Source organism: Clostridia bacterium, assembly GCA_012840125.1.
Lineage (GTDB): Bacteria > Bacillota > DULZ01 > DULZ01 > DULZ01 > DULZ01.
Genome location: DULZ01000029.1, coordinates 1 through 42,790, shown reverse-complemented (window position 1 = coordinate 42,790; position 42,790 = coordinate 1). Strand labels below are relative to the sequence as shown.

Here is a 42,790-nt window from a genome sequence, read left to right as displayed (position 1 = left end):
CAAAAGATGACATTGAAGTTACCTTCGGCCATAATGTATTCCGCGGCCAAGATCCATTCTTCAAAGGTGGCACACGGGCCTCGTTTTAGCAGCACAGGCTTGCCGGTTTTGCCAATCTCTTTGAGGAGATGAAAGTTCTGCATATTGCGAGCCCCTACCTGCAGGATATCAGCGTATTCAATAACTAACGGCAAATGCTCCACCGCCGTTACTTCCGTGACAATTTTCAACCCTGTGGCTTCGCGAGCTTGGGCCAGCAGTTTAAGTCCCTCTTCACCCAATCCTTGAAATGAGTAAGGCGAAGTCCTAGGTTTATAGGCTCCGCCGCGCAGGATCGTTGCTCCCGCTTCCTTTACCAGGCGAGCCACCTGCATGAGCTGTTCCTCGCATTCTACGGCGCAAGGACCGGCCATGACATGCACACCTTTACCACCGATGCTAAGGTCCCCGACTTGCACTTGGGTCGGTTCCGGCTTAAAATCCCGGCCGGCTAGTTTGAACGGGTGGAGAATTGGCACCACTTTTTCCACACCGGGCATGGCCTCCACGGCCATAGCGGTTACTCTTTCCTTGGTATTCGCTCCGATAACACCGATAATGGTGCGGGACACGCCTTGTGAAAGGTGCAGTTGAAAGCCGGCCTGCGACAGTTTGTCCATGACGGCCTGAATGTCCTGCTCGGCAGCTTTATGTTCCATGACAATGATCATATCCAACCATCCTCCTTATTTGACTGATCCCGGTTCCCAACCGGGGACCGGCAAATACAAAAAGCCACTCTGACCTGTGACAGAGTGTCTTACCACTTTCCTGCCTTCCTACCGTCCTTCCGCATGGATTTGCTAATCACGGCACGGCCGCCCACACAAAGATCAATTTAAAGGATGTCTTCCAGTTGAACCAGCAGCCCGTCAACACCCGGCACCCGCTCCCAGGGAGAGTGACCGGGGCAGATTAAATACGGCCCGTCATGCCCTGCCGCTCCTATTTCTTCCCTCGGTACCAAGAAAGCGGTAACCGACCGGTAATCACGGTAATTTTGCAAGTTAGCAAGTTTCTTAATGACCGGTTGGACATAACCATGACAGTCTTTAGGAGATTCATCCCCCATGAACAGCAAGTAATCCAACCGGCAAAAGGTGGAAAGCTCTTGGATAACATACCTGGGCGTGTCTTGGAAGATGCCGACTGTGCCCACAAAAGGAGGCAGTTTTTGAATGATTTCCCTGGCATGTTCCGGGTTAACATAAGGGTGGCTCTTAGGCTCTAAAACAAAACCTAAAGCATGAGCTCCCTTCTCAATAGCCAGAAGGGCCTCCTGCCAGCAGGTGATACCGGAAACCAGGATTCTCGTTTGCTTGCGTGTCTCTATCTTTTTCACCAAATCGGGTCGCAAGCGCTGGGCTTCCCCCAGGTATATGTGTTGAATCTCCGTTGGGCGCAAAGGAGTATAGGCGTGGACGAGAATACGCAGCGTTCTGGGCAAGTCCGGTGCTTCAAATTGCTGCACATCTAACAGGGGTACGTGAACCCATCCCAGTTGTCGGGCAGCGGCTGCAGGAAATGCGGCGTTGAGATCCCTGGAAGCCGTAAAGATAATACTGACGATATCTTCCACTGCTAAACCGTTGGCTTCGACAACGGCCAGCAGCAATTCCCGAGTAGCTTTCCAGATAGCTTCCGGTGTGTTGGCGGAAACAGAAGTTGCTCCTCTAATGGCTCGAATGTTTTGATGCTGCATGGGGATCCTCCTTACGGTACCGCCCGGTGCCCCAGTCCAATGGCCACTTCATCGAGATGAACCAGCCCAATGCCGAAAAAGACCGCCACGCTGACGTGATCATCGATGCGGGCCATGCCTATTTTACCCCCTACATTGAAACCCAATGCCTTAGGCATGAGTTGCGATAAGGCCTCCCTGGTGGCACCGGCGATAGCTCCTTCATCGGCATGGGTATCTTTGATAATACCTTCCCGTTTCGCCGCTACAATGGCCCTTTCCACCACTTTCGAGGCTGAAGGCAAGAATTCGCCCCCAAAATCCACTGCGGCTGCTTTAATGCCCTGCCGGCTGAGAGTTTTTTTCAACTGGTTTTCCTCTTCCCGGGAATCCGTCAGGGCCATCTGGATGGCAGCCCGCGCCGCTTGTTTACTGCCTTGCATTTGGTCCACCTTCCCTTGTTTTGTTCATGGAGACAGCTGCCGATTGACCGGCTAGATAGCCGGTAGAAAAAGCAGCTTGCAGATTAAAACCTCCGGTGAACCCGTCAATATCGAGGATTTCACCGGCAAAGTAAAGATTGGCGATGAGCTTGGAAGCCATGGTCTTGGGATTAACTTCTTTCAGGTTTATTCCCCCGGAGGTAACCATGGCTTCTTCGATGGGACGGGCTTGGCTGATGGTGAGAGGTAGGCCCTGCAGTGTCTCGCACAGTCGTTGACGCTCCATTCTGGTCAACTGGTGCACCGGTTTTTCCGCCGGCAGGTTACTGTAGGCGGTGACGGTCTTGATCAGTCTCTGGGGCAGCAGGTCCACCAGAGCATTTTTCAAGTGCTTGGCTGCATGTCTTTGAAAACCGGCGCTCAACTGCTTATGCTGGGTTTCCCGGTCAATCCCCGGCCGTAAGTTAATAAGAACCTTAACCGGGCCGTTTGCCAGGGCTCTCACAACGTTCCTGCTTAAATTAAGGATGGCCGGTCCCGATACACCGAAGTGGGTGAACAGCATCTCGCCCCGCTGTTCTCCCACTTTCCGGTGGTTGCTCCATGCTGTCACCTGGACGTGTTGCAAAGATAGACCCCTTAGTTCTTTCACCCAATCTTCTACGGTTTCCAAAGGCACCAGGGAAGGCCGCAGAGGTGTAACAGTATGTCCCAACTCGCGGGCCCATTGATAGCCGTCTCCGGTTGAGCCGGTACGGGGATACGATAACCCACCGGTGGCCAGAATAACTGCTCCAGCGGGCATGAACCCTTGTTCAGTAAAGACACCGTTAATCCTGTTTTGCCCGGTACTGATGCCGGCTACTCTGGTGTTCAACTTGACTTGCACCTTGAGGTGATGCAGGTAGCCGGTTAAAGCATGCAGCACATCCTTGGAGCGATCAGAAACGGGGAAGACACGTCCTCCCCGCTCCTCCTTCAGCTCTACTCCCAGTTCGGCAAAAAAGTTCATCAAATCCATATTGGATAAATTGTTTAATGCGCTGTAGAGAAAAGGGCCGTGTTCCGCAAACTGTTGAATAAACAGGTCCAGGGGAGCCGTGTTGGTTAAATTGCAGCGCCCGTTTCCCGTCATAAGAAGCTTAAGTCCCAAGCTGTGCTTTTTTTCCAAGATGACTACCGGAGCTCCCATTTCGGCGGCGCCAATGGCGGCAAAGATGCCTGCCGCGCCGCCTCCTAGGACCAGGATTGGTGCGGAACTCATTTTTTCAACCAGGGCATCATTTCCCTCAGCCGTGCACCGACTTGTTCGATGAGATGGCTTCTGTCCATGGCGTCCAAAGCATTAAACTGGGGCCTGTTGGCTTGGTTTTCCAAAATCCATTCCTTGGCAAACTCGCCGGTTTGAATCTCTTTTAAGATCTGGCGCATCTCGTTCTTCACAGCTTCATTGATGAGCCGTGGACCCCTGGTTAAGTCGCCCCACTGGGCGGTATCGCTAATGGAGTAACGCATCCAGCTGATGCCTCCTTCGTACATCAGGTCCACGATAAGCTTCATCTCATGGAGGCATTCAAAATAAGCCATTTCCGGTGAGTAACCTGCTTCCACCAGTACTTCAAAACCGGCTTTGATCAAAGAAGTCAGTCCACCGCAAAGAACAGCTTGTTCACCGAATAGATCGGTTTCCGTTTCTTCTTTGAAAGTTGTCTCAATAACTCCTGCTTTGGTAGACCCGATACCCTTGGCAAAGGCCAGTGCCGTGTCCTTGGCTTTGCCGGAATAATCCTGGTAAACAGCAATCAAAGCCGGTACTCCGGCACCTTCTTGATACATCCTGCGCACCATATGACCCGGACTCTTGGGAGCAATCATGATTACGTCCACATCATGAGGGGGCACAATTTGTTTGAAATGAATATTAAAACCGTGGGCAAAGCTTAAAGTATTGCCCGGTGCGAGATTTGGAAGTATATCTCTCTCATATACCTCTTTTTGCTTTTCATCCGGCAGCAGAACCTGAATAATGTCAGCAGTCTTTACTGCTTCCGGAACCGGCATCACTGTCAGACCGTCCTGCTGTGCTTTGGCGACGGATTTGCTGTCGGGTCGCAGCCCCACAATGACCTCAACACCGCTATCTTTAAGGTTTTGCGCCTGGGCATGTCCCTGGCTGCCGTAACCTAAAATAGCTACCTTTTTTCCTTGCAGCAAATTCAAGTCAGCATCGTGATCATAATACACCTTTAACACCGTTTTACTTCCTCCTTAGCCCAAAAGAATTTAAACGTATAGATTCTAAAATTTTTGGCAATATCCTGCTTTTCTGTCCATGAATAGCGAAAATCTTCTACCGCCTGTGCCTGGCCTCTTGGGAAAGCCGGTGGTATTTGATTTCTTCGCTAATCTTAAAGAGCAATCTTTCCAAGCCGTGGCCGGTAAGCGTGAACTCTTGCGGCTGCAGGATATCAATTTTCCTGAACTCTTCCCGGATGACAAAGCGAATGAGGTCCTCCACGGATGATGCCCACAGGGTGACGATAAGCGGTGCGTAATAGATGTGGTTGTCCAAAAACTCGTCGTACACCTGGTAGACATCCAGGCTTAAATCTATATCTTCAATAACGATTCCTTGGTAAGGAACGTTTCGCAGCAAAGCGGCCTTTTGCTCTCGGATTTCCTCGGCTGTTTTTTCCCCGCTTTTCCCACCAAAGAGAAACTTAGGTTGAGCCTCACCTTGAAAATCCAGGCGAATTTTCACCAGCAAATGACCCTTTTCTTGCAAGTCCGTTGATGGCGCCATGGAATCCCCCTTCTCCCTCTTTCCCCAGCCCGGCTTGTAAAAAACCCCGGCCACCCGGGGGAATCGTACCTTACTTTAATTCTTGGAAAACAACACAATTCCTTTCACATCCGTCATGATTTATTATTATGTTTCCATAAATGCTTTATGCCTTGGCAGGCGACACTGCCTTGTGCAGCTGCTTTATTTCTGCCGGCGTCAGGTAACGGGTTTGGCCCAGGGGAAGATTTCCTAACTCAATGCCGGCCATCTTAATTCTCCTCAGGTAGACTACCGGGTGACCAATTTTATCCAGCATGCGCCGGATTTGGCGGTTTCGCCCTTCATGAATAGTGAGCTCCAGGAGGGTATGGCCTTTTTGGTGGCCGATGATCCGGACTTGGGCCGGAGCGGTAAGTCGGCCGTCCAGCATAATTCCCCGTCTCAGCTTGTCCAAGTCTTGCCGTCCTGGCTGTCCCTGCACTAAAGCCCGGTAGGTCTTCTTCACCTGAAATCTTGGGTGGGTCAGTTTATACGCTAGGGCACCGTCGTTAGTTAACAATAATAGTCCCTCCGTATCCATGTCTAACCGGCCCACCGGGAAGACCCGGGCCGGCACATGTTTGACCAGGTCCAGTACGGTGGGCCGGCCCCGGTCATCCCTTGCGGTGGTCACAAAACCAGCGGGCTTGTTTAACATGATATATACGTGCTTTTCCGCAGCTTTAATGATTTGACCGTCCACTCTGACCAGGTCAGTGCCTGGATCAACTGTGGTGCCTAAGGTAGTAACGGTCTTCCCGTTAACTTCCACCCGACCTTCAGTAATCAGTTTTTCCGCTTCCCGGCGGGAAGCGATACCGCAGCGCGCCAGGTACTTATGTAGCCGTTCTTTCACTTGCTATCGCCCTTGCTTTAATGATATAACGATTAAATCATATAGACAAGGCACCCCTGTGTCAAGATTTGGACAAGAGGTGCTTACCGGCCTGCAACTAGCCAAAAACTAAGTTGGTAATAAAAATAGCCGCCATCAAGCTGGTAATATCGGCAATTAACCCCAAGTGTAAAGCGTACCGGTATTTAGTAATTCCGACGGAACCGAAATAAACGGTCAATACGTAAAAAGTGGTATCAGTGCTGCCCTGCATGGTGGAGGCCAATCTGCCCAAGTAAGAATCAGGCCCGTAAGTGCTGATCATTTCTGCTGCAATTCCCAAAGCCCCTCCCCCTGATAAGGGTCTCATGATGGCCAGGGGAAGGATACTTGGGGGTATGCCCAACAAGCTGGTGACCGGTTCAATGGCTTTGACCAGCAAATCCATGGCCCCGGAAGCGCGAAAAACACCGATGGCTACCAGCATCCCTACCAAGAAGGGAATAATCTTAACCGCCGTGCGAAAACCGTCCTCTGCACCTTGTACAAAAGTCTCATATACTTTTACCCCGCGCACATAGGCCGTGACCGGTATCATGAAAAGAAGGCAAGGAATAGCCCAGGTAGAAACCAGGTTTATGATATCGATAAACATGGCTACCTCCTAGTATTCTGGCCAAACCGGGCGCGAAAAATCCGATCGGCGATAATGGCAACAATCATAGCGACGCCGGTGGCAAAGATGGTGGTACCTACTATTTCCGTCGGATTCTGAGAACCGGCTGCTGCCCGTACCCCGATGATGGTGGCAGGGATGATGGTGATACATGAGGTATTCAGAGCCAGGAAGGTACACATGGCGTCGGAGGCTTCATCAGGTTTAGGATTGAGGGATTGCAACCCTTGCATGGTTTTCAGGCCGAAAGGGGTAGCCGCATTGCCCAAACCCAGGATATTGGCGCTCAGGTTCATCACAATCGCCCCCATAACCGGGTGGTCTTTGGGAATGCTGGGGAACAGGTATGAAGTGACCGGTCGCACCAGTCTGGCTATCACCCGGACTAAGCCGGCTTCTTCAGCAATCTTTAGCAAACCGAGCCAGAGGGACATGATGCCGATTAATTCCAACGCGATCGTGACGGCTTTCTGGGCGGAAGAAAGAGCGGCCGTAGTGACCACACCAATGTTACCGTTGATCCCAGCCACTACGATGCCTGAGGTCAACAAAAGGAGCCACACCAGATTAACCATGGCAAACACCTCCATCTATTACCAGTTTTATGAAGTAATGGTAGGAATAGAACGGAGGGTAAAGAAAAAACACTCCGAAGAGTGCTTTTTAATCTACGCCATGGTGTCCTCTTTTTGCTTTTCTTTCGGCTTCTGCCAGATTTCTTGGAGCTGGTTAATAATGCGAGGAGTAAGGTCGATAATCCGGTCAATGGGGGTTCCGCCGTCTACCGGCAGCAGTTTGATATCGTCGTCGCCTACTACCAGGAATCCTACCGGTTGGACGGAGACGCCGGCGCCGCTGCCACCCCCGAAGGGAAAACCGGCGGTTTTGTGATGATTGTTATTATCCTTGTTTTCCTTAGGATGATGGGCCTGGTTGTCTGTGCCGTTTAGGGTATAATCACCGCCGCCTGCGGCAAAGCCGCATAGTACCTTCGTCACGGGGATAATAACCTTACCGTCGTGGGTTTCGACCGGCTCACCTACGATGGTATTTACATCAACCATTTCCTTGATGCTTTCCATGGCTGTCCGCATGAGGGCTTCAATGGGATGGTTGCTCAATTCTCTCACCTCTCACAAAGGAACAAAACATCAACCAGCATAGCCTGCCGGTGGCAGTAATAATATGGCTCACTCGCAGGCCAAATATGCAGTGCAGCATCAATTCGAAGGTTGTACTGCAGAAGTCAGGTGAAACGGAAACCAGCGGTACAGCAGCCATGCGGTCAATCTTTTCTACCAGCCTGCGGATCACTCTGTGCTTGACGAACCACAGGCAGCCGACAGTGAAGCCTGTTACCGCGGGATTGAGCAACCCTATCCTGGTAGACCACTCCAGCCGGTGGCAGGATAGTCTTTCCAGCAAGTACGACGCCGACGATGGGGAAAGCCTAGCCCATCGTCTTGCCGTGCGCAAGATTCTAGGCAGCTTGGACGGCTTTAAACTGTAATTTATGTTGTCTCCAGGCTCGGCTTCACTAATTGCTTGTAAAGCTGCAAGGAACACATCCTTCCATGCCTCACCGGATATGATGAAATCTCGGTGAAAAACACGCCAGGCACCGATACGGCAACCGATAAATAATCTATTGTTGCTGTTTTCCATGTTCAGCTTCAATTCGATGAAGACGGTTGCCTTCGACACTTGATATAACAGGCCCAGTACCAAGACACATCCTAATGTACCCAGCCATAACATGGCTTTCATCCCTTGCCAGAATCTGCCCTCATTAATTTGCCCTTACTTCTTTGAATTGATACTCTCAAGGAAAAACAAAAAAGCCAAGATTAGCGGTGCTAATCTTGATCTTCCAGCGGAGGCAAATCCTCGATACTGTTTAGTCCCAGGTATTCCAAGAACTCGGTGGTGGTACCGTAAAGGATGGGCCTGCCCGGAGTTTCCTTTCGTCCAACCTCCTGAATTAGATTTTTCTCCAACAAGTTAGACAACAAGTGATCTACCTTGACCCCGCGTATGGCTTCTATTTCCGCCCGGGTGACCGGTTGACGGTAAGCGATGATTGCCAGGGTTTCCAAGGCAGCCTTGGATAAGGGACTGGGCTTATGGCGACACAGCTTCTCAATATATTCCGCATAATCCGGTTTGGTAGCCATCTTGTAGCCACCGGCCACTTGGTAGATTTGGATGCCCCGCCCAGATTGTCCATAATCGTCCATGAGGGCAGCGATTAACTCTTCCACTTCCTGTTCGGTAACGCCAACCACCGAAGCAAGTTCTTTGGCGGAAACGGCGCCGTTGCTGGCGAAAAGCAAGCACTCCAGAATAGCTTTCAACTCATCGCTAAACAACATTTTCTTGACCTCCGCCGGCGCTCTGGACCCTTGGCAAAATGCGAATCCTGCCAAAGTTGACGGTTTGGTAGACGTCAACTTGGCCGGTTTTCAGCAGTTCCAACAAGGCCAGAAACGTAACGACAATAAGAGCTCTGGAAGGCCTGGGCGAAAGCAGATCGCCAAACTCCAATCCTGCAGGGTGTTGATAGAGTAGTTCCAGAATCGTCTTCATCTGGGAACTGACTGTGGCTGTTTCCTGCAGTACCTCGTGCACCGGTGGTGGGGAAGCGGCTGCTTCCAAGGCCTTTTTGTACATTTCCAAGAGATCCCAGGGAGACACATTGTGCAAGGGGTTAATGGGAGGAAAGCCGGCCAGAAAACTGCTTAGGTCGAAGGGATGAGTGTATCTTTTTTGATTCTCCAATTCCCTCTTGTGCAGTTCTTCTACCGCTCTTTTGTATTTTTGATACTCCACCAGTTTGACCACCAGTTCCTCCCTGGGATCACGCAGCGGTTCACTGCTGTCTTGTGAAACGGGGGGCCTCGGCAGGAGCATTTTAGCCTTAATTGACAACAAGGTGGCGCCCATGACGACAAATTCGCTGGCAACGGTTAAATCCAGTTCTTCCATGGCCTTCAGGTAGGAAAGGTACTGGTCTGTAATCTTGGCGATAGGAATATCATAGATGTCTATTTCCTGTTTCTCGATTAAATGGAGCAGCAGGTCTAAAGGACCTTCAAAAATCTCCAGCTTAACATGGTAGCTCATAAGCCCCTCCCCTTGGTAATGACCATGGACAACATGTCACCAGCGGCACTTCAGGATAGTTTAATGACTCATGGACATGGCTTCTCGTACCAATGCCATCGTCTTTTCTGCTTCCTGAGCGGCTTTACGTTGTCCTTCCGCCAGTATATCCCTCACCCACTCAATCTTTTGCCGGTAGGCGTTTCTCCGTTCCCGAATGGGTGCCAGAATATTTTCCAACCGGTTGGCCAGCCTGTTTTTGCACTCGACACAACCTATTTCTCCTTTGCGACAGCTCACCGCAATGTCATCCACCTCATCGCCGGCGTAAAACTGGTGATAGGTATAGACGACACATACTTCCGGGTGCCCCGGGTCATTCTTCCTGATCCTGGCCGGGTCAGTTACCATCTGGCGCACTTTCTGGAACAGTTCTTGAGGTTCTACGTCGATGGGTATTTCGTTTCCGTAGCTTTTGGACATCTTGCGCCCGTCGGTACCGGGGAGCACGTTTTCCCTAGATAGGACCGCTTGGGGCTCCGGGAACAAGGATACTTGATAGAGAAAATTAAACCGCCTGGCTATTTCCCGGCACAGTTCCAGGTGAGGTAATTGATCCACGCCCACGGGCACCAGGTTGGCCCGGTAGACCAAGATATCTGCCGCCATCAGCAGGGGATAACCAAGGAACCCGTAGGTGTTAATATCTTTCCCTTGCGTTTTGAGCTGTTGAACTTGGTCTTTGAAAGTAGGTACTCTCTCTAACCAGGATAAGGGAGTAATCATCGACAATAACAGATGCAGTTCCCCGTGTTGTTTAACATGGGATTGCACAAAGACAGCGCTCTTTTCCGGATCCAAGCCCACACTCAACCAATCTAAGGCCATATCGATGATGTGGTCCGGCAGGGCTTTCGGGTTGTCGAAGGCGGTGGTTAGGGCATGCCAATCGACGATGCCGAAATAGCATTCATTGGTATCTTGTAACCTCACCCAGTTTTCTAACACGCTTAGGTGTCCGATATGGAGTTTCCCTGTCGGGCGCATACCGCTGAAAATTCTACCTTTGCTCATGATTGCTCTGTCCTTTCTGTATGGTAATGTTGGTCTATAATCCTACCAGGAAAACGATCAGCTGCAGCAAGGTCATCACCACTGGCACCATCACCCGGCTGATTAAACCGGTGGCCAGGCATAGCAATAAAATCAACGGTCCGTAAGCTTCCAGTCGATAGAAAAACGAACTGTAACCGGCCGGAAGCAAGTTTTGCAAGATCTTGGATCCATCCAGGGGAGGAATCGGCAGCAGGTTGAATACAGCCAATGCCAAGTTTACAAAGAGCAGCTCCCGGAAGAAGTCTTGCAGCAGAGGGGAACCATTGTAGGCCAGCTTGAAGCCAAAGGCCGCCAGGTAAGCCAGTACCAGATTCATGGCAGGCCCGGCCAATCCCACCAAGAGCATGCCTCTCCGCCTGTTTCCGGTAAAATAAAAGGGATTAACCGGTACCGGCTTGGCCCAGCCAAAGCGGGCCACGAGTAACATCAGGGTTCCGATAGGGTCCAAATGGGCCAGCGGGTTCAGGGTGAGGCGACCGTACCGGCCGGGCGTGGGATCCCCTAATAAAGCCGCGGTCTTACCATGGGCATATTCGTGAAAGGTGATGGCGATCAGGATCGCCGGGACAGCCGTCAGCAATCCTTGAAAGGTTAAACTAGGCAAATCTATTCTCCTCCCCTTGCTAATTGTGCTGCCAGCAGCAATTCTTCTTCCCGGCTTGCCACCTTGCCGGTTAATCTGGCCAGCTCTATTTGGCGCAAGATAGTTCCCAGCCTGGGACCGGGGTGGACACCCAACTGGATGAGGTCATCTCCGGTTAAGGCGGGTTTTATCTCGTTTCTCTTTAAAAGATAGGCATAAAAATGATTTCCCATATCCTGCGGGGTGACCAGTGCACTCAACGCCAAAAGAGTGTCATTATCCTTATCCCGGCAGGTTTCATGTATCCAGCCAAGAAAATCTGCCTGGGAAAGTCCCGTATGGGCAAGCTCCTCTTGTACTAAGAACACAGATTCAATGACCTGCCGGACCTTCCGGTTTAAGCCCATCTCCTGCAGCAACGCCGGTATCCCATGGATTGAACAGGGAGACAACAGAATGGACAAGTAGATCCTCCAAGGGACCGCCTTGATGGACGGCGGCAGTTGAGCAATCAATTCTCTGGCGCGTGCTAGAGCGCGAAACACCCGGTGGTCCCATTCAATCCCGGGAAAGACCTGTTTTTCAATGCGGAGATATGCCATGCTTTCCAGAATAGGTAAAGGTTCTTCTTCCGTTAGAATAATCCTGAGCTCATGCCACAAACGGCTTAACGATACTTGGGAAATCCTCTCTTCTTTTATGGCTGCAAGGAGAAACCGGTATGTTTCTTCTTCGATACTCCAATTGAATCTAGTTTTGAAACGCAGGGCTCGCAAAATGCGCGTGGGATCTTCGACGAAGCTCAAGTTGTGCAGCACACGAATGCACCCGTCAATAGTATCGCGATAGCCGCAAAAATAGTCAACCAGTTGGCCAAAGGTATCCGGTGCGAGAGAAACAGCCATGGCGTTCACGGTAAAATCCCGGCGATAGAGATCTTCCCTCAAGCTTCCGCTTTCCACCGTAGGCAAAGCAGCGGGAAAGGCATAAAACTCGGTCCGTGCCGACGCGAAATCAAAGCGGTGGCCGGAGGGCAGCTGTACAGTGGCGGTCTGAAACGCTTCGTGAACACGCACCCTGGCATCATATTCTAAAGCCAACTGTTGCGCCAGTTTTGGGGCGTTGCCTTCCACCACGATATCAATATCCTGGTTAGGGTGGCCTAAGATCATGTCCCTCACGGTACCCCCCACCAGGAAAGCGGGCTGTCCCCCTTGCTTGCCCAACTCGCCTGCTCGTATCAAGAACTGCACAATTTCCGGCGAAAACCTTTGCTGGATTAGCTCTTGGAAATTTGCCTGCATGGGGGCCCCGTAAGGACAGAAATTGACGCTGAATTTACTCGGGTACTCCCCGTGCATTACCCGCAAGAGGTCGGTTCTGGTCACAATGCCTACCAGCGAACCGTTGTCACACACCGGTAATCTCCCAATATCGTGATTGATCATGGCCCGTTCAATTTGCGTAATCGGGGTCTCGGGGGAAACAATCTTGACATTCCGGCTCATATAGGCCTTCACCGGAGCGTGTCCCAAGTTGTGGTGGATGGCTTTATCTACATCCCGCCTGGAAATGACTCCTACCAGTTTTCCCTGCTCGACCACCGGCATACCGGAATGCCCGTACCGGAGCATCAGGCGGGCTGCTTCCTGGATAGTCTGGTTCGGGTCAAGGCTTTTCACCGGACTGCTCATCAAGTTCCCGGCCGTAAGGGGTGCCGGGACGAAGGAAGCCAAGAGAACGTTTAACTTTGCTAACACCTCTGGTAATCCTGCGCCCTTGATTTTGGCCGCTCCTGCTTTCGGATGGCCGCCCCCGCCAAATTGCTCCAATAGGCGATCGATTCTTACCCAGTCTGCGCGGCTTCTAGCCACCAAATCCACGTGTTTGGGGTTGGCCACGGCGGTAATGACAGCGTCGGCGCCGGAATGTTCAATCAATTTATTTGTAATGAGAGCAATACCTCCCACCGGTTTTACCGTCTGGGCGGAACAAACCAAGATGTGGGTACCGTTAATCCACTTTTCTTCCCCGTTTGCCATTAATACATTATATAACTGCTGCTGTTCATGGTTCAATGGCCGGTCCAAAAAAGTATTGACCACGGAGAGTTTGGCTCCGGCTGCCAACAAATCGGCCACCGCTTTGGCATCCCGGTCAGTGGTGCCCATAAACCGCAAGGAACCGGTATCTTGATAAATGCCCATCGCTAAAAGGGTCGCTTCGATGGGACTTAGTTTAATCCCTCTCCCGAGTGTTTCTTCCACAATCAGAGTAGAAGTGGCCCCTACCGGCTCAATTCTTCCTTGCCAAGGAGGCAGAGTACCTGTTTTGAAACGATGATGATCATAAACGATCAGGGCCGCACCTTGCTGCACACAGCGCTGGGCAAACTCCACCCGCTGCAACTGGTTAATATCCACCAGGATAACGGTTTTCACCTGTTCAGTTTTATCTTGCAGCTGGCTGTAACGGTAAAAAGAAAAAATATCTTTATAAAGAGCCAAATACTCTCTTACCGGTTGGCTCAGTTTATTGGGCAGGACCAGTTTGGCATCAGGATACAGTTTTTGTACCCCAATCATAGCGGCCAACCCGTCGAAGTCAAGGTTTTCATGGGAACAGATGATTTCCATCTTACTGCACTCCCTACCTGAGCCGGGAAGGAATCTTGTGTCTTTGCAGGATATGGTCATAGGTTTCTCTTTCGATGATGAGATCCGCCTGTCCATCCCGGACCAGCACTACGGCCGGGCGGCCAAGGTTGTTATAGTTACTGGCCATGGAATAAGTATAAGCTCCGGTGGATGATATGGCCAGCACATCACCCGGTTCCACTCTTGGCAGTTGGATGTCCCAGATGAGCATGTCACCGGATTCACAGCACTTGCCGGTGATGGTCACTGTCTCCTCGGGAGCTGCCAGCATTTTGTTCGCCAGGGCACCCTCGTACCGGGCCTGGTACAGGGCAGGTCTGATGTTATCCGCCATGCCGCCGTCCACCGCCACATACTTGCGCACACCGGGGATATCCTTAATGGAACCAACAGTATACAAGGTGGTACCGGCCGTACCGACGATGGAGCGACCCGGCTCTATGGTTATTTGGGGCTGTGGATAGTTGTACCGCCCAGCTGCTGCAGTGATTACTTCCATGATGGCCCGGGCATAAGCATCAATGGGGGCGGGCGTATCGCCACTGCAATAATAAATGCCGAAACCACCGCCCAGATTGAGTTCTTCGCAGGTGATCCCAGTCTCCTGCCTGATTTCCACCAGAAAATCAAACATGACCTGGGCTGCATGCCGGAAAGCGCCGGTCTCAAAGATCTGGGAACCGATGTGACAGTGAACGCCCTTAAAGTCCAGCCAGGGATATTTGTCCATATTCTTAACAGCTGAGAGAGCTTGGCCGTTAGACAGAGTAAAGCCAAACTTGGAATCGATTTGACCGGTTTGGACGTAGGCATGGGTATGGGCCTCAATACCCGGGGTGATCCGCAGCAGTATTTTTTGTTTCACACCCAGGGAGGCAGCAAGAGAATTAAGCAGTTCCAGTTCATGAAAGTTATCGACGACGATGACCCCTACCCTGTTTTGGAGGGCCATGGTTAATTCCTGGGGGCTTTTATTATTACCGTGGAAATAGATCTTGTGGGGCGGAAAACCGCTGGATAGGGCGGCATAGAGTTCGCCACCGGAAACCACGTCACATCCCAAATTCTCCTCATTAATAATGCGGTACAGGGCGGGACTGGAAAAGGCCTTACTGGCATAAATCACTAGGTTCCTGGGATAGGGTTTAACAAAGGAGTTGTAGTAGTTCCGGCAAGTTTCCCGGATCAAAGCTTCATCGTACACGATCAGCGGAGTGCCGAACTCCTTGGCCAGGTACGTGGTATCACAACCGCCGATTTCCAAATGACCGTGCCGGTTGATGCTCATGGTACCGTGTAATTTCATGCCATCCTCTCCCTACGTACATCTGAAAAATGACTGGGGCTTCCCAGTCATCTTTGGCCAGACGGTAATTTTGCGGTTAGTTTAACATAATATGACAGGTTTGTCAAAACAATAATTTGTTAGGCGCCGGTCCCGACGGCCTTTAGACTTGACCATTTGCCGCAGCGATCGCCCCAGCGGGCGATGATGGTGGATTCCTGCTTAATTTGGATGATTTCACAACCATTGGGGCAGTCCTGGCATTCAAAGCCTGATTGCCGGAACGGTAAGGTAGCACAGCCAAAGCCTTTGAAATTGGTGGAGCGCCCTTTGAGCCATTCCTCCCTCGCCAGGATCGCCATCCCGATGGCTCCCATCACATTGTAATGTTCCGGTACGATGATTTCAGTCTCCAAAGCTTTCTCAAAAGCATCCCTGATACCCGCATTGGCAGCCACTCCCCCTTGGAATACCACCGGGGGCAGGAGTTCTTTGCCCTTGCCCAAATTGCTTAGGAAGTTGCGGACGAGGGCTTGGCAAAGACCGGCCACAATCTCCTCCACCGGGTGCCCCATTTGCTGCTTGTGGATCATGTCCGTTTCCGCAAAGACAGTGCACCTTCCGGCAATACGCACCGGGGCCTTGGCCCGTAAGGCTAGCTTGCCGAATTCCTCGATGGGCAGTCCTAAACGGTGGGCTTGCTGGTCGAGAAAGGATCCGGTACCGGCGGCACAGACCGTGTTCATGGCAAAATCGGTAACGACACCGTCCCGGAGAATAATCAATTTAGAATCTTGTCCGCCTATTTCCAGCACTGTTTGGACACCCGGCACCAATTCAGAGGCCGCCACTGCATGGGCTGTGATCTCATTCTTGACAATGTCAGCCCCAATTAACACTGATACCAGGTGCCGGGCACTGCCGGTGGTGCCGACACCGGCGATTTGCATATGGTCGCCCCACTTGGCTTGAAGCTGGGACAAACCTTTTTGAATAGTGGCAATAGGTTGTCCCTGGGTCCGCAGGTAGATTTTATCAACCAAATGGCCTGTCTGGTCCAGTAGAACGAGATTCGTACTTACAGAACCCACATCGATACCTAGGAATATCTTTTTCATGCTCGTTTCATACTCCTTTTCCGGTGTCTAAGCATCTCAATGAAGGCCTCAAGGCGCGTCAACAGTCCGGCTTCTCCCGTTTGCTCGTCCACATACAACGTCAAGGTGGGTACACCATAAGCCTGGCTCACTCTGGGTAAAACGGAGTGAGCGACAATTTCAGGCATACAAGTTAAAGGCGCAATTTGAATGACTCCATCCACACCCTTCCGGGCATATGCTACCGCGCTGCCTACCGTTTCTCGCCCGTGCCCCCCGACAAAAGAATTCAGGAAGGGCTTGGCCAACTCCGGCGCATTTTTCGTTCCTTCTATGTCCAGGATGCCCCGGAACAAGTGTTCATTTATCCAACTGCTAAGGAATAAAGGCCTTTTCACTTCTACCCCTAAACCGTTGAGATGCCGCTCCAATCCCAAGTTAGCAAAAGGCTCCAACACCGTGTAGATTTCGCCGACGATGGCGACGGTGATCCCTGGTTCTTCTTCCGGTTTAAGAGGCAGGGCCTCCATCTTTCTTAAATAGTCTTGCGTGATCTCTTTGATCCCTTGGACGTAATCCGCCGTTAACAGCCGGCTCTTTGCTTCTTCGAGCAGCCGGTCAACGCAGCCGCGGTGAACTTCTCGCGCTCTAAGTACCAAAGCCTTTTCCTCTAAAATGTCCATGGCCCTGGTTTTATGCCAGGACAGGAGAATAGCCAGGATGACTTGTTTCCAAGGGACTCTTTTTAAGTATTTAATTTTCTGCCACAATTCCCTGGGGTGAGCATCGGGCGGTTCCAACACGATAAGCTCCATTTGAACTCCTAAGTCTCTTAAGATTTCCTGCTGGATGGTTCCGTAATACCCGATACGGCATGGACCGACGCCGCCTACCATAAGAGCCAGTGCAGCTCCCTGCTCATACGCCTCCAAATAGTTCCCGATGTTGATTTTCAACGGCAGGCAGGCAAACTCAGGGGCATACCTGACCCCCAGGGAGAGGGTCTTTTTTGTGCAGGGCGGCGGCACTACCGTTTCCCATCCGAGACCTTGTAACAAGGTCTGCACTGTCAAGTCTAAGTGTCCCATGTGCGGGAAAGTAATCTTCAAGATACCTTCCTCCTACTGATCATGTCGATAAAAGCCTCCAACCTGGTATCCAGGCCCGCTTCACCCGTGTGTTCATCAATGGTTAAGGTCAAGAGCGGTTTTTGGCCCCGGCGCCGCAACAGGCGCTGCAACATCTCTCCGATCATGGAATCAGGGCCGCAGCCAAAGGAAGCCACATGGATGAGCCCGGCCACGTCGTCTCTTGTGATTAGGTATAGAGCGCTGCCTACCACTTTATGCCCCAGGGTCCAGAACACCCTTTTTGGCAGGATGCCGGCTGCTTCGTCGATGACCCGGTCCGGGATCATTTCTGCGGTGATAATCTCCACGCCTAAGTCGTGAAGTTTTTTCACGATGTTCATACTGGCGTAGCGATCGTAAATGTTGTATCCGTGGCCCAATAACCCAATCTTGATAGGTTTCTCACCTTTGACCGTCGCTTTAAATCCGTCCAATATTTGCATGGGATGGGAGCCGTTGTGCATTATTGTTTTGTATTCATCCCATTGTCTGGCTGCCTGCAGGTAGGCGTTTTTGATTGCTTTCTGGGTAAAGCCCAGCTTTTGACCCAGCGCAAGGAAATCGGCGTACATGCCGGTATCCTTTTTGCTGTCATCGAATTTTTGATCAATGATGGGAGGCAAATCAGAAAAGCAGGCTTTAATCATGTCCGGTAGCCCCATGAACTTGGGACAAATATAGTTTTTCTTTTCAATACTGATGATACGAGGCAAAAAGAGGTAATCAACTTGACCGGTTAAGCTGGCCACGTGACCGTAATAAATCTTTACGGGATAACAGACTTCGTCGACCGCTTTTTCCGTACCCAGGTTCACTATTCTCTTGTCCGTGCAGGGTGACAGAATGACGCGGAAACCTAATTCCCTGAAAAAGGTGTCCCACAAAGGAAAGAGATAATAATAAAAAAGCGCCCTAGGTATACCGATGGTTTTGTGGTTCATGTCACTTCATTCCCATCTTGGTGGTTTTGTAAAATGGCTTGTACCGCCTGCAGGGTAACGGGAGAACCATCTTGCTGCCGGTCTTTGCCGGCCATTTTACCTGTGTCCCCGGTACCCACTATCAAAGGAACGGGTAGTTGAGACAATACCTGCACCGTATCGCCGATCAAATACTTCCCGGTGGCCGGCTTGCCGTCTTTGTCCACCGGACCAGGGAAAATTTCTCCATCGCGGGTGACGGAGAAATCGACGGGAGTTCCTTTCGCATCTTTGATATTGGAAGCTACAGCCACCACACCTAATAACTCGATGTCAGGATGCTGCGCCAGGTACGCCAGTGCTGCTTCTCCTTTACCAACACCGTGATGTCCCCGGTCATCAAGCAGCACGATGACAGGATCTTTGGCTGCTTTTTTAATTAGCTCTACCAGTTCCTCACCCGATAAGGGCGTGGGATTGCCAGCCGAGCGGGAGATAAAGCGGCCGCCGAGCCGGCGGGCTATCTCCCGGGCGGCTTTATCCGCCAATTGGTCCCCATCGGTAATTGCAATGACTTTTCTTCCCATACTTCATCCTACCGGTTTAAAGATGACTGCCATAATATAACCAAACACGACTGCGGTGGCCACACCAAGTGCAGTAGCTTCAATGCCGCCGCTTAGAGCCCCGATTAAACCTTTGGAACGAGCGGCCTCAATGGCTCCCTGGGCTAAAGCATGGCCGAAACCGCTGACCGGGATGGTGGCGCCTGCCCCGGCTACATCAACCAGGGGCTGGTAGAGGCCCAGGGCACTGAGTACGGCCCCGGTAGTAACATATCCCACCAGAATATGAGCCGTGGTTATTTTGGTCGGAGTGAGATCCATAATTAATTGGCCAATGACGCATATGAGACCGCCTACGACGAAGGCCATTAAATAGCTCATGGGATGTTCCTCCTCTTACATCTCAATGGCTACGGCATGGGCTATACCGGGTACCGTGTCTCCTTGCTGAGTGGCAATAGGGCTGTGCAAGGCCCCTGTCCCTAAACCCAAAATCCGGCGATAACGACCGGCTTGCATTTCCTGCAGCAAGAAGCCTACGGTGACCACGCCGGAACAAGCACATCCACTGCCGCCGGCATGAACGTCTTGAGAGACATCATAGACAAGCAGGCCGCAATCGGTATAGTTGCGGCTTAAGTCCAGGCCGTGCTTTTCTCCCAGAGCCTGCACCAACCGGTGACCAATCCTGGCCAGATCACCGGTGACGATAAGGTCGTAATAACCGGGATCCCGGCCGGTATCTTCCAAGTGCTGCCTGATGGTATCGAAAGCAGCCGGAGCCATGGCTGATCCCATATCGGTTTCATCGCCCACGCCTAAGTCAACAATTTTGCCGATGGTGGCATGAGTGATCCTGGGCCCCTGCCCCTGAGAGGCTAGAACCACGGCGGCGGCACCGGTGACCGTCCACTGGGAAGAAGGGGTTCTCTGCACGCCCTGTTCCGTAGGAAAGCGGAACTGCCGTTCCGCTGTGGAATAATGACTGGATACGCCTGCGACAACATACTCGGCAAAGCCGCCGTCAACCAACATGGCACCTAAAGCTAAACCTTCATACATGGTGGAACATGCTCCGTAAAGCCCTAAGTACGGTATCGCCAAATCCCTGGCCGTGTAAGTAGCTGAGATAATTTGATTAAGCAAGTCCCCGGCCAGGAAATAATCGATATCGCTTGGTTTTAAGTTAGCTTTTTCAATGGCTAACCTGACCGCAGTCTGGAAAAACTTCCTTTCTGCTTTTTCCCAGGTAGTATTGTAAAAGTAATTGTCCTCAGCAATTACATCGTAATAATCTTTTAATGGACCCTTACCTTCCTTAGGGCCCACGGCGGTGGCCCGGCCGACAATCACCGGTGGGTTAGCGAAAGCAATCGTTTGCTTGCCCACTTTCTTAGCTGCACTCATCTGGAGCCTCCACTACGGAAAGAAATAATAAATCAAGCCAATGGCTACCGAAGCTATAAACCCGTAAGCCAAAACAGGACCTGCAATGACAAACATCTTGGATGACAGGCCTAAGACATAGCCTTCGTTCTTGAATTCCAGCGCCGGAGCAACGATGGAGTTGGCAAATCCGGTAATGGGGACGATGCTCCCGGCACCGGCAAACTTGGCGATGATATCGTAGATCCCTAACCCGGTCAACAGGGCACCGGCAAAAATCATCACTGCTGCGGTAGCACCGATAGCTGTTTTCTGGGGCAAACCGCTGTTGAGAAAGGCCGTTAAAACAAGCTGCCCGATCAGACAGATGGTTCCACCCACAAGGAATGCGCCCAGAGCATTCCTGGCTACCGGCACTTTTGGTTTGACCTTTTTAATCAAATCCTGGTATTCCTTTTGCTCGTATAGCTCCCGTTCCATCTTTATTTGCTGTTCCAGTTCATTTGGTTCCGCCACCAGGTACACCCCCACCCATTATTTTTCCGTTTGCCCACGGTTTTATACATAAAAAAGCACAGCTAGTGGATTAGCTCCACTAGCTGGACGTTGGTTAAAAATCCGGTTTGTCGCTGACACAGGCCACCTTAACATTTGCCTTAAACTCAGAAACCCGGCCGTTTTCCACATTGGCAGTTAAGTTATACACCTCGACCCCCGTCACATTGGGAAGTTCTTTAGACGCTTCCCGTACCGCGTTTTCTACCGCATCCCGCCAGCTGTTCGGTGATTCGCCGACCAGTTCCAGCACTTTGACGTACATTGCCTTTTGCCCTCCTTGGATGGATTTCTTCGATTAAGAGTCTTTTTTAGTATTTCTTCACGGCCGTCAATTATGAAGACAAAAAAAGCACAAGCATGAATTATCTTGCACTATTGCCATCTTGGTTTAATAGTTCTCGCATGATTTTCAAAGCTTGCCGCTCGATTCTGGAAATTTGTACCTGCGAAAGGCCGACGGTTTGGGCTACTTCTGTTTGCGTCTTGTCTTCGAAAAACCGCATCAAAATGACCTGCTTATGCCGTTCCGGAAGTTTTTCCAATACTTCCCTCAAAGCCAGCTTGTCAATCCAAGCTTGATGGTCTTTCGGATCACTGAGCTGGTCCAACAAAAAAATGGGATCTCCCTCATCCTGGTAAAGGGTTTCATAGATGGAACCGGGTTGCTGGATGGCATCCAAAGCGGCAATGATCTGTTCCGGCTTGACGTTCAATTCCTCAGCCAATTCGGAAATGGATGGTTCCCGCCCCAGTTTTTTCGTCAGCTGTTCCCGCAGGCGGTGCACCCGGTAAGCGGTTTCTTTCATGGAACGGCTGACTTTAATTGGATTGTCATCGCGCAAGAATCTTTTTATTTCCCCGATAATCATCGGTACCGCATAGGTGGAGAACTTGACATTGTAGGAAAAATCGAATTTATCGATGGCCTTAATTAAACCGATGGTGCCAATCTGAAACAAGTCTTCTAATTCATAGCCCCTATTGTCGAAACGTTGTACCAGGCTGAAAACAAGCTTTAAATTACAATTGATCAGGTTTTCCCTGGCCTTTGCGTCCCCGGCTTTAGCTTTTTTGAGCAGCTCTGTCATCTCATCATCGGAGAGCAAGGGATAACGAGGCAGGTTCATGTCCGATAAACGGGTGACCATGTTTAACCTCCCCTAATTAGGGGCGTCTTTGCCTGGCGCCAGATGTTTGATTAACACCACCGTAGTACCTTTGCCCACTTCAGAAGTAACCTTTACTTCATCCATGAAGGATTGCATAAAGACGAAACCGAGGCCCATCCTTTCGCTGTCGGTGGAATAAGCAGGCTTTAGCGCCGCTTCCACATCTTCAATGCCTTTTCCGTAGTCCCGCACCACAATTTGAAAAGTCTCGTCAAAACGTGATACTTCTATCTCAACCCATTCGTTGGGACGATGCTCATAGCCGTGAATAATGGCGTTGGAAATGGCTTCTGAAACGGCTACTTTAATATCTTCCAGCTGGTCCACCGTTACATCCAATTGGGCAATAAAAGCCGCTACAGTGACCCGGGCCAGGGGAATGTTTTCAGGTAGACTCTGAATTGTCAGTTTTATGGTATTATGCGCTTTCATGAGAGAGGCCTCCCTAATTCACTTCTTGTAACGCTTGTTCTGTCTGTTGATATACTTTGACAATTCCCATGATTCCTGCCAGTTCCAAGATGCGTTTCACATGGGGTTTCACGCCGACGATGGCCATATTGCCGCCCTGCTCCCGGATGCGGCGATAGCGTCCGAGAATTACCCCCAGGCCGGAGCTGTCGATAAAATCTACTTGTTCCATATCCAAAATGAGGTTTTGCGTTTTTTCCCGGTTGATGGCTCTTTCCACCAAATTGCGGAATGTCTCCGCTGTGAGCAAATCCAGCTCACCTTTGACTTTCACCACTAAGCTGTTGTTGATTTTTTGGGTTTCCAGCAGCATATCCGTTGCCTCCTGTTCACCGTCGCTATGGATGGAATTCGCCATTGCCGGCTTATTTCCTGCTAATTATTGGAACAAAGTAAAAAATTAGCAGCAGGCCAACAGCACCTGCTGCTCTAACTCAAATGGTCAACGCTTTTTGCCACGATTTTCGGAATAACTGCCAGAAAGAAATCCTGGGTATCTCTTCCCCTGCCACCAGGGGTACCCTGCTGATTTCCGTACCGTCTTTAAGAATACGAATGACGCCTATCTCCTGTCCTTTAACCACGGGAGCTAATACAACGTCGGGTGCTTCAACCCTGGTTTCCAGTTGGTGTTCGCCTTGTTTATCTAACAGAGCTCCTACTTTTTGCGCCGCCACCAGGGGTACCGTGTCTTTACTTCCCTTGCTCACTTTGATTTCTTGGACTACGTCTCCCGGAGCGAAATACTGTTCATATTTGAAGCTGGCAAAGCCCCAATTCAGTAGTTTCATGGTTTCCCCAAAGTGACCGTTTTTCCGGTCTACTCCCATGACCACAGACAGGAGTTCCACATTGTTTCGTTCGGCCGTGGCGGTAAGATTTCGTTTTGCTGCCGAAGTGGTGCCCGTCTTCAAACCGGTGGTTCCCGGGTACCACCATAACAACTTATTGGTGTTGTAGAGGATCAGCAACTTGGGTTCAGGCCGGAAGGTATATTCTTTGATGCTGGTTAATTCTTTCATCATGGAAAAGGACAACGCCCACCTGGAGATGAGAGCCATATCCCGGGGGGTAGTATAATGGTCGTCATGATGTAACCCGTGGGAATTGACGAAATTAGTATTCGTGGCGCCGAGTTCCCTGGCTTTCTGGTTCATTCTTTCGGCGAAAGCCTCTTCCGAACCGGCCAAGAATTCAGCCACGGCGACGCTGGCATCGTTGGCCGAACCCACGGCAATGGCAATTAGCATTTCTCTTAAAGGGAATTTTTCACCGGGCTCCAGGTAAACCTGAGTGCCCCCGTAGCCGGCGGCATTTTCGCTGGTAATGACCTCGTCATCCAGGGACACAAGACCTTGCTCAATGGCTTCCAAAGCCAGGCCTAAAGTCATGATTTTGGTCATACTGGCGGGATACCATTTCTTGTCGGCATTCTGTTCGAACAAAACCTGCCCGGTGAGGGGATCCATCAAAATGGCTCCCTCAGCTTCCAAGGTAAGGCTGGGTGCTGCCAGGACCGGGGCCTTGCCCACGGGCGCAAGGAACAAGACCACTAATAAAAGAGTAGTGACACGTCTCCACATATTGTTACCTCCTCGTTGCAACTACTCTTTTATTATGTCCAGGCATGGGGCCTTGAATTCCGTTTAGCGGCGTCCAGTTACTTTACCGTAGATGAGGGGCCGTTTCTCCGGTGCATGGGGTGATATGTGGAAGCATCGTAATGATTGCTGCACGGCAGCTTGAGCCGCGGCGGTATTTGGGGCATGGACATAAGCGATTTCTTCCCCTGCACATACCTGATCCCCTACCTTTTTCATGATCTCCAGTCCAACGGCAGGATCAATGGGGTCTTCTTTCGTAGCTCTGCCGGCACCCAAAACCATGGCAATGCGGCCGATGCTTTGGCAGTCGATGGCATGGATGTATCCGGCTGCCGGCGAGCATACCGGTAATACCACCGGTGCCTGAGGGAGCAGGGCTACGTTGTCGATGACCTCGGGATTGCCGCCTTGTGCTTCAATTAATTGGGCAAGTTTCTCCAATCCTGCCCCGGATTGTAGCCGTTGCACCAGCAACGCCCGTCCTGCTTCGGAGGTTGTGACCCTGCCTGCCAGCACTAACAGCTCAGCTCCGAGAGTTAAGGATAATTCGGTCAGATCCCGGGGCCCGTTTCCTTGTAACGTGTAAATGGCTTCTTTAACTTCCAAAGCGTTGCCGACGGCATGACCTAAGGGCTGATCCATATCGGTAATAAAAGCCACGGTAGGATGCCCTAATCCCTGCCCGATTTCCACCATCAGCTCAGCCAGGGCGAAAGATTCTTCCCTGGTTTTCATGAAAGCGCCGCTGCCTGTTTTTACATCCAGGACGATAGCGTCGGCTCCGGCGGCCAATTTCTTGCTCATAATGCTGGCGGCGATTAAGGGAAGGCTCTCCACCGTCCCGGTCACATCCCTTAGGGCATAAAGCTTCTTGTCAGCCGGTACCAGATTGCCCGTTTGGCCAACCACACCGACACCGATCCGGTTCACCTGTGCAATGAATTCCTTGATCTCTATGTCAACCCGCATGCCGGGGATGGTTTCCAGTTTGTCGAGGGTGCCGCCGGTATGACCGAGCCCCCGCCCGGACATTTTAGCTACCGGGACTCCTGCTGCGGCCACCAAAGGTGCCAGTACCAGCGTGGTAGTATCGCCCACACCGCCGGTGCTGTGCTTGTCTACGATCGTTCCCTCAATATGAGATAAGTCCACCGTTTCGCCGGATTGAATCATGGCTTGGGTCAGAGCCAGGGTTTCCTCATGATTCATGCCTCTGAAATAGACGGCCATAGCCCAGGCGGACATTTGGTAGTCGGGAATCCGGTCCAAAGTGTACTGCCTGATGAGAAACTCGATTTCTTCCTTTGACAGGGGGTGTCCATCCCGTTTTTTGGTGATCAGGTCCACGGTGCGCACCGGAAATCCTCCTTACAAGCTGCTGATAATCTCACATACAAGCTCTTGCAACTTTCTGCCACCCTCTTGGGCTGTTTCCACTACTTCCACGTGATCCAGTTGAGCATGTCCAAGGCCGGCGGCCGCATTGGTGATGCAGGAAAACCCCAGTACCCTCATACCGCTATGATTAGCGACAATGACTTCGGGTACAGTGGACATCCCCACTGCGTCCCCTCCCAAAGCCTGCAGCATTCTGACTTCTGCAGGCGTTTCATAGCTTGGTCCCCCAACCCAAACGTAGACACCTTCGTGCAAAGTAATGGCTAGGGATCTAGCTTTTTCCCTGGCCAACTGCCGCAAGGAGGCATCATAGGCTCTCGTCATATCGGGAAAACGGGGGCCCAGCTCAGGCATATTCTCCCCTCTCAAAGGATTAAGTCCAAGGAAGTTAATGTGATCGCTAATCAGCATGAGATCACCGGGCCGGAAAAGAGGGTTTAATCCCCCGGCAGCATTGGTAATGATGAGGGTGTTAACCCCGAGCCTGTTCATGACCCGTACCGGGAAGGTAACCTCTTCCAGGTTGTATCCTTCATAGTAATGAAAGCGACCCTGCATGGCCACCACATGCCTCCCGCCGATGGTACCTCCCACTAATCGACCGGCATGGCCGGCCACCGTCGCTATGGGAAAATGGGGTATCTCATCATAAGGGATAACCTTGGCATCCTGTACTTGCTCCACCAGGCCGCCCAAACCTGAACCGAGGATGATGCCAATTTCCGCTTTGGTAATTTCTTGCGCAACAAATGCCGCTGCTTCTGTAATTTTCCTTAACAGTTGAGTCAACGTAGAACCTCCCATCAACTATGCTCTTGGATGTGTCTGGTTGTATACTTGTTTTAACCTGGTCTGGGTCACATGGGTGTAGATTTGTGTGGTAGAAATGTCAGCATGACCCAGCATTTCCTGTACCGCTCTCAAGTCCGCTCCATGTTCCAGTAAATGGGTGGCAAAGGAATGCCGCAAGGTATGGGGGGTAACATTGGTTTTGATGCCTGCATCCTGGACATATTTTTTTAAAATTTTCCAAAAACCTTGCCTGGTCAAACGAGTGCCCAGATGATTAAGAAAGAGGGCATTGCGAGAATGCTTGTTGGCCAGGCGGGTCCTGCCCTTTTGAAGATAAAGCCGCAGGTATTCGGCGGCAACGGAACCGATGGGCACCACCCGTTCTTTGGATCCCTTTCCCATACAACGGAGCAAACCGACATCCAAATTTACCTGATCTATGTCAAGGGAAACCAGTTCACTGACCCGCAGCCCGGTAGCATACAACAGCTCCAACATAGCTTTATCTCGGATGCCTGCCGGCGTGCTTAGATTAGGCTGCTGCAGCAGCTTGTCCACTTCATCTTCCGTCATCACCTGCGGCAGCCTTACTCCCGTTTTCGGGGTCTCCAGTTTGGCTGCCGGGTTAGAGCTTACCAGTTTTTCTCCTAACAAGAATTTATAAAAAGTCTTAATGGAGGCAAGGTGTCTCGATACGGTGGTTACGGCTTTTCCTTCTTGTTTCAAATGCATCAGGTAGAGGAGAATCTTGTGCTCGTCAATCTCGTCCATCCTGTTAATATCATGGTTGGCCAAAAATTTTTGCCAATGCTTGAGATCGCGGTAATACGAATCCATGGTGTTTTCCGCTAAGCCTCTCTCCACCGCCAGATACTTGATGAAGCCGTCAATGTAATGATCCAGCATTTCCTCACCCCGGGAGATCATTCTTGTTTCTTACTTCAACACAGGCGTCCTGTTTCCTGTTTTTGGACAAAAAAATATGGCAGAAACCTGCCCGGGGTTAAGAAATCACCAGTTTCATGAGGAGCGGCGAACAGTATGCTTCCAAGAAAGCCGCAGCTACCACCAGGATACAGAGAATCCCGATACTGATGCTGTAGGCAAAAAACTGCTGCAAGATACCGTCCCGCCTGTATTCATGCCGTCCTTTGACCAACCACACGGAAAAGGTGATACCAATGACTCCGGCCGTAATTAATCCGGGCAAAAAAAAGATATTTGGAGGGGTTAGCGCCGTGAGGGCCAGTAAAATACCCTCCAGTCCTTTACTCTGTACCAAGAAACCGGCTGTAAAACCAAGGGTAAAACCTTCAAAGTAGAGTAACAGCAGGATCATGGGAGTGCCGACCACCGTCAGTCCCAGAAACCAGATTAGCCCCATGGTTTTAAGGTTATTATATAAAGATTGTTTGATGACCACCAATTGATCCCAACCCAGCCCTTCCAACTCCATGAAAAAGGATGACAAGTAGTCCCCCAACTCCAGGGCTTCTTCCGCCGTAAGCAGTTTTACGGAAACAGTCCCGGTAATAATGCCGGCTACTAAGCAAAAGACAGTCAAGAGATAAAACCACAGGTTGTCCCGGGCATGATTGAGCCACAACGTTCTAAACACCTTCAGCACTCGGGTTCCTCCTAAGATCAGGTTATTAAATATTTATGGGACCTAAGCTCAGATTATAACCGGCGGTTCCTGTTGGCGACAGCAAATTGAGACAGCCACTGGGCCGCCAGCACATCTTCCAGGGACTGGCTGCTGGCTGCTACAAAAGTGATGTTTTTTCGGCGAATTCTAGCCAGGTGCAGTGCCCGTTGGATGCCGCGCCGGGCAGGTTCCAACCCCTTCATGTGCCTGGTCCGGGCAATAGTCGCCGTCGTACACGTGCCGCCGGCATTGTAAGCGGCATCGTAAGCCACGCCGCCGGAATAGGTAACAGCGACGACGATGGTGCTTTTGAAATCTACCACTTCAGCAGTACTGGCACCCAGATTCGGCACTACCAGGTAGTCCGCCACACCGGCTTCATGGAGTCCTCTACGGACAGATGCACAAGCGGCCAACCTGCTCCGGTGCGGACCGAAACGTGGTTCAGCAACGATGACAACCGGCACCTTCAACTGCCTGGCCAGCAAACCGGCTTTTTGTCCGATCCGGAAAGGATTTACCGGCACGGGTGGTTGGACCCGGTCAGGACTGGCTCCGTAGACTTTGAGGGCACCTGCTTCCAGCGCTCCTTCTAAAGTGGTTGACATGTCGATAATATCCACAATCACCACCAGGTGATTAGCTAAAGCCGCTTGCCTGGCACCAGAGGCATCCACAGAACAATTGATAACCGGGGTCCATGTCACTTGAGGAACCTCCTTACATATTCTCGCGCTGCCTGGCGTAAACCTAATACTAGACATATGGAGGACAGCCTAATTCATGACTGGTACCTATAGAAGGGGGTCGTGACCATGGAAGTGCTGGTGAAGAAGGAAGGTTTTGTTTTTTGCGGGACCTGTGAAGAGCTGAAGAACTGGCTGGCCGCATTTCCAAGTGAATGGACGCTGGAACAACTGGTGAGGTCTCATTTCCAGTGACCTGGAGTTAACAAATCACAGGCAACCAGGCCCGCAGCCCAGGCAGCATCAAAAAAAGCCGGGTCCTCGTCATAAATACGCCCCATGGTGGTAAGTTGAATGTCGAACTCGTGAAAAAGTGTTTTTAAAGGGACGGCATCCTTTTCGACAAAATGAAACTTGTCATCTAACCTTTCTTTTTTGATTTGCTGCCACAGAAACTGGGCTTGTTCCGGCGGCAGCTTGGGCAGTCCTACCCAGGCGCGAGTCAAAACCACAGTTTTGAGAATGGTCTGGCTGTGATGGCTTAAACCCCGGTGGCGCGCCCGCGGGTCAGCAAAACTAATCCGGGGCACCACGACCGGCTTACCCTCCAATGAGGCTACCGCATTGACAATTTGTCCTTGTTCAACGCCGGAAAAGCCAAATCTAGTGCCGGTTCCCGCCAGGCCCGGCCCCATGCCGGCAATCACCACATCGGCTTTCAGTACTTCCCTGGCAGCCAGTAAAGCGGAGAAGTAGTTAACGGCTTCCAAATCACCGCCGAAGGCATGTCCGGCCGTGACCGTTCCCGCAATGATTCCTTTTTCTTTCAATGCGGTTACGAGCCTGCTGAAAGCAATGGGTAAGGCGCCCCCGTCCGTCATGACGTAGACTATTTTCAACTTTCCTTGCCCGGCCCAGTGCAGCGCCAGAGCAGCGGGGGCAAGATGACTATGGAGCAGGGTCACGACTACCGGCATGCCGGCCAGGGACATGCTGTCCTCCAGGCATTTACGGTAAGGACTGTTTTCTTCTTCGACACTTAAAACGCTGAACTGCAGCGGTGTGTAGCGCAGCTTCATGATATGTCCCGGCCGCTTTTGTTTACCTGAGAGCGGGCGGGATTTGTTATAAACAACAAAATGATAGCCTCCCGTACCCAGCCCTAAATCCACGGCAGTGGTGTTAAGAACTACCAGGTCTCCCTGCTGCGGCTTACCGGAAAAATCGTGGTAACAGGCAGCATGATGTACTTCCTGACCCAACTGCACCAGCACCAGGGTCATGGCCTCTGTCTGCTCCAGTACTTTTACTACGGTTCCCTCCGCGAGATTCAGCATCCTTCTCACCTCTTAATAATCAGGTCGACCGAGACGATCGAGATAATTCAACCAGGGAGTCCTTTCAATTAACCGGGTAATAGAGTGCCTTTCCGCATAAAAGTGCACTGCCAAAAGAAGCGCCAGTACCATTGCTTTGACCGTTATGCTTAGGGAGACTACCGCCGACAACCCTAACACAAATCCCCAAAAATTGGCCCCGGTATCCCCCAACATGCTTTTCATCTTAAGATCGTCGGGTAGGTAGGCTAAAGCGGATCCTACCACGATGAATAGCCAGTCCGGTTCGGCCCGCGGCGCCGCCAAAACTAATATGGCGGCACCGGCGATAAACGATTTCGTAGCTCTACCCGGCCGCAAATCCATTAAATTAAGGAAGTTGGTCATCAAGGCAATTAACAATGTATTGACCACCAGGTTAATCAATTCATGGTTACCTAAGGTCCACGCACCGGTCAGGGCTAGTATCAGACCGCCGGCGGCTTTGATGAAACCCGTGGTAACATGACCATGCCGCAATGCCCTGAAATGACCGCGAAATCCTTTATGAATACCTTCTCCCTTTAAATCATCCACCAAACCCAGCACGGCTATGCTTAAGCATAACAGGAGGACTGACCACCCTTCGACCGGGCGAAGCCAGGGCCTAGTTGCTGCCATAACCGTCAGGGAGACCGCCGCAGGCACCACTCCTGCCGGTGCCGGTAAAGTGTGCCCCAGGTAGTTTGTCGCTTTAAATCCCTTCGCCAACATGTATTTTAGACTCCAAGGCAAACAGCACCGCGTCAATCCATAACCCAGTAATAACAAGGCTAACGGTCTCATCTCAACGCCTCTTTCGCCAGTGTCTTCATGATATGACCGAATTGCCTGCCGCGGTGACAAAAGCCTGCCCAGTCTCTCCCCGTTTCCCGGTGTTCCATGGCTACCTCCACCTCTTTGAGGCGGTAGCCTTGTTTTAGAAGCCGGATGGTGGCACCCATCTCCGCCCCGAACCCATCGGGCCAGGGAAAGATAGCTTCCAAAGCTTTTCTGGTCATGGCCCGCTGCCCGGAAAGAACAGCCTGTACCGGTGTCCCGCCGATACGTGTTACCCCCCATTGGGCGAGTCTTTTTACTAAACCGAAACCGCCCTTACGCTTCGCTTTAGGGAAACGGGCAATAACACAATCAGCTTCGCCGGCCAGCACCGGCTGCCATAGCTTACATGCTTCCCTGGCAGAGGAGCCTAGATCCCCGTCTAAAAATACAATCACATCACCTGTGCTCAAAGCGGAACCGGTGTTGAGGGCGGCGCCTTTACCGAGATTCCGGCTGTGTTGCCAGACCGTAGCTCCCTCCTGTCTAGCATACTGAGCGGTATGGTCCCGAGAACCATCATCGACAACGATGATTTCTTTGATTTCAGGAAACTCGCGCAAGGCCTGGATGGTTTCCCTAATGGAACCCGCTTCATTATAAGCCGGGATGACAATAGAAATATTTCCCTGCATAACCTTCTCCCCTTAAAACCCGAACTGCAATCTGAACTTGATCCACACCAGGCGCATGAGCTGGTAGAGATTTGGGTGGATGACGGCAATCAAGCTGATGGGCAGCAAAGCAGCGGCCAGGATTTTAGCCAGGTAGGCGCCTCTCAGCCGCTGCCTGTAGAGTTTGTTGACACCTTTGGCATCAATCAAGATATTTCCTACTTTGAGCCGGACCAGGAAAGTACTGGCCATCCCTGCCCGTCCCTTGTTAAGGAAATCCAGGAGGGTTGTATGGGTACCGACGGCGATGATCAGCTCCGCACCGGCTTCGAAGGCCAGAAGAAAGGATACATCCTCGCTGGTACCGGGGGCGGGCAGGATGTGATGGGGCAGGTTTAATTTTTCGACTCGTTCCTTGCCGGGGGCTATGCCGTTAGGATATGCGTGCACAATGATTTCAGCACCGCACCCCAGAGCCTTATCGGAAACGCTGTCCATGTCGCCCAAAATGATGTGGGGCCGGTATCCTTCTTCCAGCAGGGCGTCAGCCCCACCGTCCACACCGATCAAGACCGGCTTGACCTCATCGATGTAAGGGCGGATAGCCTGTAAATCCTCCCGGTAATCGGGGCCCCGGACCACAATCAATACGTGCTTTTTTTCCAAGGAAGTCTTTAAAGGTGGGAGGGGTAAAGGAGCAAAAATGGATTTCATTTCCCGGAGAGCAAAATCCATTGTGTTGAGGGCGAACCGCTCTAATTGCTGGTTCAGGTTTTGTTCAGCTTTGGTGAGCTCCCCGGTCAGCTCCTGGAGCTCCAGCCGGCGACCGGTGAAAACCCGGTCATTGACATAAATCCGGTTACCGTCGATGCGTACGATGCTCCCATCGTGAATTTCTGCCAGGATTTTGCTTCCCACCCTATCGATGACCGGGATACCGGCGTTTAATAACTTGCTCGTCCCCAAAGCCGGGTAGCGACCTGAAAGGGACGGTGCCGCATTAATTAATGCTTTAATTCGTTTCTGGAGCAAGGCATCAGCGGCTATATCATCCAAATCGATGTGGTCCACCACGGCAATTTCATGGGGGCGCAGTCTCTGGATCAAATTCTTGGTTCGTTGGTCTACACGGCACCGGCCCTGGATTGGCAATTCTATCACCCGAACCATGGTAATTCCTATTCATGCTTATTATGGTTTGAAAAAGGCCTGGAAATACAAAAGCCTGGGTCGTCATAACCCAGGCTGTAACACATCAGCTGATCTTCGCTTGGATACGCAGTTTGTCGGCAATCATAGCGATAAACTCTGAATTAGTAGGTTTGCCTCGTTCTACATTGATGGTATAACCGAAAAAGCGATTCATCATTTCTACATTGCCCCGGTCCCAGGCCAATTCAATGGCATGGCGAATAGCTCTTTCTACCCGACTGGGCGTGGTATGGTATTTTTCGGCAATCATGGGATACAATTCTTTGGTAACAGCCCCGAGCAAACTGACATCGTCAATGACGAACATGATGGCATCCCGTAAGTACTGATAGCCTTTAATGTGGGCCGGTACTCCCATTTGATGAATGATTTTGGTGACTTCAACATCCAAATGTCTGGTTTTGACCGGGTTCTGAACCATTTTTACACTGCCTTTAGCCAGCTGCTTGATGCGCACACCTAATACATCCAGGTCAAAGGGTTTAAGTATGTAATAATCAGCACCCAATTCAACGGTTCGCTTCGTCATGAATTCCTGCCCGAGAGTCGTTAGAATAATTACTTTAGGACGGGCAGCTAAATCCATGGTTTCCAAGTTTTCCAACACCCCGATGCCGTCCAGATGAGGCATAATAATATCCAGCACTATGACATCAGGTTCTTTTTCCTGAATAAGCTTCAGCGCATCCAGGCCGTTATAAGCCACGCCAACTACTGAAAATTCCTCATTTTCTGTTAAATAATTATGTAGTATTTCGCAGAACTCCCGATTGTCGTCAACGATCAATACGTTAATTTTTTCTGACATTCTTTTGACCCCGCCCTCCGTCTAAAAAATATCAACGAATTTCTCAACAAGATAGATCTTTCGACGCGGAAAATGGTTTTCCTTCCTTCTTATGGAAATTTACCCCATAAAAAAGCTCCGTCCGAGGACGGAACTTTCAGGGTAGTTATGCTGCTTCTTGGGCTTGCTCCAATATACCGGTTTCCGTCAGCATCCATTCGGCCAGGATACCGTACCCTTTCGTGGGCTCATTTACCAACACATGGGTCACCGCTCCCACCAGATAGCCGTCCTGAATAATGGGGCTCCCGCTCATGCCTTGCACAATGCCGCCGGTAACTTCCAAAAGCCTGGGGTCGGTGATGTTAATCAATAAATTCTTGCCGTTAGTGGTCTGGTGAGGATTAATCCGTACAATCTCCACGGAAAAACGCTCTATTTTATCCCCTTCCACCACAGTCAGTACTTCCGCCGGTCCGGTTTTCACCTGGTGGGCAAAAGCTACGGGCAACGGTTCGCGATAGATTTCGTTTTCAAGGGGTGTTTTAAGAAAGCCAAAAATACCGTAATTGGTGTTCTTCCGGATATCTCCCTCAATGATGCCTTTGTCAGACTGGTGAAAAGTGCCTATTTTTTCACCGGGTTGACCACGACGGGCTTGATTGATGCCGAGAATGGAGGCGCTGACGATTTTCCCTTCCCCCTGGGCAATCTGCCGGTTTACTTCCCCATCGGCGATGATGTGGCCCAGAGCGCCGTAGATTTTAGTCTTAGGATCGTAAAAAGTCAATGTACCTACCCCGGCGGCACTGTCTCTAATGTACGCCCCAATCCGGAAGCGTTTAGTGTCCTTACACATCACCGGGTTTACCTGCATGGTTAACTGCTTGTTGTCTCGCCAGATGGCTAAACTCACCGGTTTTTTCTTCTTACCGGCCAGGTGAATTAATCTGGCCGTTTCTTCATCGGTAGACACCGGTATCCCGTTCACCTTTTCGATCACATCCCCTATGGCGAGGCCGCCGTCCCGGCCGGGGTTGTGTTCTTTCCCGTTTTCATCGATAACGGGAGCAAAACCGACTACTGTCACTCCTTGTGCCTTTAATAAGATGCCAATGGCATGCCCGCCGGGAACCAGCTCAATGCGGGGTACCACGTCCACATCCATGTTTTTGACGGGAATGAGACCGAAGAGCTTAAGCCTGATGCTGGCTTCACCCGGTTTGGTGGCTACCAGGCCCGTTGTCTCCTGCAAGAAACTGTTGAGGGAAACTGTTCCGGTTTTCAAATCCAGCAGATCCTTGGGATTGGTGCTGACTTCGACTTTCAATTGGTTGGACAAATACGGCGGCAGGGGCAGGTGTATTCCTAATTGTTCTCCAACTCCGATTTTTAGCAAACTTGGCATAGAATAAAAACTTCGCAATTGAGGTGTTAGACTAATAAAAACTACTAAGATTGCCAATACTAAGCCTGTCCAAGATCGTTTTGGCTGCACTGGTTGCTCACACTCCTGTCGATGGATTTAACGTTTTGAAGAGGTCTTTCTTAAATTGTCCCGACAGGAGTTTTTTATAATCACAAAAACATCCCAAGGCCAGCTGACAGTTGCGGCATCGAATGATGAAAAAAATGTAAAAATGCGTTTAGCAGTCTGAAAGTTGCTTTTCCCGGGACGCTTCCTTGATGAGTTCTTCTGCATGGCGGATGGCCGTCATATCCGTGGGCCCGCCTCCCAGCATGCGCGCTAATTCTTCTACTCTCTTAGTATCCGTCAAAGTCTCGATTTTAGTGACCGTGCGGCCGCTATTGTTTTCCTTGTAAAGACGAAAATGGACATCGCCGTAGCTGGCAATTTGCGGGGAGTGGGTAATACAAATCACCTGGCGGGATTTGGCGATCTCCGCCAGTTTCTGCCCAACTTTGAGCGCGGTCATCCCGCCGATGCCGGCATCGGCTTCGTCAAAAATCATGGTTTCTACAGCCTCTACCTGGGCCAAGATAGCTTTAAAGGCCAGCATAATCCTGGCCATTTCACCGCCGGAAGCAATTTTGGCCAAGGGTTTGAGCGGTTCGCCCAAATTGGGACTGAGATAAAACTCCATGGCATCAATCCCGGTTTCATCAGGACGGTCTTTTTGCGCAAAATGGCACTTGAACTGCACCATGGGCATGTCCAATTGCCGTAAAGCTTCCTGCATCTCTTGTTCCAACCGGCGGGCCGCTTCCTGCCTGCAGTGGGATAATGCTTGCGCCTTCCGGTAATAACTGTTTTCGAGCCCCTTGATTTCTGCCAGTAATTGTTGCAGCTTGCCTTCTTGTGCCTGCAAGATTGCTAATTTTTTGATTGCTTCTTCTTTATAGGATACGATCTCTTGGATACTGCCGCCGTACTTCCGTTTTAGGTCACCGATTAATTCCAGCCGTTGCGTAATTGTTTCCAGCTCAGCCGGATCGAAATCGTCCATGGACAAATAGTCCTGCAGCTCCCTGGCAACCTCATCTAACTGGTACAAAGCGTTCCTGGTACTCACCAGTGCCTCGTTCAAACTTGGATCAATAGGCACCAGGGTTTCTAACTTCGCAACGGCTTGACTTAACTGGTCATAAGCCGAGGGCATGCGGGTTCCCTTAAAAACTAAATCATATGCTTCCGCAGTTCCGGTCAGGAGCTTCTCCTGGTTAAGCAGTATTTGTCTCCGTTGCACCAGTTCTTCTTCTTCCCCGTCTCGCAATTGAGCTCTTTCAATTTCTTCTATTTGAAACCGGTAATAGGCCAGCAGCTTTTCTCTCTCCTCCGGGCTGCCCTGCAAGGATTCCAGTTCCCGTTTAGCTGCTTGCAATTGCTTGAATAAAGAGGTAACCTCTTCTCTGACCTGAATCAGTTCGTCCCCGCCTCTGAGGTCCAGCATGGCCAGCTGCCTCTCCGGTGACAGCAAAGACACTTGCTCATTTTGTCCATGAATATCCACCAAGTAGCTGCCGATGGCCTGAAACATGTTCAGGGGGATAATCCTGCCGTTAATCCGGCAGACGTTCCTGCCGCTTTTGGTTATTTCCCTGGAAAGCAGCAAACCTTCGTCAAGAGAAACGTCGAGGCCGAACTCCTCTAAGACCCGTGCAATCTCCCGGTGCTGGGAAGTGAAATAGCCTTCCACCACTGCCTTTTCCGCTCCGGTACGGATGTACTGGGTAGATGCCCGTTCACCCAGGAGAAGTCCTAAAGCATCTACTACCAGGGATTTTCCTGCTCCTGTTTCCCCGGTTAAAATATTTAAACCGGGATGGAAATCCAGGAAAGCTTTTTCTACCAGAACGAAGTTTTCCACCCGCAACTGTTCCAGCACGTTCATGCCTCCGTTCCAACTATTCCAGTAGATTTACCAGCATTTCATATACTTTTTTCACTGCCCCTTTTGGTTTAACAATGACGATGATGGTATCATCGCCGGCGACAGTGCCGAGTACTTCCTCCCACTCCATGTAATCCAAGCAGGCTGCTACCGCATGGGCGTTCCCTGTGAGGGTGCGAATGACGATAATGTTCTCGCTGTAATCTACTTTCACCACGGAATCCCGGAAGACTTTATGTAACCTGGCCAAAGGATTAGAGGTGCGCGTTTCCGCCGGCAGGGCATACTGGTAAAGATGGCTGTTTTCGTTGTTCGGGACTTTGACCAGCCCTAATTCTTTAATATCCCGTGATATGGTTGCCTGGGTTACTTTATAACCTTCTTTTTCCAGGGCTTTGACCAGTTCTTCCTGGGTGCAGATCACTTGTTTATTGATGATGTCAATAATTTTCCGTTGTCTGGCGGCCTTCAACAAACATCACCACCTGCATGTTCCCCAATCTTTTGGATGCCTATATTAAAAGGGGCCGACGGGGAGCGATTGAGAAAGGTAAGCCGGACTATGTCCCATTGATCCCTCGGCAGCCGGAGGATATACTCTTTGAGACTTTCCCATTCCTCCAATCCCCCGGGATGCCCCGTATACACCGTCAGCACAATGAAGCCCCCCGGCACCAGCAGTTCCATGCCTCCTTTGAGGGCTTGAAGGGTGGTTTCCGGGCGGGTGATAATCGTCTTGTCCCCTCCCGGTAGATAGCCTAGATTAAAAACCATGGCATGAATGGATTGGTGCACATAATCCCGCAACCGTTCATGCCCCGCCGCGATCAATTCCACCCTGTCAGCGACGTTATGCTGCCGGAGGAGTTGACTGGTTGCTTCTAAGGCTGCCGACTGGATGTCAAAGGCAAATACTTTTCCCTCCGGCCCCACTTTCCGGGCCAAAAACAAAGTGTCATGACCGTTGCCTGCCGTAGCATCCACAACAACCATCCCGGGTTTCAGGTATTCTTCTAACCACCAATGGGAAATAAAGACAGGATCCCGGAATAATCTAGTCACTGGAAGTCCCCTCTTGCAATTTTTCTCTTAAAACGGAAAAAAAGGTTCTGTCTTTGGTCCGCACCAGGCGAGTATAAAAAGGAGCTTTGCGGACAGTTACCTTATCCCGGCTTTTTAAATGTACCCCGTACTGCCCGTCTACCGTCAGCATGGCTTCCACCCCCTGGGTGACTATGGAAATACTGACTTCTTCCGTAGGCGAGATCACCATGGGCCGGGAATATAGATTATGAGGACAGATGGGGATCACAATCATGGCTTCAAGATCAGGACTGACGATAGGTCCTCCTGCCGACAAGCAATAAGCCGTTGAACCCGTGGGAGAAGAGACGATGACCCCGTCGGCGGGAAAGGTATCGACGTATTGGCCGGAAAAGGAGACGGTAAGCCTGATCATACGGGCAAAGGCACCCTTGGTGATGACCATATCATTGAGAGCATAAAACAGTTCCGGCGGTGCATCTGCCCGCACGACCTCGGCTTCCAGCATCATCCTTTCTTCTACGTGAATGCCTTGCCGGATGAGGCTGTCCAGGCCGTCTTTCAGTCCGGACAATTCAATACTGGTAAGAAAACCCAGATTGCCTAGATTTATGCCTAAGATAGGGATACCCACGGGAGCAACTCTCCGCGCTACGCTCAGAAGGGTTCCGTCACCGCCCAACACAAAAATGCAGTCGACACCAGGTTCCGCCCTGCTGTCTCCGGCCCAAGCTCTGTTTAACAGCGTTTCCAATTGCGGCGACGGCACCAATTGTATGTTATTCTCCCTGGCCCATTGCTCTATGTATTTAGTGACATCGGCGGCTTCAGCCTTTTCGGGATTGGCGATGATGCTAATCTTCATGGGTACGGTCTTACCTCTTTTCTGGTCATTATTCACGGCCTTCTCCTGTTGGAGTTTACTGCAGCGAATGATGGGCTTCATCCACAACAGCGGCGATGAGATTGTCCACCGGCGGCAATCCCAGGTCTTCCCGCGTTAACCACAATAGGTATTCGATATTGCCTTCCGGTCCCTTTATGGGTGAAAAATCCAAACCGCCAACTTTCAACCCAAGCTGCCGGGCCTCCGCGATGACGGTGTCCAAGACTTGCCGGTGCACCTTTGGGTCGCGGACAACTCCGTGCTTGCCGACTTTATCTTTGCCTGCTTCAAATTGCGGTTTGACCAGCAGAATAAAATCGGCTGTATCCTTGGCCAGTGAAACGACGGCCGGGAGAACCAGCCGGAGGGAGATAAATGAAACATCAACGGTAACCAGGTCCACCGGTTGCCCACCAATGTCTGCCAGGGTAAGGTAACGGATATTGGTTCTCTCCAGCACCGTTACCCTGGGATCTTGACGCAGCTTCCAGGCCAGCTGCCCGTAACCAACATCCACGGCGATGACCCGGTCGGCTCCATGCTGCAGCAGGCAGTCGGTAAAGCCCCCGGTAGATGCGCCTGCATCCAGCGCTATTTTTCCTGCCGGGTTAACGGGGAAGACGGCTAGCGCTTTCTCCAATTTGAGGCCACCCCGGCTCACATAGGGTAGATCCTCGCCGGTAATGGTGATGTGGGCCTTAACCGGCACCAGGGCACCTGCTTTGTCCTTCTTTTGCCCGTCAACCAGCACGCGCCCGGCCATGATGGCGCTCTGGGCTCTTTGCCGGGAAGGAAAAAATCCCATCTCAACTAACAAGAGATCCAGTCTTTTTCTTTCCAATTATTTTCTTCCTTTCCACATCTACCAATAGTATAAGCGATTCGGTTATTTCATTCAAATCCTCCGCAACAAAAAAGCTTAAAGCGTCTTCGCTTTAAGCAAGTAGACCGGAAAAATGTTCCTCCACTGCCTTGACAATGCCGGCGGTGGAAAGGCCGTATTTTTCGCGCAGCAGGTTGGCATTACCGTGAGGCACAAAAGCGTCCGGCAAAGCCAGGTTGACGACTTGGATATCGTGCAGGCCACGAGCACCAAGCATTTCCCGGATGGCGCTGCCAAAACCGCCTGCCAGGACATGCTCTTCCACCGTAATTAACCTCTTGCACCTTTTCACTGCGGCGATAATCGTCTTCTCGTCCAGGGGCTTTACGAAACGGGCGTTGATCACGGTGCAGCTGATGCCCTTTTCCCTGAGCAGCCGGGCGGCCTCCAATCCCTTATATACAACGGGGCCCAAGCACAACAGCACCAGGTCATCCCCTTCTAGCAGCACTTCGCTGGCACCGATCGGGATTTCTTGATACCTGTTTTCTTCCAGCGAAACTCCTTGACCTTGTCCACGGGGATAGCGAATGGCCGCAGGGCCTGGGTATTGCACGGCAGTGGAAAGCATTTGGCTCAACTCCAGCTCATCCTTGGGTGCCATGATGATGATATTGGGTATGGGGCGGAGATAAGCCAGATCAAATACCCCGTGGTGGGTTTCCCCGTCCTCCCCTACAATGCCTGCCCGGTCCAGGGCAAAAGTCACCGGCAAGTTCTGCATGCAAACATCATGTAGTACCTGGTCAAAGCCTCTTTGCAGAAAAGAGGAGTAAATAGCCACTACCGGGTGAAATCCTTGGATGGCCATACCGGCTGCCAAGGTAACACCATGTTGTTCCGCAATGCCTACATCGAAATAGCGGTCAGGCAATTCCCTGGCCAGGTGACTCAGTCCGGTCCCGTCAGGCATGGCAGCGGTGATGCCAACGATCTTGGCGTCTTGCTGGGCTAAGTGGACCAGGGTCCGGCCGAACACTTCCGTATATGTAGGGGGACCGTTCTTGCGGATCGCTTGGCCCGAATCAATGTCAAAAGCACCAATGCCGTGAAACGCATCGGGGTTCCTTTCGGCAGGTTCGTATCCCTTGCCCTTTTTGGTAATCACATGCACAATGACGGGGCCTTTAATCCTCTTGGCCTGCTGGAATACCGTGATCATGATGTCCATTTGATGACCGTCGATGGGGCCCAGGTAGGTGAAGCCCAACTCTTCGAACAGCATGCCCGGTACCACCAGGTATTTTAAGCTGTCCTTGATCCGCTCAGCTATCTTCACTACTCTTGGCCCGATGGAAGGTAATCGTTTTAGAACCTGCTCAATCTCTTCCTTGCCTTTGTAGTACCTGGGATCGGAGCGGATCCGGCTCAAGTAAGATGAGAGAGCTCCCACATTATTGGCAATGGACATTTCGTTATCATTCAGCACAATGATCAGATGGGTTCCCAAATGGCCGGCATGGTTGAGGGCTTCAAAAGCCATGCCGCCGGTAAGAGCACCGTCACCTATGACCGCCACCACTTCGTGCTTCTCGCCTCGCAGATCACGGGCAATAGCCATACCCAGGGCAGCGGAGATGGAGGTGCTACTGTGACCGGTATTGAAAACATCATGGGGGCTTTCACTGGTCTTGGGAAAACCGCTTAATCCCCCGTATTGCCGTAAAGTGTCAAACTGGGATAGTCTTCCGGTGAGGATCTTATGCACATAACACTGGTGCCCTACATCCCAGATGATCTTGTCCACCGGAGAGTTAAAGACTCTATGTAAAGCCAGGGTTAATTCTACTACTCCTAAATTGGGTGCTAAGTGCCCGCCCGTTTTCGCCACGGTGGTGATCAATTTTTGCCTGATCTTCTCGGCCAGGCTTTCTAATTGCCCTAGGTTCAGTCTTTTCAGTTGTGCCGGATCATTGATGTCCTCCAAATGCATTCCTATTTCCCCCTTTTAGGAGCGTGCCGGTACTGGACACCGTAGCGCTTATCCGTAAAAAACGCTATTATTTGGCCTACTTTAAATATTATCGTTTCCGCTTCCCGCAAAGCGTAGTTTTTCCCCAATCCCTTGCCGCCAATGGTTAAGCCTGCAATAGAGGCCGTCATAAGGGTGCTCAAAAGCACTTCGGAACCGCCAAACCCATCCTGCACCAACCGCAGCACAATGGCCGCTCCTATGGCACCGCTTAAGGTTCCACTGATATCTCCCACCACGTCATTACAGAAACTTGCTACCTTGTCGGCATGGTTGACCAGCATGACGGATTCTTTAGCGCCGGCGATTTTCCGGGACGCTTTCGCATGGAAAGGGCCTGTGCTGGCTTTAGTGACTGCTGTACCAATGATGTCGAAGAGAATGCCTAAGAATATTATGATCAATAGCAAGATCAAAGCTGGGATAATGGATTTAATGGCTGTTAATAGACTTTGGGAAACCAGGCTTAATACAATTGCTAAAAAAAAAGAACCTAAACCAATTAGGAAAGCATGTTTAAAGGCGCTTTGGGGAATATTTTTCCCAGAACCCATGCGTGTTCCTTCCTTTTTCATGATGCATGAGTGGTAGCTTAACGGGTAAACTCTGTGCCTTAAGGTCCGGCAGGATTTCCCAACAACCCACCAGCCGTCGCCGTACTGGCGGTTTCCCTTTAAGGGTCGCTCGGCCGTGTTGCCACCGGCCGGGCCGGATTGCCACTTAGGTCACACTTTAATCCCCGCTAAGCCTTACTGAAACAGTAAACAGTCTAGGAGCTTTCCTCGACAGATGTGCCAATTTCTAGCCTCTTTTGCAGTATAGGTTTCAAATAGCATACCCAAAAGTTTATGGCCATAAACCTTTGGGTACGACTACCTATTATCCACCTATACCACTCAAGGCAGGCTACGCTGCATCCAGCCGGACCGACCGAACTGCAGGTTCAATCCCAAGCCGTACCTTAACCCGGTGGGTTAAACCACGCACTTGGGTCTCCGCGGGGGTAGGGTCAACGCCTACATGCCCTTGTAGATCGCCCTATCCCCCTTAACTCCCAGCACCAACCCCCGACGGGGCATCGGCAGCCAGCACCAGGAACTTCATCGATGTGCCCTTTGACGGATTTTTAGGCCCGTCTTCAAAATTGGCCATTCTGACTAGAATACTGCACCACTCAT

47 protein-coding genes are annotated in these 42,790 nt (G+C 51.1%); 1 reads left to right on the top strand and 46 read right to left on the bottom strand.

All coding sequences use genetic code 11. The features are described 5' to 3' along the window. From GXX34_03450 to ytfJ, 10 genes are all read right to left on the bottom strand, one after another. The coding region (locus GXX34_03450; protein ID HHW06582.1) for a 3-deoxy-7-phosphoheptulonate synthase at nt 1–710 on the bottom strand (710 nt) is incomplete at its 3' end. 167 nt (nt 711–877) lie between these two features. Then, on the bottom strand, nt 878–1,741 hold the full coding sequence (gene aroH, locus GXX34_03445; GenBank protein HHW06581.1) for a chorismate mutase: 864 nt from the start codon (nt 1,739–1,741) through the stop codon (nt 878–880). Between the two features lie 11 nt (nt 1,742–1,752). Then, nucleotides 1,753–2,163, bottom strand: coding sequence for a hut operon positive regulator HutP (locus tag GXX34_03440; protein HHW06580.1), 411 nt, complete (start codon nt 2,161–2,163; stop codon nt 1,753–1,755). Further along, on the bottom strand, nt 2,150–3,427 hold the full coding sequence (locus tag GXX34_03435) for an NAD(P)/FAD-dependent oxidoreductase (protein ID HHW06579.1): 1,278 nt from the start codon (nt 3,425–3,427) through the stop codon (nt 2,150–2,152). The genes GXX34_03440 and GXX34_03435 overlap by 14 nt, the downstream gene beginning before the upstream one ends. Then, nucleotides 3,424–4,416 carry a ketol-acid reductoisomerase gene (gene ilvC / locus GXX34_03430; GenBank protein HHW06578.1) on the bottom strand — a complete coding sequence of 331 codons (993 nt, stop codon included), beginning with the start codon at nt 4,414–4,416 and terminating at the stop codon, nt 3,424–3,426. Before ilvC ends, GXX34_03435 begins: the two co-directional genes overlap by 4 nt. A gap of 97 nt (nt 4,417–4,513) precedes the next feature. Continuing rightward, nucleotides 4,514–4,966, bottom strand: a complete 453-nt coding sequence (locus GXX34_03425) for a hypothetical protein (GenBank protein HHW06577.1) — start codon at nt 4,964–4,966, stop codon at nt 4,514–4,516. 145 nt (nt 4,967–5,111) lie between these two features. After that, nucleotides 5,112–5,843, bottom strand: a complete 732-nt coding sequence (locus GXX34_03420; GenBank protein ID HHW06576.1) for an rRNA pseudouridine synthase — start codon at nt 5,841–5,843, stop codon at nt 5,112–5,114. Between the two features lie 97 nt (nt 5,844–5,940). Further along, entirely contained in the window at nt 5,941–6,471 is a 531-nt protein-coding gene (locus tag GXX34_03415) for a spore maturation protein (GenBank protein HHW06575.1), read from the bottom strand. 8 nt (nt 6,472–6,479) lie between these two features. Then, nucleotides 6,480–7,073 carry a spore maturation protein gene (locus GXX34_03410; protein ID HHW06574.1) on the bottom strand — a complete coding sequence of 198 codons (594 nt, stop codon included), beginning with the start codon at nt 7,071–7,073 and terminating at the stop codon, nt 6,480–6,482. Nucleotides 7,074–7,166: 93 nt separating this feature from the next. Then, on the bottom strand, nt 7,167–7,619 hold the full coding sequence (ytfJ, locus tag GXX34_03405; GenBank protein ID HHW06573.1) for a sporulation protein YtfJ: 453 nt from the start codon (nt 7,617–7,619) through the stop codon (nt 7,167–7,169). Nucleotides 7,620–7,777: 158 nt separating this feature from the next. Here ytfJ and GXX34_03400 point away from each other — a divergent pair, with 158 nt between their 5' ends. After that, complete coding sequence (locus tag GXX34_03400) at nt 7,778–8,008, top strand: hypothetical protein (protein HHW06572.1); 231 nt, start codon at nt 7,778–7,780, stop codon at nt 8,006–8,008. Nucleotides 8,009–8,354: 346 nt separating this feature from the next. Here GXX34_03400 and scpB read toward each other — a convergent pair whose 3' ends face one another. The 36 genes from scpB to GXX34_03220 all read right to left on the bottom strand — a co-directional run bounded on the left by scpB (nt 8,355) and on the right by GXX34_03220 (nt 42,148). Then, complete coding sequence (scpB, locus tag GXX34_03395; protein HHW06571.1) at nt 8,355–8,870, bottom strand: SMC-Scp complex subunit ScpB; 516 nt, start codon at nt 8,868–8,870, stop codon at nt 8,355–8,357. Beyond that, nucleotides 8,860–9,621 (bottom strand): segregation/condensation protein A, encoded by a 762-nt coding sequence (locus GXX34_03390; GenBank protein HHW06570.1) that lies wholly within the window; start codon nt 9,619–9,621, stop codon nt 8,860–8,862. The genes scpB and GXX34_03390 overlap by 11 nt, the downstream gene beginning before the upstream one ends. A 60-nt stretch (nt 9,622–9,681) precedes the next feature. After that, nucleotides 9,682–10,674 (bottom strand): tryptophan--tRNA ligase, encoded by a 993-nt coding sequence (gene trpS / locus GXX34_03385; protein HHW06569.1) that lies wholly within the window; start codon nt 10,672–10,674, stop codon nt 9,682–9,684. Nucleotides 10,675–10,708: 34 nt separating this feature from the next. Beyond that, entirely contained in the window at nt 10,709–11,326 is a 618-nt protein-coding gene (locus GXX34_03380) for a site-2 protease family protein (protein HHW06568.1), read from the bottom strand. Then, a complete protein-coding gene (locus GXX34_03375) occupies nt 11,323–13,935 on the bottom strand; it encodes a CBS domain-containing protein (GenBank protein HHW06567.1) in 2,613 nt (870 codons plus the stop codon). The genes GXX34_03380 and GXX34_03375 overlap by 4 nt, the downstream gene beginning before the upstream one ends. A 13-nt stretch (nt 13,936–13,948) precedes the next feature. Then, a complete protein-coding gene (lysA, locus tag GXX34_03370; protein ID HHW06566.1) occupies nt 13,949–15,262 on the bottom strand; it encodes a diaminopimelate decarboxylase in 1,314 nt (437 codons plus the stop codon). Between the two features lie 119 nt (nt 15,263–15,381). Continuing rightward, nucleotides 15,382–16,359 (bottom strand): 2-hydroxyglutaryl-CoA dehydratase, encoded by a 978-nt coding sequence (locus GXX34_03365; protein ID HHW06565.1) that lies wholly within the window; start codon nt 16,357–16,359, stop codon nt 15,382–15,384. Next, nucleotides 16,356–17,447, bottom strand: a complete 1,092-nt coding sequence (locus GXX34_03360; GenBank protein ID HHW06564.1) for a CoA protein activase — start codon at nt 17,445–17,447, stop codon at nt 16,356–16,358. Before GXX34_03360 ends, GXX34_03365 begins: the two co-directional genes overlap by 4 nt. Then, the gene (locus tag GXX34_03355; protein HHW06563.1) at nt 17,444–18,409 is read right to left on the bottom strand and encodes a hypothetical protein; all 966 of its coding nucleotides are present in this window, start codon (nt 18,407–18,409) and stop codon (nt 17,444–17,446) included. Before GXX34_03355 ends, GXX34_03360 begins: the two co-directional genes overlap by 4 nt. After that, nucleotides 18,406–18,975 (bottom strand): stage V sporulation protein AE, encoded by a 570-nt coding sequence (locus tag GXX34_03350; protein HHW06562.1) that lies wholly within the window; start codon nt 18,973–18,975, stop codon nt 18,406–18,408. The genes GXX34_03355 and GXX34_03350 overlap by 4 nt, the downstream gene beginning before the upstream one ends. Before the next feature lie 3 nt (nt 18,976–18,978). Next, nucleotides 18,979–19,335: a stage V sporulation protein AE gene (gene spoVAE, locus GXX34_03345; protein HHW06561.1), complete on the bottom strand. Its 357-nt coding sequence runs from the start codon at nt 19,333–19,335 to the stop codon at nt 18,979–18,981. 15 nt (nt 19,336–19,350) lie between these two features. Beyond that, nucleotides 19,351–20,361, bottom strand: coding sequence for a stage V sporulation protein AD (spoVAD, locus tag GXX34_03340; protein HHW06560.1), 1,011 nt, complete (start codon nt 20,359–20,361; stop codon nt 19,351–19,353). A 12-nt stretch (nt 20,362–20,373) separates the two neighbouring features. Further along, nucleotides 20,374–20,820, bottom strand: a complete 447-nt coding sequence (gene spoVAC / locus GXX34_03335; protein ID HHW06559.1) for a stage V sporulation protein AC — start codon at nt 20,818–20,820, stop codon at nt 20,374–20,376. Nucleotides 20,821–20,950: 130 nt separating this feature from the next. Beyond that, nucleotides 20,951–21,160: a dodecin domain-containing protein gene (locus tag GXX34_03330; protein ID HHW06558.1), complete on the bottom strand. Its 210-nt coding sequence runs from the start codon at nt 21,158–21,160 to the stop codon at nt 20,951–20,953. A 100-nt stretch (nt 21,161–21,260) separates the two neighbouring features. Further along, nucleotides 21,261–22,046 carry an RNA polymerase sporulation sigma factor SigF gene (sigF, locus tag GXX34_03325; protein HHW06557.1) on the bottom strand — a complete coding sequence of 262 codons (786 nt, stop codon included), beginning with the start codon at nt 22,044–22,046 and terminating at the stop codon, nt 21,261–21,263. Nucleotides 22,047–22,058: 12 nt separating this feature from the next. Then, on the bottom strand, nt 22,059–22,499 hold the full coding sequence (locus tag GXX34_03320) for an anti-sigma F factor (GenBank protein HHW06556.1): 441 nt from the start codon (nt 22,497–22,499) through the stop codon (nt 22,059–22,061). A 13-nt stretch (nt 22,500–22,512) separates the two neighbouring features. Next, a complete protein-coding gene (gene spoIIAA, locus GXX34_03315; protein HHW06555.1) occupies nt 22,513–22,851 on the bottom strand; it encodes an anti-sigma F factor antagonist in 339 nt (112 codons plus the stop codon). 121 nt (nt 22,852–22,972) lie between these two features. Beyond that, nucleotides 22,973–24,121, bottom strand: coding sequence for a D-alanyl-D-alanine carboxypeptidase (locus GXX34_03310; protein ID HHW06554.1), 1,149 nt, complete (start codon nt 24,119–24,121; stop codon nt 22,973–22,975). A 63-nt stretch (nt 24,122–24,184) separates the two neighbouring features. Further along, nucleotides 24,185–25,498: a pyrimidine-nucleoside phosphorylase gene (locus tag GXX34_03305; GenBank protein HHW06553.1), complete on the bottom strand. Its 1,314-nt coding sequence runs from the start codon at nt 25,496–25,498 to the stop codon at nt 24,185–24,187. A 12-nt stretch (nt 25,499–25,510) separates the two neighbouring features. Further along, nucleotides 25,511–26,344, bottom strand: coding sequence for a purine-nucleoside phosphorylase (locus GXX34_03300; protein ID HHW06552.1), 834 nt, complete (start codon nt 26,342–26,344; stop codon nt 25,511–25,513). Nucleotides 26,345–26,347: 3 nt separating this feature from the next. After that, on the bottom strand, nt 26,348–27,259 hold the full coding sequence (gene xerD, locus GXX34_03295; GenBank protein ID HHW06551.1) for a site-specific tyrosine recombinase XerD: 912 nt from the start codon (nt 27,257–27,259) through the stop codon (nt 26,348–26,350). 76 nt (nt 27,260–27,335) lie between these two features. Next, nucleotides 27,336–27,959, bottom strand: coding sequence for a stage II sporulation protein M (spoIIM, locus tag GXX34_03290; GenBank protein HHW06550.1), 624 nt, complete (start codon nt 27,957–27,959; stop codon nt 27,336–27,338). Between the two features lie 53 nt (nt 27,960–28,012). After that, the gene (locus GXX34_03285; GenBank protein HHW06549.1) at nt 28,013–28,687 is read right to left on the bottom strand and encodes a hypothetical protein; all 675 of its coding nucleotides are present in this window, start codon (nt 28,685–28,687) and stop codon (nt 28,013–28,015) included. Between the two features lie 221 nt (nt 28,688–28,908). Beyond that, nucleotides 28,909–30,003, bottom strand: coding sequence for a DUF3866 family protein (locus GXX34_03280; protein HHW06548.1), 1,095 nt, complete (start codon nt 30,001–30,003; stop codon nt 28,909–28,911). Nucleotides 30,004–30,015: 12 nt separating this feature from the next. Then, the gene (locus tag GXX34_03275) at nt 30,016–30,828 is read right to left on the bottom strand and encodes a UDP-N-acetylmuramyl pentapeptide phosphotransferase (protein ID HHW06547.1); all 813 of its coding nucleotides are present in this window, start codon (nt 30,826–30,828) and stop codon (nt 30,016–30,018) included. Continuing rightward, the gene (locus tag GXX34_03270) at nt 30,825–31,496 is read right to left on the bottom strand and encodes a glycosyltransferase family 2 protein (GenBank protein ID HHW06546.1); all 672 of its coding nucleotides are present in this window, start codon (nt 31,494–31,496) and stop codon (nt 30,825–30,827) included. The genes GXX34_03275 and GXX34_03270 overlap by 4 nt, the downstream gene beginning before the upstream one ends. A gap of 12 nt (nt 31,497–31,508) precedes the next feature. Continuing rightward, nucleotides 31,509–32,645, bottom strand: coding sequence for a hypothetical protein (locus GXX34_03265; protein ID HHW06545.1), 1,137 nt, complete (start codon nt 32,643–32,645; stop codon nt 31,509–31,511). Nucleotides 32,646–32,730: 85 nt separating this feature from the next. Next, nucleotides 32,731–33,495 carry a sporulation transcription factor Spo0A gene (gene spo0A, locus GXX34_03260; protein ID HHW06544.1) on the bottom strand — a complete coding sequence of 255 codons (765 nt, stop codon included), beginning with the start codon at nt 33,493–33,495 and terminating at the stop codon, nt 32,731–32,733. Nucleotides 33,496–33,640: 145 nt separating this feature from the next. Further along, a complete protein-coding gene (spoIVB, locus tag GXX34_03255) occupies nt 33,641–34,939 on the bottom strand; it encodes a SpoIVB peptidase (GenBank protein ID HHW06543.1) in 1,299 nt (432 codons plus the stop codon). 181 nt (nt 34,940–35,120) lie between these two features. After that, nucleotides 35,121–36,821 (bottom strand): DNA repair protein RecN, encoded by a 1,701-nt coding sequence (gene recN / locus GXX34_03250; GenBank protein HHW06542.1) that lies wholly within the window; start codon nt 36,819–36,821, stop codon nt 35,121–35,123. A 19-nt stretch (nt 36,822–36,840) separates the two neighbouring features. Continuing rightward, on the bottom strand, nt 36,841–37,299 hold the full coding sequence (gene argR, locus GXX34_03245; GenBank protein HHW06541.1) for an arginine repressor: 459 nt from the start codon (nt 37,297–37,299) through the stop codon (nt 36,841–36,843). Then, the gene (locus tag GXX34_03240) at nt 37,296–37,820 is read right to left on the bottom strand and encodes a methyltransferase domain-containing protein (protein ID HHW06540.1); all 525 of its coding nucleotides are present in this window, start codon (nt 37,818–37,820) and stop codon (nt 37,296–37,298) included. The genes argR and GXX34_03240 overlap by 4 nt, the downstream gene beginning before the upstream one ends. A 61-nt stretch (nt 37,821–37,881) precedes the next feature. Then, nucleotides 37,882–38,817, bottom strand: coding sequence for an NAD(+)/NADH kinase (locus GXX34_03235; GenBank protein HHW06539.1), 936 nt, complete (start codon nt 38,815–38,817; stop codon nt 37,882–37,884). Beyond that, nucleotides 38,792–39,598 carry a TlyA family RNA methyltransferase gene (locus GXX34_03230; GenBank protein ID HHW06538.1) on the bottom strand — a complete coding sequence of 269 codons (807 nt, stop codon included), beginning with the start codon at nt 39,596–39,598 and terminating at the stop codon, nt 38,792–38,794. Before GXX34_03230 ends, GXX34_03235 begins: the two co-directional genes overlap by 26 nt. Before the next feature lie 94 nt (nt 39,599–39,692). Beyond that, nucleotides 39,693–41,573, bottom strand: a complete 1,881-nt coding sequence (locus GXX34_03225; GenBank protein ID HHW06537.1) for a 1-deoxy-D-xylulose-5-phosphate synthase — start codon at nt 41,571–41,573, stop codon at nt 39,693–39,695. Between the two features lie 2 nt (nt 41,574–41,575). Further along, nucleotides 41,576–42,148: a hypothetical protein gene (locus GXX34_03220; GenBank protein ID HHW06536.1), complete on the bottom strand. Its 573-nt coding sequence runs from the start codon at nt 42,146–42,148 to the stop codon at nt 41,576–41,578. Between the last annotated feature and the right edge of the window lie 642 nt (nt 42,149–42,790).

What these genes read in the sequence shown, in the direction of transcription:
- GXX34_03440 (HHW06580.1), bottom strand. Translation starts at nt 2,163, where the DNA reads ATGCAAGGCAGTAAACAAGCGGCGCGGGCTGCCATCCAGATGGCCCTG.
- GXX34_03240 (HHW06540.1), bottom strand. Translation starts at nt 37,820, where the DNA reads ATGGTTGTTGTGGATGCTACGGCAGGCAACGGTCATGACACTTTGTTT.
- GXX34_03435 (HHW06579.1), bottom strand. Translation starts at nt 3,427, where the DNA reads ATGAGTTCCGCACCAATCCTGGTCCTAGGAGGCGGCGCGGCAGGCATC.
- GXX34_03280 (HHW06548.1), bottom strand. Translation starts at nt 30,003, where the DNA reads ATGCTGAATCTCGCGGAGGGAACCGTAGTAAAAGTACTGGAGCAGACA.
- GXX34_03270 (HHW06546.1), bottom strand. Translation starts at nt 31,496, where the DNA reads ATGCAGGGAAATATTTCTATTGTCATCCCGGCTTATAATGAAGCGGGT.
- GXX34_03265 (HHW06545.1), bottom strand. Translation starts at nt 32,645, where the DNA reads ATGGTTCGGGTGATAGAATTGCCAATCCAGGGCCGGTGCCGTGTAGAC.
- GXX34_03355 (HHW06563.1), bottom strand. Translation starts at nt 18,409, where the DNA reads ATGAACCACAAAACCATCGGTATACCTAGGGCGCTTTTTTATTATTAT.
- GXX34_03300 (HHW06552.1), bottom strand. Translation starts at nt 26,344, where the DNA reads ATGGGAGGTTCTACGTTGACTCAACTGTTAAGGAAAATTACAGAAGCA.
- spoIIAA (HHW06555.1), bottom strand. Translation starts at nt 22,851, where the DNA reads ATGCTGCTGGAAACCCAAAAAATCAACAACAGCTTAGTGGTGAAAGTC.
- spoVAE (HHW06561.1), bottom strand. Translation starts at nt 19,335, where the DNA reads ATGAGCTATTTAATGGCCTTCGTCGTAGGCGGTCTCATATGCGTCATT.
- GXX34_03400 (HHW06572.1), top strand. Translation starts at nt 7,778, where the DNA reads ATGCGGTCAATCTTTTCTACCAGCCTGCGGATCACTCTGTGCTTGACG.
- GXX34_03390 (HHW06570.1), bottom strand. Translation starts at nt 9,621, where the DNA reads ATGAGCTACCATGTTAAGCTGGAGATTTTTGAAGGTCCTTTAGACCTG.
- GXX34_03365 (HHW06565.1), bottom strand. Translation starts at nt 16,359, where the DNA reads ATGAAAAAGATATTCCTAGGTATCGATGTGGGTTCTGTAAGTACGAAT.
- GXX34_03225 (HHW06537.1), bottom strand. Translation starts at nt 41,573, where the DNA reads ATGCATTTGGAGGACATCAATGATCCGGCACAACTGAAAAGACTGAAC.
- spo0A (HHW06544.1), bottom strand. Translation starts at nt 33,495, where the DNA reads ATGTCAGAAAAAATTAACGTATTGATCGTTGACGACAATCGGGAGTTC.
- scpB (HHW06571.1), bottom strand. Translation starts at nt 8,870, where the DNA reads ATGTTGTTTAGCGATGAGTTGAAAGCTATTCTGGAGTGCTTGCTTTTC.
- spoVAD (HHW06560.1), bottom strand. Translation starts at nt 20,361, where the DNA reads ATGAGTGCAGCTAAGAAAGTGGGCAAGCAAACGATTGCTTTCGCTAAC.
- GXX34_03310 (HHW06554.1), bottom strand. Translation starts at nt 24,121, where the DNA reads ATGTGGAGACGTGTCACTACTCTTTTATTAGTGGTCTTGTTCCTTGCG.
- GXX34_03375 (HHW06567.1), bottom strand. Translation starts at nt 13,935, where the DNA reads ATGGAAATCATCTGTTCCCATGAAAACCTTGACTTCGACGGGTTGGCC.
- GXX34_03330 (HHW06558.1), bottom strand. Translation starts at nt 21,160, where the DNA reads ATGTACGTCAAAGTGCTGGAACTGGTCGGCGAATCACCGAACAGCTGG.
- GXX34_03320 (HHW06556.1), bottom strand. Translation starts at nt 22,499, where the DNA reads ATGAAAGCGCATAATACCATAAAACTGACAATTCAGAGTCTACCTGAA.
- lysA (HHW06566.1), bottom strand. Translation starts at nt 15,262, where the DNA reads ATGAAATTACACGGTACCATGAGCATCAACCGGCACGGTCATTTGGAA.
- spoVAC (HHW06559.1), bottom strand. Translation starts at nt 20,820, where the DNA reads ATGGAACGGGAGCTATACGAGCAAAAGGAATACCAGGATTTGATTAAA.
- GXX34_03425 (HHW06577.1), bottom strand. Translation starts at nt 4,966, where the DNA reads ATGGCGCCATCAACGGACTTGCAAGAAAAGGGTCATTTGCTGGTGAAA.
- trpS (HHW06569.1), bottom strand. Translation starts at nt 10,674, where the DNA reads ATGAGCAAAGGTAGAATTTTCAGCGGTATGCGCCCGACAGGGAAACTC.
- GXX34_03350 (HHW06562.1), bottom strand. Translation starts at nt 18,975, where the DNA reads ATGGGAAGAAAAGTCATTGCAATTACCGATGGGGACCAATTGGCGGAT.
- xerD (HHW06551.1), bottom strand. Translation starts at nt 27,259, where the DNA reads ATGATCTCCCGGGGTGAGGAAATGCTGGATCATTACATTGACGGCTTC.
- GXX34_03235 (HHW06539.1), bottom strand. Translation starts at nt 38,817, where the DNA reads ATGAAGCCCATCATTCGCTGCAGTAAACTCCAACAGGAGAAGGCCGTG.
- sigF (HHW06557.1), bottom strand. Translation starts at nt 22,046, where the DNA reads ATGGTCACCCGTTTATCGGACATGAACCTGCCTCGTTATCCCTTGCTC.
- GXX34_03410 (HHW06574.1), bottom strand. Translation starts at nt 7,073, where the DNA reads ATGGTTAATCTGGTGTGGCTCCTTTTGTTGACCTCAGGCATCGTAGTG.
- aroH (HHW06581.1), bottom strand. Translation starts at nt 1,741, where the DNA reads ATGCAGCATCAAAACATTCGAGCCATTAGAGGAGCAACTTCTGTTTCC.
- GXX34_03275 (HHW06547.1), bottom strand. Translation starts at nt 30,828, where the DNA reads ATGAGACCGTTAGCCTTGTTATTACTGGGTTATGGATTGACGCGGTGC.